Origin of the sequence: Streptomyces sp. NPDC059917 (assembly GCF_042730635.1) — a bacterium.
GTDB lineage: Bacteria > Actinomycetota > Actinomycetes > Streptomycetales > Streptomycetaceae > Streptomyces.
The window spans coordinates 80,019-136,310 of record NZ_JBHWLC010000007.1 but is presented as its reverse complement, the minus strand read 5'-3'; the positions used below and the strand labels follow the sequence as shown (position 1 = coordinate 136,310).

The 56,292-nt window shown below is 69.5% G+C and carries 53 protein-coding genes (2 of these 53 running past the window's edge); 24 read left to right on the top strand and 29 right to left on the bottom strand.

Features of this window, described 5'->3' with window-relative positions:
- The 8 genes from ACFWAR_RS06645 to dnaA all read right to left on the bottom strand — a co-directional run.
- Nucleotides 1-151 carry the 5' portion of a DUF3566 domain-containing protein gene (locus ACFWAR_RS06645; RefSeq protein ID WP_385773755.1) on the bottom strand. Its footprint begins 482 nt before the window's first position, so only the first 151 of its 633 coding nucleotides appear in the window; the start codon lies at nucleotides 149-151; its stop codon lies off the left edge, out of view.
- A gap of 2 nt (nucleotides 152-153) precedes the next feature.
- Nucleotides 154-2,748 (bottom strand): DNA gyrase subunit A, encoded by a 2,595-nt coding sequence (gene gyrA, locus ACFWAR_RS06640; RefSeq protein WP_385773753.1) that lies wholly within the window; start codon nucleotides 2,746-2,748, stop codon nucleotides 154-156.
- 40 nt (nucleotides 2,749-2,788) lie between these two features.
- On the bottom strand, nucleotides 2,789-4,843 hold the full coding sequence (gene gyrB, locus ACFWAR_RS06635) for a DNA topoisomerase (ATP-hydrolyzing) subunit B (protein WP_385773751.1): 2,055 nt from the start codon (nucleotides 4,841-4,843) through the stop codon (nucleotides 2,789-2,791).
- Nucleotides 4,844-5,168: 325 nt separating this feature from the next.
- Nucleotides 5,169-5,717 carry a DUF721 domain-containing protein gene (locus tag ACFWAR_RS06630; protein WP_385773749.1) on the bottom strand — a complete coding sequence of 183 codons (549 nt, stop codon included), beginning with the start codon at nucleotides 5,715-5,717 and terminating at the stop codon, nucleotides 5,169-5,171.
- Nucleotides 5,714-6,865 carry a DNA replication/repair protein RecF gene (gene recF, locus ACFWAR_RS06625; RefSeq protein ID WP_385773747.1) on the bottom strand — a complete coding sequence of 384 codons (1,152 nt, stop codon included), beginning with the start codon at nucleotides 6,863-6,865 and terminating at the stop codon, nucleotides 5,714-5,716. Before recF ends, ACFWAR_RS06630 begins: the two co-directional genes overlap by 4 nt.
- Nucleotides 6,866-6,938: 73 nt before the next feature.
- Entirely contained in the window at nucleotides 6,939-7,898 is a 960-nt protein-coding gene (gnd, locus tag ACFWAR_RS06620; RefSeq protein WP_385773852.1) for a phosphogluconate dehydrogenase (NAD(+)-dependent, decarboxylating), read from the bottom strand.
- An 85-nt stretch (nucleotides 7,899-7,983) separates the two neighbouring features.
- A complete protein-coding gene (gene dnaN / locus ACFWAR_RS06615; RefSeq protein WP_354378837.1) occupies nucleotides 7,984-9,114 on the bottom strand; it encodes a DNA polymerase III subunit beta in 1,131 nt (376 codons plus the stop codon).
- An 845-nt stretch (nucleotides 9,115-9,959) separates the two neighbouring features.
- Entirely contained in the window at nucleotides 9,960-11,807 is a 1,848-nt protein-coding gene (dnaA, locus tag ACFWAR_RS06610) for a chromosomal replication initiator protein DnaA (protein WP_354378838.1), read from the bottom strand.
- 354 nt (nucleotides 11,808-12,161) lie between these two features.
- Between dnaA and rpmH the strand changes: the two genes are divergently transcribed.
- The 9 genes from rpmH to ACFWAR_RS06565 all read left to right on the top strand — a co-directional run bounded on the left by rpmH (nucleotide 12,162) and on the right by ACFWAR_RS06565 (nucleotide 18,614).
- On the top strand, nucleotides 12,162-12,299 hold the full coding sequence (gene rpmH, locus ACFWAR_RS06605) for a 50S ribosomal protein L34 (protein ID WP_112448007.1): 138 nt from the start codon (nucleotides 12,162-12,164) through the stop codon (nucleotides 12,297-12,299).
- Nucleotides 12,300-12,323: 24 nt separating this feature from the next.
- A complete protein-coding gene (gene rnpA / locus ACFWAR_RS06600) occupies nucleotides 12,324-12,698 on the top strand; it encodes a ribonuclease P protein component (RefSeq protein ID WP_385773744.1) in 375 nt (124 codons plus the stop codon).
- Complete coding sequence (gene yidD, locus ACFWAR_RS06595; protein WP_385773742.1) at nucleotides 12,695-12,976, top strand: membrane protein insertion efficiency factor YidD; 282 nt, start codon at nucleotides 12,695-12,697, stop codon at nucleotides 12,974-12,976. Before rnpA ends, yidD begins: the two co-directional genes overlap by 4 nt.
- 3 nt (nucleotides 12,977-12,979) lie before the next feature.
- Nucleotides 12,980-14,089 (top strand): membrane protein insertase YidC, encoded by a 1,110-nt coding sequence (yidC, locus tag ACFWAR_RS06590; RefSeq protein ID WP_385773740.1) that lies wholly within the window; start codon nucleotides 12,980-12,982, stop codon nucleotides 14,087-14,089.
- A gap of 15 nt (nucleotides 14,090-14,104) precedes the next feature.
- Nucleotides 14,105-14,620 (top strand): protein jag, encoded by a 516-nt coding sequence (locus tag ACFWAR_RS06585; RefSeq protein ID WP_385773738.1) that lies wholly within the window; start codon nucleotides 14,105-14,107, stop codon nucleotides 14,618-14,620.
- A gap of 108 nt (nucleotides 14,621-14,728) precedes the next feature.
- Entirely contained in the window at nucleotides 14,729-15,445 is a 717-nt protein-coding gene (rsmG, locus tag ACFWAR_RS06580; RefSeq protein ID WP_385773736.1) for a 16S rRNA (guanine(527)-N(7))-methyltransferase RsmG, read from the top strand.
- Between the two features lie 270 nt (nucleotides 15,446-15,715).
- Nucleotides 15,716-16,804, top strand: coding sequence for a ParA family protein (locus ACFWAR_RS06575; protein ID WP_354378843.1), 1,089 nt, complete (start codon nucleotides 15,716-15,718; stop codon nucleotides 16,802-16,804).
- Complete coding sequence (locus ACFWAR_RS06570; protein WP_385773734.1) at nucleotides 16,801-17,892, top strand: ParB/RepB/Spo0J family partition protein; 1,092 nt, start codon at nucleotides 16,801-16,803, stop codon at nucleotides 17,890-17,892. The genes ACFWAR_RS06575 and ACFWAR_RS06570 overlap by 4 nt, the downstream gene beginning before the upstream one ends.
- A 104-nt stretch (nucleotides 17,893-17,996) precedes the next feature.
- Entirely contained in the window at nucleotides 17,997-18,614 is a 618-nt protein-coding gene (locus tag ACFWAR_RS06565; RefSeq protein WP_385773732.1) for a GNAT family N-acetyltransferase, read from the top strand.
- A 127-nt stretch (nucleotides 18,615-18,741) separates the two neighbouring features.
- On the opposite strand, the gene trxA is transcribed toward ACFWAR_RS06565, so the two are convergent.
- From trxA to ACFWAR_RS06530, 7 genes are all read right to left on the bottom strand, one after another.
- Complete coding sequence (trxA, locus tag ACFWAR_RS06560) at nucleotides 18,742-19,086, bottom strand: thioredoxin (protein WP_354378846.1); 345 nt, start codon at nucleotides 19,084-19,086, stop codon at nucleotides 18,742-18,744.
- Between the two features lie 59 nt (nucleotides 19,087-19,145).
- Nucleotides 19,146-20,105, bottom strand: a complete 960-nt coding sequence (gene trxB / locus ACFWAR_RS06555; protein ID WP_354378847.1) for a thioredoxin-disulfide reductase — start codon at nucleotides 20,103-20,105, stop codon at nucleotides 19,146-19,148.
- Nucleotides 20,106-20,230: 125 nt separating this feature from the next.
- Nucleotides 20,231-21,169, bottom strand: coding sequence for an anti-sigma factor family protein (locus tag ACFWAR_RS06550; RefSeq protein ID WP_385773729.1), 939 nt, complete (start codon nucleotides 21,167-21,169; stop codon nucleotides 20,231-20,233).
- A complete protein-coding gene (sigM, locus tag ACFWAR_RS06545) occupies nucleotides 21,166-21,861 on the bottom strand; it encodes an RNA polymerase sigma factor SigM (RefSeq protein ID WP_385773727.1) in 696 nt (231 codons plus the stop codon). The genes ACFWAR_RS06550 and sigM overlap by 4 nt, the downstream gene beginning before the upstream one ends.
- Nucleotides 21,862-21,887: 26 nt before the next feature.
- A complete protein-coding gene (locus ACFWAR_RS06540; RefSeq protein WP_385773725.1) occupies nucleotides 21,888-23,624 on the bottom strand; it encodes a protein kinase family protein in 1,737 nt (578 codons plus the stop codon).
- A gap of 117 nt (nucleotides 23,625-23,741) precedes the next feature.
- Nucleotides 23,742-25,916 carry a murein biosynthesis integral membrane protein MurJ gene (gene murJ / locus ACFWAR_RS06535; RefSeq protein ID WP_385773723.1) on the bottom strand — a complete coding sequence of 725 codons (2,175 nt, stop codon included), beginning with the start codon at nucleotides 25,914-25,916 and terminating at the stop codon, nucleotides 23,742-23,744.
- Between the two features lie 46 nt (nucleotides 25,917-25,962).
- Nucleotides 25,963-28,242: a DUF6049 family protein gene (locus ACFWAR_RS06530; protein ID WP_385773721.1), complete on the bottom strand. Its 2,280-nt coding sequence runs from the start codon at nucleotides 28,240-28,242 to the stop codon at nucleotides 25,963-25,965.
- A gap of 184 nt (nucleotides 28,243-28,426) precedes the next feature.
- Between ACFWAR_RS06530 and ACFWAR_RS06525 the strand changes: the two genes are divergently transcribed.
- Nucleotides 28,427-29,869: a CCA tRNA nucleotidyltransferase gene (locus ACFWAR_RS06525; RefSeq protein WP_385773719.1), complete on the top strand. Its 1,443-nt coding sequence runs from the start codon at nucleotides 28,427-28,429 to the stop codon at nucleotides 29,867-29,869.
- A gap of 68 nt (nucleotides 29,870-29,937) precedes the next feature.
- On the opposite strand, the gene ACFWAR_RS06520 is transcribed toward ACFWAR_RS06525, so the two are convergent.
- The 3 genes from ACFWAR_RS06520 to ACFWAR_RS06510 all read right to left on the bottom strand — a co-directional run bounded on the left by ACFWAR_RS06520 (nucleotide 29,938) and on the right by ACFWAR_RS06510 (nucleotide 33,057).
- Nucleotides 29,938-31,206 (bottom strand): MFS transporter, encoded by a 1,269-nt coding sequence (locus ACFWAR_RS06520; RefSeq protein WP_385773717.1) that lies wholly within the window; start codon nucleotides 31,204-31,206, stop codon nucleotides 29,938-29,940.
- 116 nt (nucleotides 31,207-31,322) lie between these two features.
- Nucleotides 31,323-32,405, bottom strand: coding sequence for an inositol-3-phosphate synthase (locus ACFWAR_RS06515; protein ID WP_385773715.1), 1,083 nt, complete (start codon nucleotides 32,403-32,405; stop codon nucleotides 31,323-31,325).
- A gap of 49 nt (nucleotides 32,406-32,454) precedes the next feature.
- On the bottom strand, nucleotides 32,455-33,057 hold the full coding sequence (locus ACFWAR_RS06510; RefSeq protein ID WP_385773713.1) for a helix-turn-helix transcriptional regulator: 603 nt from the start codon (nucleotides 33,055-33,057) through the stop codon (nucleotides 32,455-32,457).
- Between the two features lie 267 nt (nucleotides 33,058-33,324).
- Between ACFWAR_RS06510 and ACFWAR_RS06505 the strand changes: the two genes are divergently transcribed.
- Nucleotides 33,325-35,847 carry a transglycosylase domain-containing protein gene (locus tag ACFWAR_RS06505; protein WP_385773711.1) on the top strand — a complete coding sequence of 841 codons (2,523 nt, stop codon included), beginning with the start codon at nucleotides 33,325-33,327 and terminating at the stop codon, nucleotides 35,845-35,847.
- An 86-nt stretch (nucleotides 35,848-35,933) separates the two neighbouring features.
- Nucleotides 35,934-37,391, top strand: coding sequence for a glycosyltransferase family 87 protein (locus ACFWAR_RS06500; RefSeq protein ID WP_385773709.1), 1,458 nt, complete (start codon nucleotides 35,934-35,936; stop codon nucleotides 37,389-37,391).
- Nucleotides 37,392-37,415: 24 nt separating this feature from the next.
- Here ACFWAR_RS06500 and ACFWAR_RS06495 read toward each other — a convergent pair whose 3' ends face one another.
- The 3 genes from ACFWAR_RS06495 to ACFWAR_RS06485 all read right to left on the bottom strand — a co-directional run bounded on the left by ACFWAR_RS06495 (nucleotide 37,416) and on the right by ACFWAR_RS06485 (nucleotide 40,056).
- Nucleotides 37,416-38,447: an alanine racemase gene (locus ACFWAR_RS06495; RefSeq protein ID WP_385773707.1), complete on the bottom strand. Its 1,032-nt coding sequence runs from the start codon at nucleotides 38,445-38,447 to the stop codon at nucleotides 37,416-37,418.
- A 58-nt stretch (nucleotides 38,448-38,505) separates the two neighbouring features.
- A complete protein-coding gene (locus ACFWAR_RS06490; protein ID WP_354378860.1) occupies nucleotides 38,506-39,624 on the bottom strand; it encodes a peptidoglycan bridge formation glycyltransferase FemA/FemB family protein in 1,119 nt (372 codons plus the stop codon).
- 129 nt (nucleotides 39,625-39,753) lie between these two features.
- Nucleotides 39,754-40,056 (bottom strand): hypothetical protein, encoded by a 303-nt coding sequence (locus ACFWAR_RS06485; RefSeq protein WP_385773704.1) that lies wholly within the window; start codon nucleotides 40,054-40,056, stop codon nucleotides 39,754-39,756.
- 256 nt (nucleotides 40,057-40,312) lie between these two features.
- Between ACFWAR_RS06485 and rpsF the strand changes: the two genes are divergently transcribed.
- From rpsF to rplI, 4 genes are all read left to right on the top strand, one after another.
- Entirely contained in the window at nucleotides 40,313-40,603 is a 291-nt protein-coding gene (gene rpsF, locus ACFWAR_RS06480; RefSeq protein WP_004950685.1) for a 30S ribosomal protein S6, read from the top strand.
- A gap of 76 nt (nucleotides 40,604-40,679) precedes the next feature.
- Entirely contained in the window at nucleotides 40,680-41,288 is a 609-nt protein-coding gene (locus tag ACFWAR_RS06475; protein WP_385773702.1) for a single-stranded DNA-binding protein, read from the top strand.
- A 42-nt stretch (nucleotides 41,289-41,330) separates the two neighbouring features.
- Nucleotides 41,331-41,567 carry a 30S ribosomal protein S18 gene (rpsR, locus tag ACFWAR_RS06470; RefSeq protein WP_003956534.1) on the top strand — a complete coding sequence of 79 codons (237 nt, stop codon included), beginning with the start codon at nucleotides 41,331-41,333 and terminating at the stop codon, nucleotides 41,565-41,567.
- An 18-nt stretch (nucleotides 41,568-41,585) separates the two neighbouring features.
- Nucleotides 41,586-42,032 carry a 50S ribosomal protein L9 gene (gene rplI / locus ACFWAR_RS06465; protein ID WP_385773700.1) on the top strand — a complete coding sequence of 149 codons (447 nt, stop codon included), beginning with the start codon at nucleotides 41,586-41,588 and terminating at the stop codon, nucleotides 42,030-42,032.
- A 153-nt stretch (nucleotides 42,033-42,185) separates the two neighbouring features.
- On the opposite strand, the gene ACFWAR_RS06460 is transcribed toward rplI, so the two are convergent.
- Nucleotides 42,186-43,523 carry an MATE family efflux transporter gene (locus ACFWAR_RS06460; RefSeq protein ID WP_385773698.1) on the bottom strand — a complete coding sequence of 446 codons (1,338 nt, stop codon included), beginning with the start codon at nucleotides 43,521-43,523 and terminating at the stop codon, nucleotides 42,186-42,188.
- A gap of 452 nt (nucleotides 43,524-43,975) precedes the next feature.
- Here ACFWAR_RS06460 and dnaB point away from each other — a divergent pair, with 452 nt between their 5' ends.
- Nucleotides 43,976-45,439 (top strand): replicative DNA helicase, encoded by a 1,464-nt coding sequence (gene dnaB / locus ACFWAR_RS06455; RefSeq protein WP_385773850.1) that lies wholly within the window; start codon nucleotides 43,976-43,978, stop codon nucleotides 45,437-45,439.
- A gap of 9 nt (nucleotides 45,440-45,448) precedes the next feature.
- The gene (locus ACFWAR_RS06450) at nucleotides 45,449-46,858 is read left to right on the top strand and encodes a serine hydrolase domain-containing protein (RefSeq protein ID WP_385773696.1); all 1,410 of its coding nucleotides are present in this window, start codon (nucleotides 45,449-45,451) and stop codon (nucleotides 46,856-46,858) included.
- A gap of 35 nt (nucleotides 46,859-46,893) precedes the next feature.
- On the opposite strand, the gene ACFWAR_RS06445 is transcribed toward ACFWAR_RS06450, so the two are convergent.
- Together ACFWAR_RS06445 and ACFWAR_RS06440 are read right to left on the bottom strand one after the other, a co-directional pair.
- The gene (locus ACFWAR_RS06445; protein WP_385773848.1) at nucleotides 46,894-47,346 is read right to left on the bottom strand and encodes a GNAT family N-acetyltransferase; all 453 of its coding nucleotides are present in this window, start codon (nucleotides 47,344-47,346) and stop codon (nucleotides 46,894-46,896) included.
- Nucleotides 47,347-47,372: 26 nt separating this feature from the next.
- Nucleotides 47,373-48,260, bottom strand: a complete 888-nt coding sequence (locus ACFWAR_RS06440) for a GNAT family N-acetyltransferase (protein ID WP_385773694.1) — start codon at nucleotides 48,258-48,260, stop codon at nucleotides 47,373-47,375.
- A gap of 140 nt (nucleotides 48,261-48,400) precedes the next feature.
- Between ACFWAR_RS06440 and ACFWAR_RS06435 the strand changes: the two genes are divergently transcribed.
- Both ACFWAR_RS06435 and ACFWAR_RS06430 read left to right on the top strand, forming a co-directional pair.
- A complete protein-coding gene (locus ACFWAR_RS06435; protein WP_385773692.1) occupies nucleotides 48,401-49,051 on the top strand; it encodes an HAD family hydrolase in 651 nt (216 codons plus the stop codon).
- A gap of 18 nt (nucleotides 49,052-49,069) precedes the next feature.
- Nucleotides 49,070-50,380: a globin domain-containing protein gene (locus ACFWAR_RS06430; protein WP_385773846.1), complete on the top strand. Its 1,311-nt coding sequence runs from the start codon at nucleotides 49,070-49,072 to the stop codon at nucleotides 50,378-50,380.
- Nucleotides 50,381-50,405: 25 nt separating this feature from the next.
- Here the strand turns inward: ACFWAR_RS06430 and ACFWAR_RS06425 are convergent, their stop codons facing one another.
- From ACFWAR_RS06425 to ACFWAR_RS06405, 5 genes are all read right to left on the bottom strand, one after another.
- Nucleotides 50,406-50,885 (bottom strand): NUDIX domain-containing protein, encoded by a 480-nt coding sequence (locus tag ACFWAR_RS06425; RefSeq protein ID WP_385773690.1) that lies wholly within the window; start codon nucleotides 50,883-50,885, stop codon nucleotides 50,406-50,408.
- A gap of 52 nt (nucleotides 50,886-50,937) precedes the next feature.
- A complete protein-coding gene (locus tag ACFWAR_RS06420) occupies nucleotides 50,938-51,834 on the bottom strand; it encodes a LysR family transcriptional regulator (RefSeq protein ID WP_385773844.1) in 897 nt (298 codons plus the stop codon).
- A 184-nt stretch (nucleotides 51,835-52,018) separates the two neighbouring features.
- On the bottom strand, nucleotides 52,019-53,164 hold the full coding sequence (locus tag ACFWAR_RS06415; RefSeq protein ID WP_385773688.1) for a cystathionine gamma-lyase: 1,146 nt from the start codon (nucleotides 53,162-53,164) through the stop codon (nucleotides 52,019-52,021).
- Nucleotides 53,161-53,604: a low molecular weight protein-tyrosine-phosphatase gene (locus tag ACFWAR_RS06410; protein WP_385773842.1), complete on the bottom strand. Its 444-nt coding sequence runs from the start codon at nucleotides 53,602-53,604 to the stop codon at nucleotides 53,161-53,163. The genes ACFWAR_RS06415 and ACFWAR_RS06410 overlap by 4 nt, the downstream gene beginning before the upstream one ends.
- A 59-nt stretch (nucleotides 53,605-53,663) precedes the next feature.
- Nucleotides 53,664-54,044, bottom strand: a complete 381-nt coding sequence (locus ACFWAR_RS06405) for a phage holin family protein (RefSeq protein WP_385773686.1) — start codon at nucleotides 54,042-54,044, stop codon at nucleotides 53,664-53,666.
- Nucleotides 54,045-54,134: 90 nt separating this feature from the next.
- On the opposite strand from ACFWAR_RS06405, the gene ACFWAR_RS06400 reads away from it, so the two are divergent.
- The 4 genes from ACFWAR_RS06400 to ACFWAR_RS06385 form a co-directional block, all read left to right on the top strand.
- Nucleotides 54,135-54,452, top strand: coding sequence for a cupin domain-containing protein (locus ACFWAR_RS06400; protein WP_330331521.1), 318 nt, complete (start codon nucleotides 54,135-54,137; stop codon nucleotides 54,450-54,452).
- Nucleotides 54,453-54,614: 162 nt separating this feature from the next.
- Nucleotides 54,615-54,830 (top strand): DUF5326 family protein, encoded by a 216-nt coding sequence (locus tag ACFWAR_RS06395; protein WP_385773684.1) that lies wholly within the window; start codon nucleotides 54,615-54,617, stop codon nucleotides 54,828-54,830.
- 278 nt (nucleotides 54,831-55,108) lie between these two features.
- Nucleotides 55,109-55,846: an IclR family transcriptional regulator gene (locus ACFWAR_RS06390; RefSeq protein ID WP_385773840.1), complete on the top strand. Its 738-nt coding sequence runs from the start codon at nucleotides 55,109-55,111 to the stop codon at nucleotides 55,844-55,846.
- A 97-nt stretch (nucleotides 55,847-55,943) separates the two neighbouring features.
- Nucleotides 55,944-56,292: the 5' portion of an SsgA family sporulation/cell division regulator gene (locus ACFWAR_RS06385; RefSeq protein ID WP_385773682.1), read on the top strand. 101 nt of this gene lie beyond the right edge of the window; 349 of the gene's 450 nt are visible here — the first part of the coding sequence; its start codon is at nucleotides 55,944-55,946; its stop codon lies off the right edge, out of view.

Genomic DNA, 56,292 nt, shown 5'->3' with positions numbered 1-56,292 from the left:
GCTGTGCGGGGCGGTCGGGGCCGCCCGCCGAACCGGCCTGGGGCTTCGGTTCTCGGGTGTCCGTCACGGTTCCCCCCTGGGAGTCCGCGGCGGGGCCACGGGCACCGTTCGCTCCAGTCTTGGCCGGTCCGGCGCCCGTGGCTCCACTCACGCTTACTCCTCGTGCTCCCCAGCCGAAGGCTGCGTGCCCTCGGCGACCTCGGTGGCCTGTCCCTCGGCGTCCTCGGTCTCGTCGACCTCGTCAGCCTCCTGGCCCGCCTCGGCGTTACGAGCGATGCCGACCACGGCATCGCGCTTGCCCAGGTTGATCAGCTGGACGCCCATCGTGTCACGGCCGGTCTCCCTGACTTCGTTGACGCGCGTACGGATCACACCACCGCTGAGCGTGATGGCGAGGATCTCGTCGGTGTCGTCGACCACGAGCGCCCCTACGAGCGAACCGCGGTCTTCCACGATCTTGGCAGCCTTGATGCCCAGACCGCCACGTCCCTGGACGCGGTATTCGTCCACGGGCGTCCGCTTGGCGTATCCGCCGTCGGTCGCGGTGAAGACGAACGTACCGGGCCGGACCACGCTCATGGAGAGCAGTTCGTCACCTTCGCGGAAACTCATGCCCTTCACGCCCGAGGTGGCGCGGCCCATCGGGCGCAGCGAGTCGTCGGTGGCGGTGAAGCGGATCGACTGCGCCTTCTTGCTGATCAGCAACAGGTCGTCGTCGGCCGAGACCAGCTCGGCGCCGATCAGCTCGTCGTCGTTGCCGTCGCCCGTCTCGCGGAGGTTGATGGCGATGACACCACCCGAACGGGGGGAGTCGTAGTCCTTGAGCGCCGTCTTCTTCACCAGACCGGCCTTGGTGGCCAGGATCAGGTACGGGGCGGCCTCGTAGTCGCGGATCGCGAGGATCTGCGCGATCTGCTCGTCCGGCTGGAAGGCCAGCAGGTTCGCCACGTGCTGACCGCGGGCGTCGCGGCCGGCGTCCGGGAGCTCGTACGCCTTCGCGCGGTAGACCCGGCCCTTGTTCGTGAAGAACAGCAGCCAGTGGTGCGTGGTGGAGACGAAGAAGTGGTCGACCAGGTCGTCCTGCTTCAGCTTCGTGCCGCGCACGCCCTTGCCGCCGCGCTTCTGCGAGCGGTAGTCCTCGGTCTTGGTCCGCTTGACGTAGCCGCCGTGGGTGATCGTGACGACGATGTCCTCTTCGGCGATCAGGTCCTCCATGGACATGTCGCCGTCGAAGGGCACCAGCTTGGAACGCCGGTCGTCGCCGAACTTCTCGACGATCGCGGCCAGCTCCTCGCTGACGATCTGGCGCTGGCGCTCCTCGGAGGCCAGGATCGCGTTGTACTCGTTGATCTTGGCCTGGAGCTCGTCGTGCTCGGCGACGATCTTCTGCCGCTCCAGGGCCGCGAGGCGGCGGAGCTGCATCTCCAGGATCGCGTTGGCCTGGATCTCGTCGATCGACAGCAGGCCCATCAGGCCCTCGCGGGCGATCTCGACCGTGTTGCTGCGCCGGATCAGCGCGATGACCTCGTCGATCGCGTCCAGCGCCTTGAGCAGACCGCGCAGGATGTGGGCGCGCTCCTCCGCCTTGCGCAGGCGGAAGCGCGTGCGCCGGACGATGACCTCGATCTGGTGCGTCACCCAGTGCCGGATGAACGCGTCGATCGACAGCGTGCGCGGCACGCCGTCCACCAGCGCCAGCATGTTCGCGCCGAAGTTCGTCTGCAGGTCGGTGTGCTTGTAGAGGTTGTTCAGCACGACCTTGGCGACGGCGTCGCGCTTGAGCACGATCACCAGGCGCTGACCGGTGCGCGACGAGGTCTCGTCACGGACGTCGGCGATGCCGCCGACCTTGCCGTCCTTGACCAGGTCGGCGATCTTCTGCGCCAGGTTGTCCGGGTTGGTCTGGTACGGAAGCTCCGTGACCACCAGGCACTGGCGGTTCTGGATCTCCTCGACCTCGACGACCGCGCGCATCGTGATGGAGCCGCGACCGGTGCGGTACGCCTCCTCGATGCCCTTGCGGCCGACGACCAGCGCGCCGGAGGGGAAGTCCGGACCCTTGATCCGCTCGATGAGCGCGTCCTGGAGCTCCTCGTGCGAGGCCTCCGGGTGCTCCAGCGCCCACTGGGCGCCGGCCGCGACCTCGCGCAGGTTGTGCGGCGGGATGTTGGTCGCCATGCCGACCGCGATGCCCGCGGAGCCGTTGATCAACAGGTTCGGGAAGCGCGCCGGCAGGACCGTCGGCTCCTGGTTGCGGCCGTCGTAGTTGTCCGTGAAGTCGACGGTCTCCTCGTCGATGTCCCGGAGCATCTCCATGGCCAGCGGCATGAGCTTGCACTCGGTGTAGCGCATCGCGGCGGCCGGGTCGTTGCCCGGGGAGCCGAAGTTGCCGTTGGAGTCCACCAGCGGCATGCGCAGCGACCACGGCTGGGCCAGGCGGACCAGGGCGTCGTAGATCGAGCTGTCGCCGTGCGGGTGGTAGGTGCCCATGACGTCACCGACGACGCGGGCGCACTTGTAGAAGCCCTTCTCGGGCCGGTAGCCGCCGTCGTACATCGCGTACAGCACGCGCCGGTGGACGGGCTTGAGGCCGTCCCGGACGTCGGGCAGGGCGCGCGAGACGATGACGGACATCGCGTAGTCGAGATAGGAGCGCTGCATCTCGGTCTCGAGCCCGACGGGCTCGATGCGCATGACGGGCTGCTCCTCCGCGGGGTTCTCCGCGGTGGGGGTGGTTTCGTCGGCCATTGCTGGTCAAAGATCCTTTCAGGCAGTCAGCTGAGCCGACTCAGATGTCGAGGAACCGAACGTCCTTGGCGTTGCGCTGGATGAAGGAGCGCCGGGCTTCGACGTCCTCGCCCATCAGCACCGAGAACAGGTCGTCGGCCTGCGCCGCGTCGTCCAGGGTGACCTGGCCGAGGACGCGGTGGTCCACGTCCATCGTGGTGACGCGCAGCTCCTCGGCGTTCATCTCACCGAGACCCTTGAAGCGCTGGATCGAGTCTTCCTTGATCCGCTTGCCGTTGCTCTTGCCGAGCTCGACCAGGGCGTCGCGCTCGCGGTCCGAGTAGGCGTACTCGAAGTCGTCGCGGCCCCACTTGATCTTGTACAGCGGGGGGCGGGAGAGGTAGACGTGCCCGGCCTCGACCAGCGGCCGCATGAAGCGGAAGAGGAAGGTCAGCAGCAGGGTGTTGATGTGCTGGCCGTCGACGTCGGCGTCCGCCATCAAGATGATCTTGTGATAGCGGAGCTTCTCGATGTCGAAGTCCTCGTGCACACCGGTACCGAAGGCACTGATCAGCGCCTGGACCTCGGTGTTCTGGAGGATCTTGTCGATCCGCGCCTTCTCGACGTTCAGGATCTTGCCGCGGATCGGCAGGATCGCCTGGTACATCGGATTGCGGCCCGACTTCGCCGAGCCACCGGCCGAGTCGCCCTCGACGATGAAGATCTCGCACTTCGACGGGTCGTTGGACTGGCAGTCCGAGAGCTTGCCCGGCAGCGACGCCGACTCCAACAGGCCCTTGCGACGGGTCAGGTCACGGGCCTTGCGGGCCGCGACGCGCGCCGTGGCCGCCTGGATCGCCTTGCGGATGATGTCCGCGGCCTCGTTCGGATTGCGGTCGAACCAGTCGTTCAGGTGCTCGTGGACGACCTTCTGCACGAAGGTCTTCGCCTCCGTGTTGCCCAGCTTCGTCTTCGTCTGGCCCTCGAACTGCGGCTCGCCCAGCTTCACCGAGATGATCGCCGTCAGACCCTCGCGGATGTCCTCGCCCGCCAGGTTGTCGTCCTTCTCCCGCAGGAACTTCTTCTCGCGCGCGTAGCGGTTGACGAGACCCGTCATCGCCGCACGGAAGCCCTCCTCGTGCGTGCCGCCCTCGTGCGTGTGGATCGTGTTCGCGAAGGAGTAGACCCCCTCCGTGTACTGCGAGTTCCACTGCATCGCGATCTCGACCGAGAGCATGCGCTCCTTGTCCTCGGCCTCGACGTCGATGACGGTCGGGTGGATCAGCTCGCCCTTGCGCGAGTTGAGGTACTTCACGAAGTCGACGATGCCGCCCTCGTAGTAGTACTTCACCGTGCGCGCCTGGTCGTCGTCGGCCTCCTCGGCCGAGTCCGCGCCCATCGTCGCCTTCGCCGACTCGCGCTCGTCCGTCAGCGTCAGGGTCAGGCCCTTGTTGAGGAAGGCCATCTCCTGGAAGCGGCGCGAGAGCGTCTCGAAGGAGTACTCGGTCGTCTCGAAGATGTCGCCGTCGGCCCAGAACGTCACGGACGTGCCGGTCTCGGCCGTCTCCTCGTTCTTCGCCAGCGCGGCCGTCGGCGCGCCCAGCTTGTAGTCCTGGGTCCACCGGAAGCCGTCGCGCCGCACCTCGACCGCCACCCGCGTCGACAGCGCGTTGACGACGGAGACACCGACACCGTGCAGACCGCCGGAGACGGCGTAGCCGCCGCCGCCGAACTTGCCGCCCGCGTGCAGGACGGTCAGCACGACCTCGACGGCGGGCTTCCCCTCGGAGGGGACGATGTCGACGGGGATGCCTCGACCGTTGTCGACGACGCGGACGCCGCCGTCGGCCAGGATCGTCACGTCGATGGTGTCCGCGTGCCCGGCCAGGGCCTCGTCGACCGAGTTGTCGACGACCTCGTACACCAGGTGGTGCAGGCCGCGCTCGCCGGTCGAGCCGATGTACATGCCGGGGCGCTTGCGCACGGCGTCCAGGCCCTCGAGGACCTGGATCTGGCTGCCGGTGTACTCGACGGGGTCAGCGTTCTCGCCGGCGGTGGACTGGTTGTCGTTGGGGTTGCCGGAATCGGCCACGAAGCGCCCTTTCTGGCACAGCACAGGCCGTACTCCGGGCCAGCAGGCATGCGAGCAGGAGCGGCTGCGTCAATCTGCGTTGTCAGCTTTTGTCGACTGGATCCCGCAAGGCGGCGGGATTCCCGTCAGTCTACCGGTACCACGGACATGAATGGGGGTTTGCCAGTACCTGAGTCCGCATGTGCCGCCCTCAACCCGCACTCTCCGACTCCCCATATCCGGGCAGGGGCTCAAAGAGGCTCACACGGGCATCCAGCGCTTCGGCCTGTCAACCTCCCGCCACCGTGAGCGAGACCACTGGCACGTCCGCGCGGGGCGGCTTGCCCGCACGCCCCCGGACGGTCCCGGCTCAGCCGTACGTGTCCCCCGGACCCGTGGTCCCCGGGGCCCGCAGCGGCCCGTACCGCGGGCGCCGCCCGCCCGGTCCCTGCACCTTGATCAGCCGGACCGTGCCCTGCCCGAGGTCCTCGTTGAGCCGGGCCACCAGCTGCGGGGCGAGCAGCTTGAGCTGGGCCGCCCAGGCCGAGGAATCGCAGCGCACTACCAGTTCACGGTCCTCGTAGCGCTCCGGTTCACAGTGCGCCGCCACTTCCGGGCCGACGATCTGCGCCCAGCGCTCCATCACGCCCGCGACCGCCATCGGCATCTCCCAGCCGCGCTCCGTGCGCAGCCGGTCCAGCGCCGCCATGAGGGGCATCGGGTCCCGGCCGTCCGCCCGGGCGCCCGAGCGCAGGCCGGGCTGGCCGTGCCGGGACTTCTTGCCGCCGGCCGCCAGCCCGCGCGCCCGCGCCTGCTCCCGCGCCGCCGCCAGGGCCTGGCGGGCCAGGTCGACGCCCGAGGGCTCGGGCGCCCTGCGCGCCGGCTCCTGCGCCCCGGAAGCGTTCCCGTCCTCGCTCACCACCGCGTCACCTCGCCGCCGGACACCCCGAACCGAGCCCCCGCCAGCACCCCCGGAACGTCGTCGTCCACCGCGGCCGTCACCAGCACCTGCTCACCGCCGGCCACCAGCTCCGCCAGCCGCTCCCGGCGCCGTGCGTCCAGTTCCGCGAACACGTCGTCCAGGATGAGCACGGGCTCGCTGCCCTCGGAGCGCAGCAGCTCGTAGGAGGCCAGGCGCAGCGCCAGTGCGTACGACCAGGACTCGCCGTGGCTCGCGTACCCCTTCGCGGGCAGCTCCCCGAGGCGCAGCAGGGCGTCGTCGCGGTGCGGTCCGACCAGGGTCACCCCGCGCTCGATCTCCTGCTTGCGGGCCTCGGCGAGGGCGCCCATGAGCACCTCGTACAGCGCTTCGCGGGTCCGCGCGGCGCCGGAGTCCACCGCTTCGCCCGCCGCTCCGGCCAGCGAGGTCGGCCGGTAGACGAGCCCGAGCGGGCCGCCGCCGGGCGCGAGCTGCTCGTACGCCTTGTCAGCCAGCGGCAGCAGGGTCGAGATCAGGTCGAGGCGCTGGGCCAGCAGCTCGGCGCCGGTGCGGGCCAGGTGCTGGTCCCACACGTCCAGGGTGGAGAGGTCCATGGAGCGGCCGCCGTGGCGGCGGGCCATGGCGGCCGACTTCAGCAGGGTGTTGCGCTGCTTGAGCACCCGCTCGTAGTCGGAGCGGACCCCGGCCATCCGCGGCGAGCGCGCGGTGACCAGCTCGTCCAGGAACTTGCGGCGCTCCCCCGGGTCCCCCTTGACCAGGGCCAGGTCCTCCGGCGCGAAGAGCACCGTCCGTACGATCCCCAGCACGTCCCGCGGTCTGACCTGCGAGGACCTGTTGATCCGGGCCCGGTTCGCGCGGCCCGGGTTCAGCTCCAGCTCGACGAGCTGCTGGCGCTCGCCCTGGGTCACGGCCGCGCGGATGACGGCGCGCTCGGCGCCCATCCGCACGAGCGGGGCGTCCGCGGAGACGCGGTGGCTGCCCAGGGTCGCGAGGTAGCCGACGGCCTCGACCAGATTGGTCTTCCCCTGGCCGTTGGGCCCCACGAAGGCGGTGACGCCCGGGTCGAGCGGAACCTCGACCCGGGCGTACGAGCGGAAGTCGGCCAACGACAGATGCGATACGTGCATGACGGCGCCGACCTCCCCCGGCCCTAACTCCTTGGTACTGCTGGTACTGCTGGTACTTCTGTGGCGCTCGCGGCTACTTCTTCTCGACCGCGTGGCCGCCGAACTGGTTGCGCAGCGCGGCGATCATCTTCATCTGCGGGGAGTCGTCCTGGCGCGAGGCGAAGCGCGCGAAGAGCGACGCGGTGATCGCCGGCAGCGGCACCGCGTTGTCGATCGCGGCCTCGACCGTCCAACGGCCCTCGCCGGAGTCCTGCGCGTAGCCCTTGAGCCCCTCGAGGTGCTCGTCGTCGTCCAGCGCGTTCACCGCCAGGTCCAGCAGCCAGGAACGGATGACCGTGCCCTCCTGCCAGGACCGGAAGACCTCGCGCACGTCGGTGACCGAGTCGACCTTCTCCAGGAGCTCCCAGCCCTCGGCGTAGGCCTGCATCATGGCGTACTCGATGCCGTTGTGGACCATCTTCGCGAAGTGGCCCGCACCGATCTTCCCGGCGTGTACGGCGCCGAAATCGCCCTCGGGCTTGAGGGCGTCGAAGACGGGCTGGACGGCGGCCACGTGCTCCGGCGCACCGCCGTACATCAGGGCGTAGCCGTTCTCCAGGCCCCAGACGCCGCCGGAGACGCCGCAGTCCACGAAGCCGATGCCCTTGGCCGCCAGCTCGGCGCCGTGCTTCTCGTCGTCCGTCCAGCGCGAGTTTCCGCCGTCGACCACGATGTCGCCGGGCGAGAGCAGCTCGCCGAGCTCGTCGACGGTGGACTGGGTGGCCTCACCGGCCGGGACCATCACCCACACCACGCGGGGGGCCTGCAGGCTGTCCACAAGTTCGGACAGGCTGTGGACATCGGCGAGGTCCGGGTTGCGGTCGAATCCGATGACGGTGTGGCCTGCGCGGCGGATGCGCTCGCGCATATTGCCGCCCATCTTGCCGAGACCGACGAGACCGAGCTCCATCAGGTGGTTCCTTAAGCGTCGAGGCGATTTTTCCCGGGATTTCCCCGCGTCCGAGCCTACGCCGGGCCGCGCGGCCCGGCCCAGCTGGCGCCCCGGGAAGGCGGCAGGCCCGGATCCGCGGGCGGCGGGTCCGGGCCTGGGCGGCCTGCTGGGTGCGGACGGCTCCGGGTCAGCCGGAGAGGCGCACCGGCATGATCAGGTACTTGTACGCCTCGTCCGCCTCGGCGTCGACGGCCGGGCGGCCGCTCAGCAGCGCGGGCTTGGTCGAGGTGGTGAAGCTGAGCTGGGCGGCGGGCGAGTCGATCGCGCTCAGGCCGTCCAGCAGGAAGGTCGGGTTGAAGGCGATCGAGATGTCGTCGCCCTCCAGCTTGGCGTCGACGCGCTCCACAGCCTGTGCGTCGTCGCTGGAACCGGCTTCCAGGATCAGCACGCCCTGCTCGAAGCTCAGGCGGACCGGGGTGTTGCGCTCGGCGACCAGGGCCACGCGCTTGACGGCCTCGACGAACGGCGCGGTCTCGATCACGGCGACGGAGTTGAACTCGGTCGGGAAGAGCGTGCGGTACTTCGGCAGGTCGCCCTCGAGCAGGCGGGTGGTGGTGCGGCGGCCCGCGCCCTCGAAGCCGATCAGGCCCTCGCCCTTGCCGGAGCCGGAGAGCGCCAGGGTGACCGTGTCACCGCTGGTCAGCGACTTGGCGGTGTCCAGGAGCGTCTTGGCGGGCACCAGGGCCACGGCCGAGGCCTCCGGGTCCTCGGGCTTCCACAGGAACTCGCGGACCGCGAAGCGGTAGCGGTCGGTGGAGGCCAGGGTGACGCGCTCGCCCTCGATCTCGATGCGCACGCCGGTCAGCACCGGCAGCGTGTCGTCACGGCCGGCGGCGATGGCCACCTGGGCCGCGGCCGAGGCGAAGACGTCACCGGGAACGGTGCCGGTCGCGGTCGGCATCTGCGGCAGCGCCGGGTATTCCTCCACAGGCAGGGTGTGGAGTGTGAATCGCGAGGAGCCGCAGACCACGGTCGCCCGTACACCGTCTGTGGAAATCTCCACCGGCCGGTTGGGGAGGGCGCGGCAGATGTCGGCGAGCAGCCGGCCGGAGACCAGGACGGTGCCGTCCTCCTCGACGTCCGCCTCGACCGAGACCCGGGCCGAGACCTCGTAGTCGAAGCCGGAGAGGCTCAGGGAGCCTTCCTCGGCCTTCAGCAGAAGGCCCGCGAGAACGGGCACCGGCGGCCGGGCCGGGAGGCTACGGGCGGCCCAAGCCACCGCCTCCGCGAGTACGTCGCGCTCCACCCGGATCTTCACCGGAAACCGCCTCCTGCTGATTGCTGGCCTTCGTCGTCGGCTGGAGGCTCTCTGGCCCCGATGCCGGAGACCAGTCTGACGTACGGCGCCGACAGGCGTCGCTGCTGGCGGTCAAGTCGGGTGGGAGGTGTCGGGAAGCCGCTCTCGACGAGTTGTGCACAGGGCCTGCTTGAAAACCAGACCAGGCCTAACTGTCTATGGGGGTAGTAGTAGGGGCTGTGGATACGGTGGATAACTCCCTTTCCGCAGGTCAGCACCCTTTTTTTGTCCACCGGGCCTGTGGGCGGAGCCGGTGGAAAACCCATGGTCTCTGTGGAGAACGAAAACTTCTGCACAGGCCGTCCCCAGGAGGGCCCTGTTACTCCACAGGTGCGTCCCCAGGTTTCCCCCGGTACTCCACAACCCAAACGTCTACATCGGTGTGACGGCTTTCACTCGGGCCGGTGAGAAGACCCCTCTTGTTGCCGAACAGTGGACAACGGTGTGGAGAAGCCCGCCGATCCTGTGCACGGCCGGTTCAAACCTGTGGGTTGCCGGTGGACAGAGCCGTGGATGAACCTGTGGACAAAAAGTTGTCCACACCCTGTGGACAACGATTGCGCACAATTCCACAGGGTCATGACCTGGGCTGATGATCGCTCAGACGGCACCCCTGTGGACAGATTGTGGGCGACGGGAGCGGTCCCCAGGCTGTGGACGACGGAAAGTCCCCCGATCTGTGGATGAGTTGGCCCGCCGGGGGGCGTATTCGAACAACTTGGGGGCGCACACACGAAGAAGGGCGCCCCCGGTGTGGTCCGGGAACGCCCTTCGAGGGTGCTCGCTGGCGGGCCAGAGGCCCGGAATCAGGCGTTCTTGATGCGGTTCGTCAGCTCCGTGACCTGGTTGTAGATGGACCTGCGTTCGGCCATCAGGGCGCGGATCTTGCGGTCCGCGTGCATCACCGTGGTGTGGTCGCGGCCGCCGAACTGCGCCCCGATCTTGGGCAGGGAGAGGTCCGTCAGCTCCCGGCAGAGGTACATGGCGATCTGCCGGGCCGTGACGAGCACCCGGCTGCGCGAGGAGCCGCACAGGTCGTCCACGGTCAGCCCGAAGTAGTCGGCGGTGGCGGCCATGATGTCCGAGGCCGTGATCTCGGGAGCCGAGTCCTCGCCGCCCGGGATCAGGTTCTTCAGGACGTCCTCGGCCAGGCCGAGGTCCACCGGCTGCCGGTTCAGGCTGGCGAAGGCCGTCACCCGGATCAGCGCCCCCTCCAGCTCGCGGATGTTGCGCGAGATCCGCGAGGCGATGAACTCCAGCACCTCCGGCGGGGCGTTGAGCTGCTCCTGGACCGCTTTCTTGCGCAGGATCGCGATCCTGGTCTCCAGCTCGGGCGGCTGGACGTCGGTGATCAGGCCCCACTCGAAGCGGTTGCGGAGCCGGTCCTCCAGGGTGACGAGCTGCTTGGGCGGCCGGTCGGAGGAGAGCACGATCTGCTTGTTCGCGTTGTGGAGCGTGTTGAAGGTGTGGAAGAACTCCTCCTGCGTCGACTCCTTGCTCGCGAGGAACTGGATGTCGTCGACGAGCAGGATGTCCATCTCGCGGTAGCGCTTGCGGAAGGCGTCGCCCTTGCCGTCGCGGATCGAGTTGATGAACTCGTTGGTGAACTCCTCGGAGCTCACGTACCGCACCCGAGTGCCCGGGTAGAGGCTGCGCGCGTAGTGCCCGATCGCGTGCAGCAGGTGCGTCTTGCCGAGGCCCGACTCCCCGTAGACGAAGAGCGGGTTGTAGGCCTTGGCCGGGGCCTCGGCGACGGCGACCGCGGCGGCGTGCGCGAAGCGGTTGGAGGCGCCGATGACGAAGGTGTCGAAGAGGTACTTGGGGTTCAGCCGGGCCGTGGGCTCCAGCGGGCCGGACGAGGAGCCGCCGGAACCGCCGGTCGAGCCCGACTGCCGGCCGGTGCCGCTCTGTCCGCCGGGACCGCCGGGGCCACCCGGACCGGTGCGTCCGGGCGCGGGGCGCGGCGCGGGCTGCTCGTACTGCTGCTGCTCGTAGGAGGACTTGTCGTAGGACTGCTGCTCGTAGCCCTGCTGACGGTTCGACTCGTACTGCTGCTGTTCGTACGAGGGCTCGTAGCCCTGGGGTTCGGGCTGCTGGAGGTAGCCGGGCTGAGGGGAGGCGTACGGGTCGCGCTCCGGGTAGCCGCCGAGGCGGGGCTGCTGCCAGCCGTACTCGTCCTGCTGCCCGCCGCGCGGCCAGGCCCCGGGCTCAGGGCGCTGCTGCTGGTAGTCCGGGTAGGCGGGGCGCGCGGTCGGGAGGTGGTCGTCGGTGGGACCAGTGGGGCCGGAGTGTCCGGTGTGACCGCCGGTGCGCTGGCCGGGGTAGGGCCCCGGCTCGTAGGAGTCGTGCTGCGGTGCCTGCGGCTGGGGCGCGGGCTCGCCCGCCGAGTCGTCCACGGTGATGGCGATCCGGATGGGGCGGCCGCACTCGCGGCTCAGCGCGTCACTGATCAAGGGGGCGAGGCGCCCCTCCAGGACCCGCTTGCCCCATTCGTTGGGGACGGCGAGCAGCGCGGTGTCGGCGACGAGCGCCAGCGGCTGGCAGCGTTCGACCCACTGCTTGTCCTTGGGCTCGATGCCCTGCTGACCTTCCCCGAGCAGCTTCTCGAGCACGCGCGGCCACACTGCGGCAAGATCGGCAGGTACGTCAGCCACAGAGCACGCTCTCTCACGGGGTCCCACGAATGTGTGGTTCTTTGGGACGGTCGGGACAAAAAAACAGGGGTCGGGCAACGGTAGTCAGGCCGACGGGTACGGTTCAAGTCGTTGTCCACAGCCTGTGCACAGTGGACCACGTCGCCGGCTCGGTTTGACCGGATGGCGTAGCCGCGCGTACCGTAACGAGGTCGAGTTGTCGATGGCTGCTGCCGCCTGCCTACCGATGGGCGAAGATCACTGATTGTGATCATGTAGCGGTGCCACTCGGGCGAACACGCGAGTTTCCTCGTGGGCGCACGGTGACAGCCAGGCGATGTCCCGCCACAACGATTCATTCTCTGGAGCCCCCGAGTGAGCAAGCGCACCTTCCAGCCGAACAACCGCCGTCGTGCCAAGACCCACGGCTTCCGTCTCCGGATGCGTACCCGTGCCGGTCGCGCGATCCTGGCCAACCGTCGCGGCAAGGGCCGTTCCGCCCTCTCCGCGTAACCCACGCACACAGGTCGTGACGTCGTGCTGTCTCCCGAAAATCGGCTGAGGCGGCGCGAGGACTTCGCGAGCGCGGTACGCCGAGGTCGCCGGGCTGGTCGCCCGCTCCTCGTCGTTCACCTACGTACCAGCGGTGCCACGGACCCGCACGAGCCGGGGGAGATCGATCCCTCGACGCGTGCGGGTTTCGTCGTCAGCAAGGCCGTGGGTGTCGCCGTCGTCCGTAACCGGGTCAAGCGCCGACTCCGCCATCTGGTCCGCGAGCGGCTCTCCGAGCTGCCCGCCGGTAGCCTGGTGGTGGTGCGTGCGCTGCCCGGAGCGGGTGATGCCGACTGTGCCGATCTGGCCCGGGACCTGGATGCCGCACTGGCGCGGCTCCTGGGAGGCGTGGCTCGATGAAGTACCCGCTGCTCGCCCTGATCAAGCTGTACCAGTGGACGATCAGTCCGCTGCTCGGACCGGTGTGCCGCTATTACCCGTCGTGCTCTCGCTACGGGTTCGCGGCCATCGACCGGCATGGTGCGGTGAAGGGGACAGTACTGACCGCCTGGCGGATCCTGCGGTGCAATCCGTGGAGTCCTGGCGGTGTGGATCATGTCCCACCTCGTAAACGCCCGCGTTGGCACGAGCAGCTGCGCAGTGCGTTGCGTCGATCTCGCAATGCTCAAGGAGCCTGATTAGTGGACACGATTGCCAGTCTGTTCAGCTTTATCACCTATCCCGTCTCGTGGATCATCGTTCAGTTCCACAAGGTCTACGGCGCGGTCTTCGGTGCGGACAGTGGGTGGGCCTGGGGCCTGTCCATCGTGTCCCTGGTGATCCTGATCCGTATCTGCCTGATCCCGCTCTTCGTGAAGCAGATCAAGTCGACGCGGGGCATGCAGGCGCTCCAGCCGAAGATGAAGGTGATCCAGGAGCGCTACAAGAACGACAAGCAGCGTCAGTCCGAAGAGATGATGAAGCTGTACAAGGAGACGGGTACCAACCCGCTCTCCTCGTGCCTTCCCATCCTCGCGCAGTCGCCGTTCTTCTTCGCGCTCTACCACGTGCTCTCGAGCATCGCCAATGGCACGACCATCGGCGTCATCGACAAGCCGCTGCTGGAGAGCGCCCGCCAGGCACACATCTTCGGTGCCCCGCTGGCCGCCAAGTTCATGGACAGCTCCCAGAAGGTCTCGGAGCTGAACGCCTCGATCGTCGACGTGCGCATCGTGACCGCGGTCATGATCGTCATGATGTCGTTCTCGCAGTTCTACACCCAGCGCCAGCTGATGGCGAAGAACGTCGACCTCTCGGTCAAGACGCCGTTCATGCAGCAGCAGAAGATGCTGATGTACATCTTCCCGCTGATCTTCGCGGTGATGGGCATCAACTTCCCCGTCGGTGTCCTCGTCTACTGGCTGACCACGAACGTGTGGACCATGGGCCAGCAGATGTACGTGATCAGCCAGAACCCGACGCCGGGCAGCAAGGCTCAGGACCAGTACCTGACCCGCCTGGTGAAGCACCTCGGTTCGCACGGCGAGGTCAAGGGCCGCGGCAAGAAGAAGATCGTCGCGGCGATCGTGGCCAAGGGCCCGGACCGCAACGACAACGAGCGCAAGTTCATCACCACGCTGGCCAAGCAGGGGCTGGCAGCCCAGGCGGACGGTTCGGTGATCAAGAGCTCCGAGGCCACGGCGGACGCGGACGCGGCGAGCGGTGGTGCCGCGAAGCGGCAGCAGCCGAAGCGGCAGTCGAAGTCGCAGCGGCAGAGCCCGCCCCCCAGCAAGCCCTCCACCAAGAAGTAAGAAGGAGTCCATCCCGTGACGGAAGGCACCATCTCCGCCGCCGCTGCCGAGGGCGGCGACACCCTGACCCGCCTGGAGCAGGAGGGTGAGATCGCGGCTGACTATCTCGAGGGTCTGCTGGACATCGCGGATCTGGACGGCGACATCGACATGGACGTCGAGGCCGACCGGGCCGCGGTGTCGATCGTCAGCGACTCGGCCGGCCGTGAGCTGAACAAGCTCGTGGGGCGCGATGGTGAGGTGCTGGAGGCTCTGCAGGAGCTGACGCGTCTGGCCGTGCACCGGGAGACCGGGGACCGCAGCCGGCTGATGCTGGACATCGCGGGCTTCCGCGCCAAGAAGCGCGAAGAGCTGGCGATCCTGGGCGCGCAGGCCGCGGCCGACGCGAAGGCCTCGGGCGAGCCGGTGAAGCTGGCCCCGATGACTCCGTTCGAGCGCAAGGTCGTGCACGACGCCGTGGCGGCGGCCGGCCTGAGCAGCGAGTCCGAGGGCGAGGAGCCGCAGCGCTTCGTCGTTGTGCTCCCGGCCTGATCGCAAGCGTGAGTGTTCGGCCCCGTCTGTGTCGCAGGCGGGGCCGAAGTTTGTCAGCCTGACTGTTGAACTACACGATTTTTAGTGCGGTACGGAAGGACGGTCCCCGTGACGGAGACAGCGGAGCTTCCCCCGGCGCCGGAAGAGGCGCACGCGGTATTCGGTGAGTACTTCCCGGAAGCTGTCCGCTACGCGGAGCTGCTGGCTGACGCGGGAGTGGAGCGCGGCCTGATCGGGCCGCGCGAGGTCCCACGGCTGTGGGAGCGGCACCTGCTGAACTGCGCGGTGCTGTCCGAGGTGGTGCCCGAGGGCGTGACCGTGTGCGACGTGGGTTCCGGGGCGGGGCTGCCGGGGATTCCGCTGGCCCTGGTGCGGCGGGACCTGAAGATCACCCTTCTGGAGCCGCTGCTGCGGCGCACGAACTTCCTCCAGGAAGCCGTGGAGCTGTTGGGCCTCGACCACGTGACCGTGGTGCGCGGCCGCGCGGAAGAGGTTCTGGGCAAGGTGCAGCCGGTGCACGTGGTGACGGCGCGCGCCGTGGCACCGCTGGACCGGCTGGCCGGATGGGGCGTGCCGCTGCTGCGTCCGTACGGGGAGATGCTGGCGCTCAAGGGCGACACGGCCGAGGAGGAGCTGGTGGCGGCGAAGGCCGCGCTGGCGAAGCTCGGTGTGGTGAAGACCTCGGTGCTGCACGTCGGCGAGGGGGTCGTGGATCCGCTGTCGACCGTGGTCCGCGTCGAGGTCGGAGAAAGCCCCGGCGGGGTGAGGTTTGCGGCCAAGCGGGCTAAGGCCGCCCGGGTGTCCCGGACGCGTCGACGTCGCTGACCGGCGGTCCCAGCGGGCCGTGCCGAGTCCATCCATGGGTCCGTTGCGCCCTATAGGTATGGATTTCGGAGTGTCGTAGCGGGCTGATGACTCCGTCCGGGCATCGTGTTTCACGTGAAACGTCGCTCTCTGCTGCACGGAATCATCAGCCGTGGCCGCGCGGCCACCTCCCCGCGCGACCGCAAGGACAACCCGAGGGTGATCGAGTTGTCCACAACGGGGGAATCATCCACAGGAGTACGGGCCCCGCTGGTTCGCGACCCCGATGGCATGGCAGGCTCTGTTCATCGCGAGCCTGATGTCGAGGAGAGTGAACCCGTGCGGTCTGACGCCAACCTCGCGGGGCCGATGGCCGACCCGGTCCCCGGTCCCCGCTCAGAGTCGGCGGGCGACGATGTTTCACGTGAAACATCGCCTCCGCCCCTTGTGGACAATGACACCCCCATCGGCCGTGCCGCCCAATTGGCGGTAGAGGCGTTGGGCCGGGCCGGTGAAGGTCTGCCGCGACCCGACCAGACCCGGATCATGGTGGTCGCCAACCAGAAGGGCGGCGTCGGGAAGACCACGACGACGGTGAACCTGGCGGCGTCCCTGGCACTGCACGGCGCGCGCGTCCTGGTCATCGACCTCGACCCGCAGGGCAATGCCTCCACCGCGCTGGGCATCGATCACCACGCCGATGTTCCGTCGATCTACGACGTGCTGGTCGAGAGCAGGCCGCTGCTGGAGGTCGTGCAGCCGGTGGCCGATGTGGAGGGGCTCTTCTGTGCTCCGGCCACGATCGATCTGGCGGGTGCCGAGATCGAGCTGGTGTCGCTGGTGGCCCGCGAGAGCCGGTTGCAGCGGGCGATCCAGGCGTACGAGCAGCCGCTCGACTACATCCTGATCGACTGCCCGCCCTCGCTGGGCCTGCTGACGGTGAACGCCCTGGTCGCGGGCGCGGAGGTGCTGATCCCGATCCAGTGCGAGTACTACGCGCTGGAGGGTCTGGGACAGCTGCTGCGCAACGTCGACCTGGTACGGGCGCACCTCAACCCGAATCTGCACGTCTCCACGATCCTGCTGACCATGTACGACGGCAGGACCCGGCTGGCCTCCCAGGTCGCCGAGGAGGTGCGCAGCCACTTCGGGAACGAGGTGCTGCGGACGAGCATCCCGCGGTCGGTGCGCATCTCGGAGGCGCCGAGCTACGGCCAGACGGTGCTCACCTACGACCCGGGTTCCAGCGGCTCCCTCTCCTATCTGGAGGCGGCGCGAGAGATCGCGCTGCGGGGGGTCGGAATCCAGTACGACGCCCGGCACGCCCATCTGGGCGCCGGTGTGAACAGCACGCAGAGCATGTCGGAGGGGATCCAGTGAGTGAGCGACGTAGGGGTCTGGGGCGGGGACTCGGTGCGCTGATCCCCGCGGCTCCGCAAGAGAGGACTCCGGCGGCCGTGGGCGCCGGATCGACGTCCCCGTCGGCCCTGCCGACGCTGCCGTCGGAACGTGGGATCGCGGCGGCGAAGCTGGCTTCGCTGGCGCAGGCCGATGTTTCACGTGAAACGGAGCGGGCCGCGGCCGCCGTCGAGCCGGAGACGACCGGGCTGTTGGAAGCGACACCGGTGGCCGGGGCGACCTTCGCCGAGTTGGCCATGGACGCGATCACGCCCAACCCGCGTCAGCCGCGCGACGTGTTCGACGAGGACGCCCTGGCGGAGTTGGTGACCTCGATCCAGGAGGTCGGCCTGCTGCAGCCGGTGGTCGTGCGGCAGTCGGCCCCGGGTCGCTACGAACTCATCATGGGCGAGCGGCGCTGGCGGGCCTGCCGCGAGGCGGGGCTGGAACGCATTCCGGCGATCATCAGGGCGACCGATGACGAGAAGCTGCTGCTGGACGCGTTGCTGGAGAACCTGCACCGGGCGCAGCTGAATCCCCTGGAGGAGGCGGCGGCGTACGACCAGCTGCTCCAGGACTTCAACTGCACCCACGAGCAGCTGGCGGACCGGATCGGGCGTTCGCGTCCGCAGGTCTCCAACACGCTGCGGCTGCTGAAGCTGTCGCCGCGGGTGCAGCGGCGGGTGGCGGCCGGCGTCCTGTCGGCCGGGCACGCGCGGGCGCTGCTGTCGGTGGAGGACTCCGAGGAGCAGGACCGACTGGCCCATCGGATCGTGGCCGAGGGCCTGTCGGTGCGTGCGATCGAGGAGATCGTCACGCTGATGGGGTCGCAGCCGACGAGTTCGGTGAAGCCGAAGGGGCCCCGGGCGGGGACGCGGGTGGCTCCGGCGCTCAGCGATCTGGCCTCGCGGCTCTCGGACCGCTTCGAGACGCGGGTGAAGGTGGATCTGGGCCAGAAGAAGGGCAAGATCACCGTCGAGTTCGCGTCGATGGAGGACCTGGAGCGCATTCTGGGGACGCTGGCACCGGGTGAGGGCCGCGTACTGGAACAGGGGCTCGCCGGGGAGTGATCCCCGGCCGCCGTGGGGCGGGTCGTGCCGGTGGGAACCGGTGCGGCCCGCCCCTTTGCCGTGCTCCGGTGTTGGAGGGCGGGGCCTGTGGATACGATGCGTTCATGGGTCGCCGGGTCGTACCGCTCACGCTGGACAACCTCCGTGACCTGCCCAGGCGTTGCCGATCCTGTGTGTTCTGGGAGCTGGACCCCGTCAGCGGCAACGCCGCGGTGAAGTCCGGTACCGCGGAGCAGGAGAAGGAAGCGTGGATCTCCGCGGTCCTGCTGGAGTGGGGTTCCTGCGGCCGGGTGGTCTACGTCGACGAGGTGCCGGTGGGCTTCGTGCTGTACGCGCCGCCCGCCTATGTCCCGCGGTCGATCGCCTTTCCCACCAGTCCCGTGTCGCCGGACGCCGTGCAACTGATCACGGCGTGGATCATGCCCGGCTACCAGGGGCAGGGCCTGGGCCGGGTGATGGTGCAGACGGTCGCGAAGGACCTGCTGCGGCGCGGGTTCCGGGCGATCGAGGCCTTCGGGGACGCGCGCTGGGAAGGACCGGCCTGCCTGCTGCCGGCCGACCATCTGCTCTCGGTGGGCTTCAAGACGGTGCGGCCGCACCCGGTGCATCCGCGGTTGCGGCTGGAGCTCCGGTCCACCTTGTCGTGGAAGGAAGACGTGGAGATGGCGCTGGACCGGCTGTTGGGCGGCGCGCGCAAGGAACCGGCGCTCCGGCCGTTGTGAGCCGGGTGGTGGAGAACGCGCGGACGGGGCCGCCCCAGCAGGGGCGGCCCCGTCCGTGTTCCCGCGGTTTTCAGCGGGTGGAGGTCTCGCAGGCGAGGCGTCCAGGACGCCGTGGGTCCCGGACGGCTCAGGCGACCGGCTTGATGGTCACGAAGGCGTCGAGGTCGCGCAGGATGGCGGCCTTCGGCTTGGCGCCGACGATGGTCTTGACGACCTCGCCGCCCTGGTAGACGTTCAGCGTCGGGATGGACATGACGCCGTACTTGGCGGCCGTGTCCGGGTTCTGGTCGATGTTGAGCTTGACGATCTCGATCTCGTCGCCGTACTCGGCCGCGATGGCCTCCAGGGACGGGGCGATCTGGCGGCACGGGCCGCACCATTCGGCCCAGAAGTCCACCAGAACGGGCTTCTCGCTGGCCAGGACGTCTGCGTCGAAGCTCGCGTCGGTCACAGTCTTCAGGGTGCCGGCCACAGCGGCCTCCTTTTTCTTCTGCGGGGTGTGGGGTGTGGGGTGGTGCCGTTGAGAGGGGCTCAGACCGCCGCGGCGGCGTGCTCGGCGTCCGTGAGGGCGGCCAGGAAGCGCTCGGCGTCGAGGGCGGCGGAGCAGCCCGTGCCGGCCGCCGTGATGGCCTGGCGGTAGGTGTGGTCCACGACGTCACCCGCGCCGAACACGCCGGTCACGTTGGTGCGGGTGGAGGGGGCGTCGACCTTGAGGTAGCCCTCGCCGTCCAGCTCCAGCTGGCCCTTGAAGAGTTCGGTCCTCGGGTCGTGGCCGACCGCGATGAAGAGGCCGGTGACGGGCAGCTCGGAGGTCTCGCCGGTCTTGGTGTTGCGCAGGGTCAGACCGGCCAGCTTCGGGTCGCCGTGGATCGCGGCGACCTCGCTGTCCCAGGCGAACTTGATCTTCGGGTCGGCGAAGGCGCGGTCCTGCATCGTCTTGGAGGCGCGCAGGCTGTCACGGCGGTGGATGATCGTGACGGACTTGGCGAAGCGCGAGAGGAAGGTGGCCTCCTCCATCGCGGTGTCGCCGCCGCCGACGACGGCGATGTCCTGGTCCTTGAAGAAGAACCCGTCGCAGGTGGCGCACCAGGAGACACCGCGGCCGGAGAGCGCGTCCTCGTTGGGCAGGCCGAGCTTGCGGTGCTGGGAACCGGTGGTGACGATGACGGCCTTGGCGCGGTGCACGGTACCGGCGGTGTCGGTGACCGTCTTGATGTCACCGGTGAGGTCGACCGAGACGATGTCGTCCGGGACCAGCTCGGCACCGAAGCGCTCGGCCTGGTCGCGCATGTTGTCCATGAGGTCGGGGCCCATGATGCCGTCACGGAAGCCGGGGAAGTTCTCGACCTCGGTGGTGTTCATGAGCGCACCGCCCGCGGTGACGGCACCCTCGAAGACGAGGGGCTTGAGCGAGGCACGTGCGGTGTACAGGGCAGCCGTGTAGCCGGCCGGCCCGGAGCCGATGATGATCACGTTTCGGACGTCGCTCACGGGTACTTTCCTCGTCTCTGCGGACTGCTTCTTGCCTACCGGGGGGCCGGTGCGGACTCTCACCCCACCCAACGGATCCTACGGCGCGAGCATTCCCGAGTTGTCCCCGTGGCGTCCGTGACGGTTCAGCGTCGCGGGTAGGTACTGGTCAGCAGCACCTTTCCGGGACCGGCTCCGGGGGTGTCCGCGCAGCCGGATTCGACGAGGTAGGCGTCCACCCGGGCGGTGTCGCCGGAGTGCGGCAGCACGACCAGGTAGACCGGTGTGCCCTGATAGCTGCCCCGCCCGCTCGCGAGCGGCGCATCCGGTCGGCCGGTGCCCTCCTGGACGCACTGCGGCAGCGCATCGGCGGTCCGGCGGTCCTGGGGGGCGACCGCGCCGTCGGGGGCGACGTTCTGGAGCCCGGGGCTCCGCTGCGTCTGGGTGGCCTGCCCCGCGCCGTCCGCGGCCGTGAGTAGCTGCTGGACGGTGGAGCGCAGGTTCTGGGCGGAGTACTCCCCCGACGTCTTCGGCTCGGCCAGGGTGCTGGCCGCGTCCGTGCGGGCGCGGTCCCCCGAAGGAGAGTCCGGCAGCGCGGTGAACAGGAAGACCCCGAGGGCGCAGGCGGCTGCTGTGACCAGGCCCGTCACCACGACGAACCGCCTGCGGGCCCGGCGGCGCCCGGGGCCGGTGGACCCGCCGGGACGGCCTTCTGGGGCACGGGTGGCGGGAGGTGTTTCACGTGAAACGTCGGCCCCGGAGCGGTGGCCGGGGGTCGAGAGGGGCTGTGGGGCGGGAGCGCGGGAATCGAGGAGCGCTTCCGCGGCGAGCGCCGCGTCGATGCGGCCCGCGATGCCCACGGGCATGCGCGGCGGCCCGGGCAGGGTGCCGAGCAGGGAGCGGATCTCTTCCAGGGACGCGCGGACGTCGGCGCACAGGGCGCAGTCGGCCAGGTGTCGCCGTACCTCGGACGTTCGTGAGGGAGACAGCAGGCCCTCGGCGAGGTCGGAGATCTCCGAGACGTCCGGGTGTCGGATCGTGCCGGTCGTATCGGTCGCACCGGTCGCACCGGTCGGCGGGTTCATGCTCGTCCACCTCCGCCCTTCACCGAATCTGGGTCTGGATGCCTTGGGTCTGCCGCTGGTGGGACGGATGTCCCCTGCGTCCGGTTCCTTCCCCGCTCAGCGGGGGTGTTATCCCCGGGATCGGCGCGCAGATGAGTGAGTAGGGGGACGAGTTTTGCCCGGCCGCGGGCGCACCGGCTCTTCACGGTCCCGGTGGGGACGTCGAGGATCCGGGCGGCTTCGGCCACGGGATAGCCCTGCATGTCGACCAGGACCAGGGCGGCCCGCTGCTCGGCGGGCAGGGTGGCCAGGGCGGCCAGGAGCTGCCGGTGGAGGTCGTGGCGCTCGGCGGGGGCCTCGGCGGACTCGTGGGGCTCCAGGAGCCGCTCCAGGCGGTCCGTGTCGTCGAGGGGCGCCGTCTTGCGCGAGGCGGCCTTGCGGGCCCGGTCGAGGCAGGCGTTGACGGTGATCCGGTGCAGCCAGGTGGTGACGGCCGATTCGCCGCGGAAGGTGTGAGCGGCCCGGTAGGCGGAGACGAGGGCGTCCTGGACGGCGTCGGCGGCGTCCTCGCGGTCGCCGAGCGTACGCAGGGCCACCGCCCACAGCCGGTCGCGGTGGCGCCGCACGAGTTCACCGAACGCGTCGGGGTCTCCGGCGGCGTGCAGCGCCAGGAGTTCCTGGTCACTACGACCACCGGGTGCGGCGTCGTCCAACGGTGAGCCCCTCCCCTGCCGCGGCCTCAGCCGGAGAACTTCACGTCCGTCACGCCCTGCTTGTAGCCCTCGCCGCTGTACTGGTCGACACCGGACATGGGCATGGCCGTGAACCAGACGAGGACGTAGCGCGTCTTGACGGGCTTCTCCGCCGTCAGGGTCAGGCTGGTCTCCGAGGTGGTGCCCGCGGTGATCTTCTTCATGGAGCCGACCTGGGTCGACGAGGACATGGAGTCGGCCGCGTAGAGCGTGGCCGTGGTGTGGTCACCCGCGTAGCGCAGCCCTATCGAGGCGGCGGAGACCTCTTGTTCGGATCCGAGGTCGTAGATGATCCCGACGCCCGCCTTGTAGTGGGCCTTCATCTCGGGGCCGTCGACGAAGCTCCTGGTGTGCCAGTAGCTGGAGGCGTCCCCGTCGTAGGTGTTGGGGACTCCCGCCGTGTCCTGGGCCTTGCCGTCCGGGTAGTACTCCTGCGCGGCCTTGATCGCGATGGGGGCGGGGGTCTTCTTCGCCGGGGTGTCGTCGCCCTTGGGCTGCGGGGTCTGGTGCTCCCCGGTGCTGCCCTGGTTGCCCCGCAGGAGGGTGTCGGCCAGCTGCCAGCTGCCCAACCCGAGCGCGGCGATGAGCAGCGCGGCGACACCCCACTTCAGGGCGCGGCCGGTGCGGCTCTGGAGCGGGGGCGGCGGGGGGAGGGGAGCCAGCGGCGTGGCCGTGGTGACCCCGTTGTGCGTCGCCGGGCGGCCGTAACTGCCCTGCTGGTAGGTCGTGTGCTGGTACTCGGGCGGAGCGGTGAAAGCGGGCTCGGGCGGCCGGATGCGGGGCATCGCGGCGACGGCCTTGGCCAACTCCTCCGGGGTGGTGCAGGCGGGTTCCTGGCGGGAGGCCGTGGCCCCGTCGTTGGCGAGCGCCCGCATGGCGAGTTCGCCGAGCCCGCGGTGGACGCCGGCGCGGACCTGGTCCGGGGCGATCAGGCCGACGCCCTTGGGCAGGCCGGTGAGGCCGTAGGCGTCGCTCTCGTAGGGCCAGCGCTGGGTGAGGGAGGCGTAGAGCAGCGCGCCGATCGCCTCGGTGTCCGCACGCTGCGGGGTCTCGCTGGTGATGCCGCGCAGCGCGGCGTTCACGGCGAGGCCGCGGATGCGGTACTGGCCGGTGGAGGTGCGCAGTATGGCGCTCGGGGTGAGCCGCAGATGGGCCAGCCCCTCGCGGTGCGCCGCCGTCATGGCCTGGGAGATCTGGCTGACGAGCTGGTAGGCCTCGTGGGGCTCCAGCGGGCCCGCGGCCAGCAGGGCCGTCAGTTCGGTGGCGTCGGGCAGCCATTCGTGGACGACGTAGACGAGGTCGTTCTCCTCCACGGCGTCGAGGACCTGGACGAACCGGGGGTCGCCGAGCAGGGCGGAGGAGCGGGCGGCGGCCAGGACCGAACGGGCCCTGGGGTGGTCGGCGGGCAGCAGGTGGACGCCCACGGCACGGCGCAGCTTCTCGTCCATCGCACGCCAGCTGCTGAATCCGTCCAGACGGGTGACGCACTCCTCGAGCCGGTAGCGCCGGGCGAGCTTGTGGCCGCTGTGCAGCTCGGGGGCGGCGGTGGGCGCGGTGGCCTTCGCCTTCTTGGGTTCGCCGTCCGATTCGGGCATGGGTCCGTCCGCGGCTCGTCCGTCCTGGATCTCAGCCCCGTCGGCCGTGGCCTTGGCCGCCTCGGCGGCCGGCGGCTCTTCGCCGCTGTTGTCGGCCACGTCGACGGCAGCCGTGCTACGTTCCGCCACCGTCGTTCCTGCCTCCCCATCCGTTACGCGCTGTCGGCCAGTCTGCGAAGCCATGCCAATTGTGCCCACAGTCCGACGCTATGCACGACACGCTAGGGGGGCCGATGGTTGTGCGCATCAGCGCCCCAGACGTCCGCGCACCATTCCGACCATGGCGTTGAGTTCCTCGATCCGCATGCGCTTGGCCGCGACGAGGAATACGGCCGCCAGAGCGATGCCACCGGCGACGAGGGAGGCCAGGGAACCGGTCACTCCGCTGCCGAGCAGTCGGGTGATGCCGAAGGCCACGCCGCCTCCCACGACGGCCGCGGGGAAACAGGCTCCGGCGAGGCGGGCGTAGGTCCGCATCACGTGCGCGCCGTCCAGGTCCCCGCCCAGGCGGGTGCGCAGGCGGCGCCAGGCCACGCCGACCCCGACCGCGTAGCCGAGCCCGTAGGCGGCGGCCATGCCGACCACGGCCCAGCGCGCGGGCAGGACCAGGAACGCGGCGACCGAGACCGCCGCGTTGACGCCCGCGACGATGCAGGTGTTGTAGAAGGGGGTGCGGGTGTCCTCGTAGGCGTAGAAGCCGCGCAGGACGACGTACTGCACCGAGTAGGGGATCAGCCCGAGGCCGAAGGCCATCAGCACGTAGCCGATGTTCTGCGCGCCGGCGCCGGAGCCCGCGTAGAGCAGGGTGGCCATCGGCACGCCGAGGGCGAGGAACGCGAAGGCGCAGGGGACGATCGCGACGGCCGAGGTGCGCAGCCCGTAGGAGATGTCGTCGCGGACCGCGGCGACGTCCCCGTCATGGGCCGAACGGGAGATCCGGGGCAGGACCGCCGTCATGACGGACACGGTGATGATGGCCTGCGGCATCTGCCACAGCAGCAGCGCGTAGTTGTAGGCGGTGATGCCGGTACCGGGGTGGCCCTGCTTCTCGGCGACCGAACCGGCCCAGGTGGCCAGCTGGGTGACGACGACCAGACCGACCTGGTTGGCGAGGACGAAGAAGAACGTCCACTTGGCCAGCCCGGCGGCCTTGCCCAGGCCGTGGCCCTTCCAGTCGAAGCGCAGCTTCGGCTTGAAGCCCGCGTCCCGCAGGTAGGGCAGCATCGCCAGGGCCTGGACGGTGAGGCCCAGCAGGGTGCCCAGGCCCAGCAGTCGGACGCCGTCGCCGGTGACGGTGGCGGCGTTGACGCCCGAGGTGGTGAAGCCGCCGAAGGCCCAGATGAAGGCGCCGAAGGTGGCGATGACGACGATGTTGTTGAGGACGGGGGTCCACATCATCGCGCCGAACCGGCCGCGGGCGTTGAGGATCTGGCCGAGGACCACGTGCACGCCCATGAAGAACATGGTCGGCAGGCAGTAGCGGGCGAAGGCGACCGCGACGTCCATCTGCTCCGGGTTCGAAGCGATCTTCGGGGACATCATCGTGATGAACAGGGGCGCGGCGAGCACACAGACCGTGGTGATGCCCGCGAGCAGGACCACGACGAGGGTCAGCAGCCGGTTGGCGTAGGCCTCTCCCCCGTCGTCGTCGTTCTTCATGGCCCGCACGAGCTGCGGGATGAAGACCGCGTTGAGGGCGCCGCCGCCGACGAGGACGTAGATCATCGTCGGCAGGGTGTTGGCGATCTGATAGGTGTCGTTGAAGGTGCCGACACCGATCGCACCGGCGATGACCAGGGTGCGCAGGAACCCGGTGAGCCGCGAGACGATCGTGCCCGCCGCCATGAGCGCGCTGGACTTGAGCAGGCTCGAGGCGCGCCCGGCGGGCTTGCTGGGCGCGGGGGCGGCGACCGGGGGTTCCTCGGTCGCGGTGCGGGGGGCCGCCTGCTGGTCCCGGTACAGGTGCGCGAAGGCGTCCGGTTCCGGCTGCTGGTCGGTGGCCTGGGTGACGAGCGAGTCGACGCCGACGAACTGCGTGGTGGTCGCGTGGTCGCCGTACGGCATGTGGCGGGAGGGGCCGTCCGGCTCGGGCGGCGGGGTCTGGGCCCAGACGCGCGGGTCCGGGGCGTAGGCGGGGGCCGCCGGGGCCGCGTAGAGCGGACCGGGCTCCTGGTAGGTGCCGGGAGGCGGCGGCGGGTGCGCGGCGCGGTCGTAGAGGACCTCGGCCACCGGATCCTGCGCCGACAGGTCCTGCGACCGGTACGGGTCGTAGCCGTAGGCGTCCTGGACATACGGGTCGTGCTCCGGCGCGGCGGCAGGCGGAGGTACCTGCCCCGGTACCGGCGTGCCCGGGGCAGTGCCCTGGGCGGGCGCGGGACCGCCGGCGCCCTGCCCGCGGTCACCGTCGTACGGCGCGTTCATCGAAACCCCACCTCATCGTCCCCAGGCCGACCGGCCACGGCGTCGCTCAACGGTCCACTGTCTCACCCGTGCCGGACCCGCTGGTGCTTTGCGGTCCGGTGTCCGGGGTCTCGTCACTCTGCTGCGTGCTCTCTTCGGCAGCGGCGCGCGCGGCGACGCGCTTGCGACTGGCGTACATCTTGATGCCTGCCACGACGAGGAGGAGCACCCCGCCCGCGATGACGAGCATGACAGTGGGAGTGATCTCCGTTGCCTCCACGGTGAACCTGCGCTCCTTGCCGTACGGAACGCCGTCCCGGGTGTAGAGCTGGGCGGTGACCTCGACGGGACCACTGGCGGTCGCGTTGGCGTTGAACTTCAAGGTCTGGCTGTGCTCGGCCTGGACGTTGACGTCCTTCTCGGCCTCGCCGTCCTCGCCGAACATCAGGCGGGTGGGGTTGGCGGACTTCAGCCGCAGGACCAGCCCGCGGACGTCCTGAACGAGGCTGTTCTGGATCGTGACGGGGATCGTCGCGCTGTGCCCCGACAGGGTGGCGTCCGATTTGGGGACCAGCTGGACCTGCTCGGTCAGACCGATCAGGTACTGCTGGACGCCGTCGCGGTAGAGCGCGGCCTCCTCCGGGCGACCGCGCCAGGAGGAGGACATCTCCCGGTTGGTGGTGTTGCCGAAGGGGATCTCGACCCGGTCCGGGGCCGAGAGGATCACCTTGAAGTGGTCGAGGGTGTTCTGGGTGGTGCGGATCTTCTCGAACGCGGACAGCGGGAGCTCCTGCTTGCGCAGGCCCTCGGGGTACTGCCCGGCGCCCGGCACCTGCGTGGCGGCGCCGGGGTCCGGCTTGGCGGCCGCGGCCGCCTCCAGGTCCTGGGGCTGGCTCCAGCGGCCCGGCTGGAGACCGCGCAGGGCCGCCGCCATCGTCTGGACCTGGCTGGCGGAGGGCATCCGCTGCGGGGCGACGACGAAACTGCGCTGCTCGTCGGTGCCCTGCTGGTTCAGTACGAGGCTCTGGGCGAGGAACTGCTGGATCGCGAGGACGGAGTTCCCGGCGTTCAGCATGTCGCCCTCGAAGGCGGTGGACAGCCGTGCGTCGGCGACCACGGCGGTGGCCCCGGCCCCGATCGGGCGGGCGGCCGAGGGGACGTGGCCGAGGCCGGCGTTCTCCTGGAAGCTGTCGCTGCGGGTGAGGACGTTGTGGGCGCCGGCCGAGGTGGCGACATTGACGATCGACGGGTCGATGGCGCCGTCCACGGGCCAGGAGAAGTCGGTGGACGGGGTGACGTGCAGGACGGTCTCCACCGCCTGCTTCGCCTTGTCGGTGGCGGGGCGCAGCTGGCCCAGGGTGCCCGAGACGTCCTTGCCGCGGTGTGCGAGCGAGGCGAGGTCCGGATCGGCGAAGGGCAGGGCGACGACCTTCTTGCCCTGCACGGCCGTTTCCAGGGCGCTCAGCCAGTGCTCGGCGACGGCCTTGTTCTTCCCCGGCACCGGCTTTCCACCGGGGACCCGGATCCGGTAGCCCTTGGTCATCGCGTCGACCGTGTACAGCAGGTCCGGGTCGATGACCCAGGTGATCGGCAGGTCCTTGCCGAGCGAGACCATCTGCTCCAGCCGTCCTCCGGGCCGCAGCTCGTCGGAGAGGCTGTCGTCCTCGAAGACGGGGGTCTGCAGTTCGTCGGAACCGGTCTCGGCCGTGAGGTGGACCCGGGAGATCAGCGGCCACACGTAGCTGAGCTGGGCGCGCTTCGCGGCGGCTTCGGGCTGCCAGGGCAGGACCGTGCGCTGGATGCCGAGCACCTGCTCGGTGGGCCGGCTCTCGCTCTCCCCCGACACGGAGACGCCGATCTGGTAGACGCCGTCCTTGTCGAGCCCCAGCTTGTCGACGGGGATCTTCAGGGTGAAGGGCTGGCTGTTCTTCGCGGGCAGGGCGGAGAGCTTCGCGGCGAAGGAGCCGTCGATCTCCGCGGGATCGCTGCCGGACCGGTAGCCGGTCTGCTCCGCGGCATCGCCGATCGCGTCGCGATCGCTCAGCACCGGCCCGACCCGCAGGCCGACGTGCGCCTCGGTGATCGTCTCGCGACTGTTGTTGGTCACGGTGCCGGAGATGGTGAGGGTGTCGCCCTTCACCGGCGCGCTCGGCGTCAGGGCGTCCAGCTGGACGTCGACCGCCGAGGCGGCGGAGGCGGCGTTCTCGGTGGCCTGCGCGGATGGGGCGGGGGCGTAGACGAGTGCGGCGAGAACCGGAGTCCCGGTGAGCATGACGATCGCGCGCCGCAGCCAGCGGCGCCTGACAGGGGCAGGTGCCGTCCCCTGGATGTCTGCCGCCTCGGCCACGCGCCCGCCCGTCCTCGAAGTGTCAGTGGTCGTCGTTTATGCGTCCACGCATGGTAACGAGGCCCGCTGTGCGCGAGTGCCGCGCCTTGCTCCACATGATCGGGGCCGCCGGGCGGGGGCGTCGCGTCAGGGTGCCCGATAAGAAGGGAGCCCCGGCCGGGCGGGGCACGTACCCTTTTCTGTTGTGCCGAACGCCAACGAAGACAACCCCAGTGCCCTGAGTCAGGTGCAGCACCGCGCGGTCAGTGAACTGCTGCGGGTCGCTCCTGTCGCCGATGATCTCGGCCGCCGTTTCCAGGAGGCGGGCTTCAGCCTCGCGCTGGTCGGCGGGTCCGTTCGCGACGCGCTGCTCGGGCGCCTCGGCAACGACCTCGACTTCACCACCGATGCCCGGCCCGAGGACGTGCTGAGGATCGTCCGACCGTGGGCGGACTCCGTCTGGGACGTCGGCATCGCCTTCGGGACGGTCGGGGCGAACAAGGGCGGCTTCCAGATCGAGGTGACGACCTACCGGTCCGAGGCCTACGACCGCTCCTCGCGCAAGCCCGAGGTGTCCTACGGCGACTCGATCGAGCAGGACCTGGTCCGGCGCGACTTCACCGTCAACGCCATGGCGCTGGCCCTCCCGCAGCAGCGGTTCATCGATCCGCACGGCGGTCTGGAAGACCTGGCGGCCCGTGTCCTGCGGACCCCGGGCACTCCCGAGGAGTCCTTCTCCGACGACCCGCTGCGCATGATGCGCGCCGCACGGTTCGCCGCGCAGCTGGACTTCGAGGTCGCCCCCGAGGTCGTCGCGGCGATGACGGCGATGTCCGACCGGATCGAGATCGTCTCGGCGGAGCGGGTGCAGGCGGAGCTGAACAAGCTGCTGCTCTCGGACCGGCCCCGCACGGGGCTGGGCCTGCTCGTGGACACGGGCCTGGCGGAGCGGGTGCTGCCCGAGCTGCCCGCGCTGCGCCTGGAGAGCGATGAGCACCACCGGCACAAGGACGTGTACGAGCACTCCCTGATCGTGCTGGAGCAGGCGATCGATCTGGAGGAGGACGGCCCCGACCTGGTGCTCCGGCTGTCCGCCCTGCTGCACGACATCGGCAAGCCCCGCACCCGCCGCTTCGAGAGCGACGGGCGGGTCTCCTTCCACCACCACGAGATGGTGGGAGCGAAGATGACCAAGAAGCGCATGACGGCGCTGAAGTACTCCAACGACATGGTCAAGGACGTCTCCCGGCTGGTGGAGCTGCACCTGCGCTTCCACGGCTACGGGGCGGGCGAGTGGACGGACTCCGCGGTCCGCCGGTACGTGCGGGACGCGGGTCCGCTGCTGTCGCGGCTGCACAAGCTGACCCGTTCGGACTGCACCACGCGCAACAAGCGCAAGGCCAAGGCGCTCTCCCACACCTACGACGGCCTGGAGGCGCGGATCGCGCAGCTCCAGGAGCAGGAGGAGCTGGACTCGATCCGGCCCGACCTGGACGGCAACGAGATCATGCGGGTCCTGGACGTCGGCCCGGGTCCGGTGATCGGGAAGGCCTACGCCTTCCTGCTGGAGCTGCGGCTCGAGAACGGCCCGATGGAGCGGGAGGCCGCGATCGCGGCCCTCAAGGAGTGGTGGGCGACCCAGAGCTGAGGCCGTCCCGCGTCGATGTTTCACGTGAAACATCGACGCGGGGTGCGCGACGGGTCAGGGGCGATGTTTCACGTGAAACGTCGCCCCTGCCGGATGAGCAAGGCGGCGGTCAGGGCGTAGAGGACGGCCACGCCCAGGATCAGCGGGACGGACTTGCCGTCGAGGGGAAGCACCAGCGAGGCCATGGCGGCCGCTCCGACGAAGGCGACGTTGAAGAGCACGTCGTAGACGGAGAAGATCCGGCCGCGAAAACCGTCGTCCACCTGTGACTGCACGACGGTGTCGGTGGCGATCTTCGCTCCCTGGGTGGCCATTCCCAGGACGAAGGCGGCGGCCAGCATCGGCTCGGGCGCGAAGAAGAGACCCAGACCCGGCACCAGAACGGCCGCCGTCGCCGCGCAGAGCGTGATCCAGCCCCGGGTGCCGAGCCGCCCCACCAACCAGGGCGTGATGACGGCCGCCACGAAGAACCCGGCCCCCGACACCCCGACCGCGATCCCCAACAGGGCGAGCCCGTCCGACTCGTTGTCCGACCAGGCGTAGCGGCACAGGGTCAGCAGGGTCACCGTCAGCGCCCCGTAGCAGAAGCGCATCAAGGTCATGGCGGTGAGCGCCTGGGCGGCGTCACGGCGCTCGTACAGGTGCCTCAGGCCCTGGGCCATGCCCCGCACCGTCAGAGCGATCCCTTCGGCCACCGAGGGGTACTGCCGTGCGGGGGTGTGGTCGGGGCCGAGGAGCCGGACGTCGAGCCGGAGCGAGACGAGCGCCGCGCACAGGTAGAACGCGGCGCCGAGCAGGACGATGACGGCATTGGACTCGGCCGCGAGCAGGCGCACCAGGAAGGCCAGTCCCCCGCCCAGGGTGGCCGCGAGGGTTCCGGCGGTCGGGGAGAGGGCGTTCGCGGTCACGAGTTGGTCGGCCCCGACGACCCGGGGCAGCGAAGCGGAGAGCCCGGCCAGGACGAAGCGGTTGACGGCGGTCACCGAGAGCGCCGAGGCGTAGAACAGCCAGTCGGGCACCTGCGCGACGATCAGCATCCCGGTGCCGCAGGCCAGGAAGGCGCGCAGCAGGTTGCCGTAGAGGAACACCTGGCGGCGCGGCCAACGGTCCAGCAGCACTCCGGCGAAGGGGCCGATCGCCGAGTAGGGCAGCAACAGGACGGCCATGGCCGAGGCGATGGCCACGGGCGAGGCCTGCTTCTCCGGGGAGAACACCACGTAGGTGGCGAGCGCGACCTGGTAGACGCCGTCGGCGGCCTGGGACAGGAGCCGCACCGAGAGCAGGTTGCGGAAGTCCCTCAGGCGCAGGAGTACGCGCAGATCACCTACGACAGGCATGTGGGCAAGCGTCACATACGCCGAGGGTCCCCGGGCGGATTGCCCGGGGACCCTCGGCGGAAGAACAGTCGAAGTCCAAGTGCTGGAAGCCCTTGGCGCGTCGTGCTGTGTCCTGTTTAGCGCTCGACCTCGCCCTTGATGAACTTCTCGACGTTGGCGAGGGCCTCGTCGTCGAAGTACTGGACCGGCGGGGACTTCATGAAGTAGCTCGAAGCCGACAGGATCGGGCCACCGATGCCGCGGTCCTTGGCGATCTTCGCGGCGCGCACGGCGTCGATGATGACACCGGCGGAGTTCGGGGAGTCCCACACCTCGAGCTTGTACTCGAGGTTCAGCGGAACGTCACCGAAGGCGCGACCCTCGAGGCGGACGTACGCCCACTTGCGGTCGTCGAGCCACGCGACGTAGTCGGACGGACCGATGTGGACGTTCTTCTCGCCCAGCTCGCGGTCGGGGATCTGCGAGGTGACGGCCTGCGTCTTCGAGATCTTCTTCGACTCGAGGCGGTCGCGCTCCAGCATGTTCTTGAAGTCCATGTTGCCGCCGACGTTGAGCTGCATGGTGCGCTCAAGACGGACACCGCGGTCCTCGAACAGCTTCGCCATCACGCGGTGCGTGATGGTGGCGCCGACCTGCGACTTGATGTCGTCGCCGACGATCGGGACGCCCGCCTCGGTGAACTTGTCAGCCCACTCCTTGGTGCCGGCGATGAAGACCGGAAGGGCGTTGACGAAGGCGACCTTCGCGTCGATGGCGCACTGCGCGTAGAACTTCGCAGCGGCTTCGGAGCCGACGGGCAGGTAGCAGACCAGAACGTCGACCTGCTTGTCCTTGAGGACCTGGACGATGTCGACCGGAGCCTCGGCGGACTCCTCGATCGTCATCCGGTAGTACTTGCCCAGGCCGTCCAGGGTGTGGCCGCGCTGAACGGTCACGCCCTTGTTGGGGACGTCGCAGATCTTGATCGTGTTGTTCTCGCTGGCGCCGATGGCGTCCGAAAGGTCGAGGCCGACCTTCTTCGCGTCAACGTCGAAGGCGGCAACGAACTCAACGTCGCGGACGTGGTAGTCGCCGAACTGGACGTGCATCAGGCCGGGGACCTTGGTCGCCGGGTCGGCGTCCTTGTAGTACTCGACGCCCTGCACCAGCGAGGCGGCGCAGTTGCCTACGCCGACGATGGCTACGCGAACCGAACCCATTCCGGTTGCTCCCTGTTTGTTCTCGGACGAGGCCTGCGAATGCAGGGCCTCATTTTGCAGTTTCGTCGGACGAGTCGGGTCGTCTGCGATCCCGTCCCGCCCGCTCGCTCTCGATCAGCTCGTTCAGCCAGCGCACTTCGCGCTCCACGGATTCCATGCCGTGTCGCTGCAGCTCAAGGGTGTAGTCGTCGAGGCGCTCCCGCGTGCGGGCGAGCGAGGTGCGCATCTTCTCCAGGCGCTCCTCCAGCCGGCTGCGGCGGCCCTCCAGCACCCGCATGCGCACGTCCCGTTCGGTCTGACCGAAGAACGCGAAGCGGGCGGCGAAGGACTCGTCCTCCCAGGTATCGGGGCCGGTGTGGGAGAGCAGCTCTTCGAAGTGCTCCTTACCCGCAGCCGTCAACCGATAGACGATCTTGGCGCGGCGCCCTGCGAGTGAAGCGGCGACCGCGTCTTCCAGGGCATTGCCCGGTTCTTCGATCAACCACCCGTTGGCGACGAGCGTCTTGAGGCAGGGATAGAGGGTTCCGTAGCTGAACGCCCGGAACACCCCCAGCGAGGTGTTGAGCCGCTTGCGCAGCTCATAGCCGTGCATGGGGGACTCGCGAAGCAGGCCGAGAACAGCGAACTCGAGAATGCCTGAGCGCCGGCTCATCCGCCTGCTTCCTCCTCGTCCCTGAGTTCTTTATGTCGAGCTGATGTATCGACTCGATACATCCAGACGATAGAACGGGCGGCCCGTTACGACAAGGGGAGACGTGGTGACCGGCGTCACATCACTAATTCGTAGGAGGCAAGTTGCCTGATTTGGGGTGAACTTCGGCACTGGTTGGGTTTTGAGCGTGCGTAGTCTGTGCGCCGGGGGAACCGGAATACGCCTGCCGCTTCCAGGCCACTCGCCTGCCCGAGGAGTAGTCGTTCGATGAGCGAGCACCGCCGCAAACCGCCGCAGCAAGGCGGTGGACGGGCCGCGGCCCGCCGGGCCGCCCAGCAGCGGCCTGCCCGGGGCGCCGCGCCCGGGCACGACGCCCCCACCGCATCGCCCGGTGGACCGTACGAGGGACAACCGGTCCCCGACGGCCGTGCCGGGGCCCGCAGGGGCGCCCGAGGGGCCGGCGGAGGCCGTGGCGGCAAGGGATCCGGCCGCGGCGACAAGCGGCTCATCAACTACCCGCGGTCCGACCGGGACGGCTGGAAGCGATTCCTTCCCTCCTGGAAGCTCGTCGGGGGCACGGCCCTGGGCTTCTTCGCCGTCATCACGGCCGGCTCGGGCATCGGCATCGCGATGGTGGGCACCCCTGACGCGAACAAGGCCGCCGAGGCCCAGAACAACGTCTTCTACTGGGCCGACGGCACCCAGATGGTCGCGACCGGCGGGTCGACCAACCGGCAGATCGTGCCCATCGACAAGATTCCCCGGTCGATGCAGAACGCCGTGATCTCGGCGGAGAACGAGTCCTTCGAGACCGACAAGGGCGTCGACCCCATGGGCATCGCCCGCGCCGTGGTCAACATGGCCAAGGGCGGTTCGACCCAGGGCGGCTCCACCATCACCCAGCAGTACGTGAAGAACACCTTCCTGGACTCCGACCAGACGCTGAAGCGGAAGGTCACGGAGCTGTTCATCTCGATAAAGCTGGGTGTCACCGCGGAGAAGGACACGATCCTCGCGGGCTACCTGAACACGGCGTACTACGGCCGGGACGCCTACGGCATCCAGGCCGCGTCCCGTGCGTACTTCAACAAGGACTGCGACAAGCTGACGCCCTCCGAGGGCGCCTTCCTCGCCTCGGTCCTCAAGGGACCCAACCTCTACAACCCGGACGGCGGCATCGGATCGGCGGCCACCCCCGAGGCCAACACCAAGAGGGCCCAGAGCCGCTGGGCCTGGGTGCTCGACCGCGAGGTCGCCGTGGGCCGGATGACCGCGACCGAGCGGGCCCAGTACCGCGAGTTCCCCAAGCTGGTCGACTCCGCGCAGGCCCGTTCGCTCGGCGGTCAGACCGGGTACCTGGTCGAGACGGCCAAGCAGTACGTGATGAAGGCCAAGGGCCTCACCGCCGAGCAGATGGCACTGGGCGGCTACCAGATCACCACCACCTTCCAGAAGCCCAAGGTGGACGCGCTGGTCAAGGCCGTCGAGGACACCCGCAATGGCTTCCTGGACGAGAAGGCGCGGCCCGACTACGACACCTTCGTCCAGTTCGGCGCCGCTTCCGTCGACGTGAAGTCCGGCGCCGTCGTGGCCCTCTACGGCGGGCCCGGCTGGGACCAGAAGCACTTCACCAACAACGCCAACACCATCGGTGTCCCCGTCGGCTCCACCTGGAAGCCGTTCGTCCTGGCCGCGGCACTGGAGTACGGCACCCAGAACTCGCACGGCGAGGGCATCTCGGTCAGCAGCAAGTACAACGGCAACGACCAGACCGTCATCAACAACCGGGACGGCAAGCCGCTGCGCGCCGCCGACGGCACGCCCTTCCGGCAGAAGAACGAGAGCCCCACCGCCTACGGGTACGTGACCCTCAACGAGGCGATGGAGAAGTCCATCAACACGCCGTTCGCCCAGCTCGTCTTCGACGTCGGCCACGACAAGGTGCGCGGGGTGGCCAAGGCCTCCGGCATCCTCGACGAGTCGATGGACCCGGCCGACAACGCCTCGTTCGCCCTCGGCACCTCGACCCCGTCGGCCATCCGCATGGCAGACGCCTACGCGACCTTCGCCGACTCCGGCACGCACCACGAGCCCTTCTCGGTCACCAAGGTGCTCAAGGACGGCAAGGAGCTGTCCGGCTTCGAGGCGCCGAAGTCCCAGCGGGCCATGGACAACTCCATCGCCGACAACATCACCAAGGTCCTGCGCAACGTCGTGGAGAACGGCACCGGCACCAAGGCCAAGAAGCTGGGCCGCCCGGCGGCGGGCAAGACCGGCACCACCGACCAGAACAAGTCGGCCTGGTTCGTCGGCTACACCCCGCAGCTCTCGACCGCCGTCACCCTGTTCCGCAACGACCCGAACTCGGCGGACAAGAAGCTGATGTCCATGAACCGGGTGGGCGGTGTCGACTCCATCCACGGTGGTGACATCCCCGCGGTGATCTGGACCGAGTACATGAAGGCCGCCCTCACGGGCGCTCCGAAGAAGGACTTCCCGGAGGCCGAGGACATCGGCGTGACGGCCGACGCCGCGGGCGCTCCCACGCCGACGCCCACCCCCGTGCCGTCCCCCTCGCCGTCCGTCACGGAGTCGCCGCAGATCTCGCCGTCCCCGACGGTCTCGCCGTCCCCGTCCGCGGGGGGCAAGCCCAGCTGCAACCCGTGGAAGCTGTACTGCGACCCGGACCCGAGCGGCACGCCCACCGGTCGTCCCAGTCCGACCAAGACGGGCAGGCCGGGCCGCCCGGGCAACAGCATCTGGGGACCCACGGGCGCCGACACCGGCTGATCGGCCGGGTCCGCGCTCCGAGGGCCGTCGCATTCCGATGCGGCGGCCCTCGGCACGTTCACAGCCCCGTACGGCAGGATGAGCGCATGACGAAGGTGCACGAGGACCGCCCCGTACTGCCGACCCAGCACGACGAGGTCGCGGCGGCCGGCAGCGAGCTGATCGGCGGACCGACGGGCAGGTACGCGCGGCTGGGCGGGCACTGGCTGAGCCCCGTGCGCGTCATCGTCCTGGTGGCGATCGGCATGTTCGCGCTCGGGATGGTGCAGAAGCTGCCCTGCTACGACTGGGCGTGGTTCCGCGGCGCGGGCTCGCAGTACACCCACGCCTGCTACTCCGACATCCCGCACCTGTACGTGGTGCGCGGCTTCGCCGACGGTCTGACGCCGTACTTCGACCGGCTCACCGGCGACATGCAGTACCTCGAGTACCCCGTGCTCACCGGGCTCTTCATGCAGGTCGCGTCCTGGCTCACGCCCACCGGCGGCTCCATGCAGCACCGCGAGCAGATGTACTGGATGGTCAACGCGGGCATGCTGATGGCCTGCGCCGCCGTCATCGCGGTCTGCGTGGCCCGGACGCACCGCCGCCGCCCCTGGGACGCCCTGCTCTTCGCCCTCGCGCCCGCCTTCGCGCTGACCGCGACGATCAACTGGGACCTGTTGGCCATCGCGCTGACCGCCGCCGCGATGCTCATGTGGTCCCGCGGCCGGGCGCTGGCGTTCGGCATCCTGATCGGCCTGGCCACCGCCGCCAAGCTCTATCCCGTGCTGCTGCTCGGGCCGTTGTTCGTCCTGTGCTGGCGGGCCGGCAAGTGGCGCGCGTTCGCACTGGCCGCCCTCGGCGCGGTGGCGTCCTGGCTCGTGGTGAACCTGCCCGTGATGGTCTACGCCTGGGACGGCTGGTCGAAGTTCTACACCTTCAGCCAGGAACGTCCGATCGACTTCGGGTCGGTGTGGCTGCTGATCTCCCAGCGCTCCGGGAACCCGCTGGAGGGCGCGAACACCTACGCGACGGGCCTGACCCTGCTGCTCTGCGGCGCCATCGGGTTGCTCGGGCTCACCGCCCCGCGGCGCCCCCGCTTCGCCCAGCTGGTGTTCCTCGTCGTCGCCGTCTTCATCCTGGCCAACAAGGTCTATTCGCCGCAGTACGTGCTGTGGCTCATCCCGCTGGCCGCCCTCGCCCGACCGCGCTGGCGCGACTTCCTCATCTGGCAGGCCTGCGAGGTCATGTACTTCCTCGGGATCTGGTCCTACCTCGCCTACACGACCAGCGGGGAGAAGCACCAGGGCCTGCCCATCGAGGGCTACCAGCTGGCCATCGCCGCGCACCTGCTCGGCACCTTGTACCTCTGCGCCGTGATCGTGCGGGACATCCTGCTCCCCGAGCGGGACGTGGTGCGCCAGGACGGCTCTGACGACCCCTCGGGCGGTGTCCTGGACGGCGCCGAGGACGTGTTCGTGCTCTCCCACGCCGCGAGGGCGCCGCAGGATGCGACGCCCTCGGAAGGACAGCGGGTCGAGTGGGGCGCCACCCGGGATTGACCCCGGCGGGCGCCCGTACCCGAATCAGGCCTCGAACGCCCGGTCGAACTGGGTCGTGGTGTGCCGCAGGTGGGCCACCAGCTCGTCGCCCACGCGCGGCTCGGTCGCGTCCGAGGGCACGAACAGGATCGACACCTGCATGTGCGGGGGCTCCGCGAACCAGCGCTGCTTGCCCGCCCACACGAAGGGCGACAGGTTCCTGTTCACGGTGGCCAGCCCGGCCCGGGCGACCCCCTTGGCGCGCGGCATCACACCGTGCAGGGCCTTGGGGGCCTCCAGACCCACGCCGTGCGAGGTGCCGCCCGCCACGACCACCAGCCAGCCGTCCGAAGCGGCCTTCTGCTGGCGGTAGCCGAAGCGGTCGCCCTTGGAGACCCGAGTGACGTCCAGAACGGAGCCGCGGTACTGGGTCGCCTCGTGGTCGCCCAGCCACAGCCGGGTGCCGATCCTCGCCCGGAACCGGGTCTGCGGGAACTGCTGGCGCAGCCGCGTCAGCTCCTCGGCCCGCAGGTGGCTGACGAACATCGTGTGCAGCGGCAGCCGGGCCGCGCGCAGCCGGTCCATCCAGGCGATGACCTCTTCGACGGCGTCGGAGCCGTCGGGGCGGTCGAGCGGCAGGTGCAGGGCGAAGCCCTCCAGCCGCACGTCCTCGATCGCCGACTGCAGCTGTCCCAGATCGTGTTCGGAGATCCCGTGGCGGCGCATCGAGCTCATGCACTCGATGACGACACGGGCGCCGACCAGGCCGCGCACCCCGTCCACGGAGGACACCGAGCGGATGACCCGGTCGGGCAGCGGCACCGGCTCCTCGCCCCGCCGGAACGGGGTGAGGACCAGCAGGTCCCCGCCGAACAGATCCTTTATCGCGGCGGCTTCGTACGTCGTGCCCACGGCCAGGATGTCGGCGCCCATGCGGGTCGCCTCTTCGCACAGCCGCTCGTGGCCGAAGCCGTAGCCGTTGCCCTTGCAGACCGGGATCAGTCCGGGGAACTGATCCTGAATCTGCTTCTGGTGCGCACGCCAGCGCGCGGTGTCGACGTAGAGCGTGAGCGCCATGCCCGTCCGGAACCTCTCTAGAAAAGAACTGCGCGGTGCAGCGGGGGTGGGGTGGGAATCAGCGGCGGGACATGTAGATGTCGAGCGCCTTGTGCAGCATCTTGTTGAGCGGGAAGTCCCATTCGCCGACGTACTCGACGGCTTCGCCGCCCGTGCCGACCTTGAACTGGATCAGGCCGAACAGGTGGTCGTTCTCGTCCAGCGTGTCGCTGATGCCGCGCAGGTCGTACACGCTCGCGCCGAGCGCGTAGGAGTCGCGCAGCATGCGCCACTGCATCGCGTTCGACGGGCGGACCTCGCGCTTGTGGTTCGCGGAGGCGCCGTACGAGTACCAGACGTGCTGGCCGACGGTGAGCATCGTGGCGGCGGCCAGCGGCTCCCCTTCGTGCGTGGCGATGTACAGGCGCATCCGGTTCGGGTCCTCGGAGTTGAGGGCCGTCCACTGGCGCTGGAAGTAGCTGAGCGGGCGCGGGCGGAACTTGTCGCGCTCGGCGGTGATCTCGTAGAGGTGCTGCCAGGTGGGCAGGTCCTCGTAACCGCCCTGGACGACCTCGACGCCGGCCTTCTCGGCCTTCTTGATGTTGCGGCGCCACAGCTGGTTGAAGCCCTTGAGGACGTCGTCCAGCGAGCGTTCGGCGAGCGGGACCTGGAAGACGTAGCGCGGCTGGACGTCACCGAAGCCGGCGCCGCCGTCCTCGGCCTGCTGCCAGCCCATGCGGCGCAGCTTGTCGGACACCTCGAAGGCGCGGGGCTCGATGACCGAGGCCTCCACGTCGCGCAGGCGCTTGACGTCCGGGTCCTGGATGCCGGCCTTGATGGCCGTCGAGTTCCAGCGGCGGATGACGACGGGCGGGCCCATCTTCACGGTGAAGGCGCCCTGATGCTTCAGGTGCGCCAGCATCGGCTGGAGCCATTCCTCCAGGTTCGGGGCGTACCAGTTGATGACGGGGCCCTCGGGAAGGTACGCGAGGTACCGCTTCACCTTGGGCAACTGCCGGTACAACACCAGTGCGGCACCGACGAGTTCACCGGAGTTGTCGAACCAACCGAGGTTCTCCGAACGCCATTCGTTCTTCACGTCGGCCCACGCCGGAACCTGGCAGTGGCTCGCCGAGGGCAGGCTCTGGAGGTATGCCAGATGCTGCTCTCGGCTGATGGTCCTCAGGGACAGGCTCATGCGGGGCGTCTCCTAGGCGGCTTCGCTGGCTATGGCGCGAAGCCTACTGCGACAAGGGCGCCACCCATCTGGGGGACGGACCCGGTCCGGGCCGAGGGCCGGCCGGCGCCCTGTCGCGGAGGTGCCCGGCTACCCGAAGAGACCGCCGTGCGCCATGGCGAGATAGAACCCGACCGCAGCCGCTCCCAGGCCGACGATCAGTGCGAAGCGCTCGCGTGTCGTGGCCGAGATGAACTGTCCGTAGGCGCCGGTGAGGATGCCGATCAGCCCGGTCCACGAGCTGAGCAGGTGCAGATTGTGGAAGAACGCCGTGACGAACGCCACGATGCCGAGGATCAGGGTGACCGCCACAAGGGTGTCCTGCAGCGGGTGGGGCTTGCCGTCGGTGGAGAAGAGCGAGATGGACGACTGGGGTCGCATTGCCTGTGCCATCGGAAGGCACCTCCTGGCTGACGCAGAGCGGTGCAGCGGAGTAGCCGTCCGGCGGAGCCGGGGGCATAGCACCGAGCACACCCGATGGGTACAGGGTGTGGCCTCCAGGCGCCGGATTTCAACCGGAAGGAGGGGAGCAGGTACTCTGTACGGTCTGCACCTGTGTCCGTTCGCTCGGACCCGGTGCGATTACGCATCACGACCCTCCTGCCACGGAACGACCGTGGCCGCTGAGTCCAAAGGAGGTGGGTTCCACATGCGTCACTACGAAGTGATGGTCATCCTCGACCCCGATCTCGAGGAGCGCGCTGTCTCCCCGCTGATCGAGAACTTCCTTTCTGTCGTCCGTGAGGGCAACGGAAAGGTCGAGAAGGTCGACACCTGGGGCCGTCGTCGTCTCGCTTACGAGATCAAGAAGAAGCCCGAGGGCATCTACTCGGTCATCGACCTTCAGGCCGAGCCTGCGGTCGTCAAGGAGCTCGACCGACAGATGAACCTGAACGAGTCGGTCCTCCGGACCAAGGTCCTCCGTCCCGAGACCCACTGAACCTCCCAGTTCAGCGGTAATCGGGATTTCGAGTAGCACAAGCAGCCAGCAGCAAAACCCGCCGAGAGGTTCATCCATGGCAGGCGAGACCGTCATCACGGTCGTCGGCAATCTCGTCGACGACCCCGAGCTGCGCTTCACCCCCTCGGGTGCGGCGGTCGCGAAGTTCCGTGTCGCGTCCACTCCCCGCACCTTCGACCGCCAGACCAATGAGTGGAAGGACGGCGAGAGCCTGTTCCTGACCTGCTCGGTGTGGCGGCAGGCGGCCGAGAACGTCGCAGAGTCCCTTCAGCGGGGCATGCGTGTCGTCGTTCAGGGCCGGCTGCGCCAGCGGTCCTACGAGGACCGTGAGGGTGTCAAGCGCACGGTCTACGAGCTGGACGTCGAGGAAGTCGGCCCCAGCTTGAAGAACGCCACGGCCAAGGTCACCAAGACCACGGGTCGCGGCGGCCAGGGTGGCTACGGCGGCGGTGGCGGCGGCGGCCAGCAGGGCGGCGGCGGTGGCAACTGGGGCGGAGCCCCCAGTGGCGGCCAGCAGGGCGGCGGAGCACCTTCCGACGACCCGTGGGCGTCCAGCGCGCCGGCCGGCGGCCAGCAGCAGCAGGGCGGCGGGGGTGGCTGGGGCGGAAGCTCCGGCGGCTCCGGCGGCTCCGGCGGTGGCTACTCGGACGAGCCGCCCTTCTAAGGGCAGCTCTACCCCACTTCTTGATCACACAGGAGAGACACAATGGCGAAGCCGCCTGTGCGCAAGCCTAAGAAGAAGGTCTGCGCGTTCTGCAAGGACAAGACCGTGTACGTGGACTACAAGGACACGAACATGCTGCGGAAGTTCATTTCCGACCGCGGCAAGATCCGTGCCCGCCGCGTCACCGGCAACTGCACGCAGCACCAGCGTGACGTCGCCACGGCAGTCAAGAACAGCCGTGAGATGGCGCTGCTGCCCTACACGTCCACCGCGCGATAAGGAAAGGGTGACCGAATAATGAAGATCATCCTGACCCACGAGGTCTCTGGCCTCGGAACTGCCGGCGACGTCGTCGACGTCAAGGACGGCTACGCTCGCAACTACCTGGTCCCGCGTGGTTTCGCGATCCGCTGGACCAAGGGTGGCGAGAAGGACGTGGCGCAGATCCGCCGCGCCCGCAAGATCCACGAGATCGCGACCATCGAGCAGGCCAACGAGTTCAAGGCCAAGCTCGAGGCCGTCAAGGTGCGTCTGGCCACCCGCTCGGGTGACTCCGGCCGCCTCTTCGGCTCCGTGACCCCGGCCGACATCGCCACGGCGATCGAGTCCTCCGGTGGTCCGAAGGTCGACAAGCGCCGCGTCGAGCTGGCGTCCCCGATCAAGACCCTCGGTTCGTACCAGGTCTCCGTGCGTCTGCACGCCGAGGTCGTCGCGAACCTGGGCATCGAGGTCGTCGCCGCCTAAGTGCCGCGCACGAAGGGCCGTACCCCTCGGGGTACGGCCCTTCGTCGTTCCCGGACGGCGTCGGAGCTCCTGCGGGCGGCGGTGTTTCACGTGGAACACGCTGTTTCACGTGAAACCATCCGTTTCACGTGAAACAGCGGTGGTGGACCGCGGTCAGCGCGAGGCGCCCGTGACCAGCCAGCGGCCGGAGCGGGCCCGCAGCTGGAGCGTGACCATCCGCACCAGCATCATCAGCGTCATCGCCCACCAGAGCGTGGTGAGGCCACCGCCGATGCTGGGGACGAGCAGGGCGGCCGGGGTGAAGACGGCCAGCGTCACGACCATCGCGCCGGCGAGGTAGCGACCGTCGCCCGCTCCCATCAGGACCCCGTCGAGGACGAAGACGATGCCGGAGACCGGCTGGGAGACCGCCACGACGAGCAGGGCGGGCAGCAGGGCGTCCTTGACCGTGGGGTCGCCGGTGAAGAGCGGTACGAACAGCGGCCGGGCCGCGACCACCAGGATGCCGAGGACGACTCCCGAGACCACCCCCCACTGCACCATGCGGCGGCACACGGCCTTGGCCCCCTCGGTGTCGCCCGCACCCAGGTACCGGCCGATGATCGCCTGTCCGGCGATCGCGATCGCGTCCAGTGCGAAGGCGAGCAGGCTCCACAGGGAGAGCAGGATCTGGTGCGCCGCGATGTCGGCATCGCCCAACCGGGCGGCCACGGCCGTCGCGATCATCAGGACGGCCCGCAGGGACAGGGTCCGCACCAGCAGCGGTACCCCGGCCTGTGCGCAGGCACGGATGCCCGCGGCGTCGGGCCGCAGGGAGGCACGGTGGCGGCGGGCTCCACGGACGACGACGATCAGGTAGGCGGCGGCCATGGCGCACTGGGCGATGACCGTTCCCCACGCCGAACCGGCGATGCCGAGGCCGGCGCCGTAGACCAGGGCCACGTTCAGGCCGCCGTTGAGGGCGAACCCGCCGATGGCGACGTAGAGGGGGGTGCGCGTGTCCTGGAGGCCGCGGATCACTCCGGTGGCGGCGAGCACCACGAGCATGGCCGGGATGCCGAGGGCGGAGATGCGCAGATAGGTGATGGCGTACGGGGCCACGGTGTCGGAGGCGCCGAAGAGCGAGATCAGCCAGGGAGCCGTGGGCAGCACCAGGGCGATGACGGCTGCGCCGAGCAGGAGGGCGAGCCAGATGCCGTCCATGCCCTGCCGGATGGCGGCTTGGAGGTCGCCCGCGCCGACCCGGCGGGCGACCGCCGCGGTGGTGGCGTAGGCGAGGAAGACGAAGACGCTCACGGCGGTCGTCAGGAGGGCCGCGGCGACTCCGAGGCCGGCGAGCTGGGGGGTGCCGAGGTGTCCCACGATGGCACTGTCGGCCATGACGAAGAGGGGCTCGGCGACGAGTGCGCCGAAGGCGGGAACGGCGAGTGCGAAGATCTCCCGGTCGTGCCGTCTCGGGGCAGCCTTCGGGGGCTCAGTGGCCTGTGTCATGTGCTCAATCTAATCTTCCACAGGTAATAGATACAAGACCCTTTAGATCCTTACTGGGGCGCTGACTTGGGCGTTCTTCGCACCCCTTTGGAGGCGATCTTGGGGCGGCGGCGAAGAAATTTTTCCCGCACCGTCCGGGGATGACGAAATCCCAGGTCAGATGGGGTGTCGGGGTGGGTCGGGTGATTTTGTCCACAGCGTCGTCCCCCGGTCCGTACACAGCTTCCGGCGAGTTACCCACAGCATTCCGCTCGTCATCCACATCTCATCCACACAGCCTGTGGATAACAAGATTGGCTGACGTCGCCGACGGCTCTACCGTGGTGCGTTGCCCGACGCGCCGAGAGCCGATCCGGGTGCCCCAAATGTCAGAGCCGTGTCGTAGAAAGAGTGACACGGCAAGGTCCGCTTTGCGGACGGGAGGAGGCGGCCCGGTGAGCAGTCCCGAGCCCATGGACGACCCTTGGGCCGACAGCGGTCCCGGTGACCGTCTGCCCGCCCGTCCGCGCCGCAACGGCGAAGGCCGCGGCCGCGGGGACGAGCAGTCCGATCGGGGCCGCGAGGGCGGCTCCTGGGACGGCGGAGGCGGTGGCTTCGAGCGGGTCCCGCCGCAGGACCTGGACGCCGAGCAGTCGGTCCTGGGCGGCATGCTGCTCTCGAAGGACGCGATCGCCGACGTGGTCGAGGTCCTCAAGGGACACGACTTCTACCGTCCCTCGCACGAGACGATCTACCAGGCGATCCTCGACCTGTACGCGAAGGGCGAGCCCGCCGACCCGATCACGGTCGGCGCGGAGCTCACCCGGCGCGGCGAGATCAGCAAGGTCGGCGGGGCGTCGTACCTGCACACGCTGGTCCAGTCCGTGCCGACGGCGGCGAACGCGGAGTACTACGCGGAGATCGTCCATGAGCGGGCGGTCCTGCGCCGACTGGTCGCGGCGGGTACGAAGATCACGCAGATGGGCTACGCGGCGGACGGGGACGTCGACGAGATCGTCAACAGTGCCCAGGCCGAGATCTACGCCGTCACCGAGCAGCGGACCTCCGAGGACTACCTGCCGCTCGGCGACATCATGGAAGGCGCCCTCGACGAGATCGAGGCGATCGGCTCGCGCAGCGGCCAGATGTCCGGAGTCCCGACCGGCTTCACGGACCTGGACTCGCTGACCAACGGTCTGCACCCCGGCCAGATGATCGTCATCGCGGCCCGCCCCGCCATGGGCAAGTCCACGCTCGCGCTCGACTTCGCGCGGGCCTGCTCCATCAAGGCCAATCTGCCCAGCGTCATCTTCTCCCTCGAAATGGGGCGCAACGAGATCGCGATGCGCCTGCTCTCGGCGGAGGCCCGGGTGGCGCTGCACCACATGCGCTCGGGCACCATGACCGACGACGACTGGACCCGGCTGGCCCGCCGGATGCCGGACGTCTCCGCGGCTCCGCTCTACATCGACGACTCTCCCAACCTGTCGATGATGGAGATCCGCGCGAAGTGCCGTCGGCTCAAGCAGCGAAACGATCTGTCGCTCGTCGTCATCGACTACCTGCAGCTGATGCAGTCCGGTGGCTCGCGCCGCCCCGAGAGCCGCCAGCAGGAGGTCTCGGACATGTCCCGAAACCTCAAGCTGCTCGCGAAGGAGCTGGAGGTCCCGGTGATCGCGCTCTCGCAGCTGAACCGTGGTCCCGAACAGCGCACCGACAAGAAGCCGATGGTCTCCGACCTTCGAGAGTCCGGCTCCATCGAGCAGGACGCCGACATGGTGATCCTGCTGCACCGCGAGGACGCGTACGAGAAGGAGTCGCCCCGCGCCGGTGAGGCGGACCTGATCGTGGCCAAGCACCGCAACGGTCCCACGGCGACGATCACGGTCGCTTTCCAGGGCCACTACTCACGGTTCGTGGACATGGCCAACACCTAGAGTCTGATCATGAGTTCCGTAGACGCAGTTGACACAGCAGGCACCGCCGAAGACCGGGAACTGCTCCCCTCGACCCGGCGGGCGCTGCGCCACCGCCTCGCCGTCGCGCAGAGCGAGGGACGGGCGCCGTCGATCGTGGCCGCCGTGGCCCGTGGCGGCGAGATCGTCTGGGAGGGCTCCCGTACCTGTGTGGACGGGCACGGGCCCGACGGAGACGTGCAGTACCGGGTCGGCTCGATCAGCAAGACCTTCACCGCCGTGCTCGTGCTGCGGCTGCGCGACGAAGGCCTGTTGAGCCTGGACGACCCGCTGGAGAAGCACCTCCCGGGTACGGGCGCGGGCGAGGTGACCATCGCTCAGTTGCTCGCCCACACGGGCGGACTGGCGGCGGAGACGCCCGGGCAGTGGTGGGAGCGCAGCCCGGGCTCGCTGAGGCCCGAACTGGCCGACGTCCTGGGCGAGGAGCCGTTCCGACACGTGCCCGGGCGGCGCCACCACTACTCCAACCCGGGCTACACCCTGCTGGGATCGCTGGTGGAGGCGGTCCGCGGCAAGGCGTGGGCCGAGGTGCTCCGTGCCGAGGTGCTGGAGCCGCTGGGGCTGGAGCGCACCACCGTGCTGCCACGGGCACCGCACGCGGGCGGTTGGGCCGTCCACCCCTGGGCCGACGTGCTGCTGCCGGAGCCGCTGGAGGACCTCGGTCTCATGGCACCGGCCGGGCAGCTCTGGTCCACGACGCGGGACCTGGCCCGCTTCGCGATGTTCCTCGCCCGGGGCGACGAACGGGTGCTGGCCGCGGACACGGTCCGCGAGATGCGCACGGCGGCCTCGCCGCCCGAGCCGGGCGTCGCGGAGGGCGGGTACGGGCTGGGCATGCAGCTGATGGCCTCCGGCGGCCGCTCCCTGGCCGGGCACAGCGGTTCGCTCCCGGGGTTCGTCGCCTGCCTGTGGGTGAGCGAAGCGGACGACCTCGCCGTGGTCGCCCTGGCGAACTGCACCTCCGGCCTGCCGATCGCGCTGGTCGCCTCCGAACTGCTGGGCATCGTGGCGGAGGCGGAACCGCGGATCCCCGAGCCCTGGAAGCCCTTCCGGGAGGCCGACGAGGTGGCCCTGGAGCTGACGGGGCCCTGGTACTGGGGAGCGGCTCCGTTCGTGCTCCGACTGACCGCGGACGGGACCCTGGCGCTCGGCCCGGTCTCGGCGACCGGACGGGCGGCCCGGTTCCGGGTTGCGGGGGACGGGAACTGGACCGGGGTGAACGGCTACTACGCGGGCGAGACCCTACGCGTGGTGCGTCGCGAGGACGGATCCCCGAGCCACTTGGACATCGGTTCGTTCGTGTTCACCCGTGCGCCCTACGACCCGTCCGCGCCGGTCCCCGGGGGCGTGGACCCCCAGGGGTGGCGCGGCGTGGGCTGATCGTGCGGCCGGCGCACCGCGCCGGCCGCACGTCGTCAGAGCTGGTACTTGAAGCCGACGTGCGAGGCGACGAAGCCGAGCCGCTCGTAGAACCGGTGGGCATCGGTACGGGTGACGTCCGAGGTGAGCTGCACGAGCTGGCAGTTCTCCGCCCGGGACTTCTCGATCGCCCATTCGATGAAGAGCGTGCCCAGTCCGCTGCCCCGCTCGTCGGCGTGCACGCGGACGCCTTCGACGATGGAACGCGTGGATCCCTTGCGGGACAGGCCCGGGATGATGGTCAGCTGGAGGGTGCCGACCACCCGGTCCCCGCGGACGGCGACGACGACGTGCTGGTTCGGGTCGTCCGTGAGTCGCTTGAGGGCCGCGATGTAGGGGGTGAGGTCGTCCGGGGACTCCCTGGTGGCACCGAGCGGGTCATCGGCGAGCATCGCGACGATGACGGGAAGGTCGGCCTCGGTGGCGGGCCGGATGTCCAGCTGGGGCAGGTCGTTCATGGAAGGGTGTTCCTTTCTCAGCCCGCGGCCACGGTGAGCGGGGCCCAGCGGCGGGTCCAGTCTCCGGGCAGGTCGGGGAGGTCCCGGGTCATGACGGTGTTGAAGGTGATCGAGTCGAGACCGCGGTCCTTGAGCCAGTCGCGCAGATCTTCGTGGCGCACGTCGATGTCCGTGCGCAGGGGGCGGTCGGTCGTCGCCGCGAGGGCCGTGATGAGGGCCTGGGCGCCCGCGGTGTCGCGCGCGATCAGTGGGCCGACGACATGGGTGTCCATGTTCGGCCAGATGGCGGCGTATCCGACGAGGTCGCCGGTGTGGTCCTCGGCGACGACCAGCCGGTCCGCGAAGGCGGGCAGCCGGGCGATGATGTGGGTCCGGTCGGTGCCGAAGACCTCGGCGTCGAGCCGCAGGATCCGCGGGAGGTCCTCCGCGGTGGCCGGGCGGACCGGGACGGTGTCGGCCGCGGGCACCGCGGGGTCGGGCCGGAAGGCGCCCTTGAGCATTTCGCCCCGGCCCGTGGTCGCGAAGCCGAGCTCCTCGTAGAGGGGCCGACCGTACGGGGTGGCGTTGAGGGTGAGCGGGACGCCCTTGAGGACGTCGTCGCAGACGTGCGCCATCAGGCGGCGGCCCAGTCCCCGACGGGAGTACCGCTCGGCGATGAGGACCATGCCGATGGCGGCCAGTTCCGCGGTGTCGTACGTCTGTCCGTATCGGGTGACGACGCATGCGGCTGCGAGGCCCTGCCCGTCGGGTGCGTCGACCCCGTAACCGCTTCCGGCGGCGAGGAGCAAGGCCCATTTGTGGTCCTCGCGAGGCCACCCGCGGTCTTCGGAGAGGTCAGCGCAGCGCCGGAGATCGTCCAGGGTCAGTGCGCGGATCGGTAGATCGGTGAGCTGTGGTGGTGTCACCGGCCCAGCCTGGATCACTGGCCGGGGAGCGTCCAGAGGTTTTGGAGGCGGATGTTTCACGTGAAACCAGCCGCTGTCGGCCGTTGTTTCACGTGAAACGCGCTGTTTCACGTGAAACGGACGCACTAGCCTCACCCTTCATGACTCGCCTGCACCTTTTCGACCTCGACGGCACGCTCATGTTCGGCTCCGCGGCGCCGATCGAGATCTCACGGCAGCTCGGTCTGGGCGCCGAGATCGCGGAGCTGGAGCGGGCCTTCGGAGCGCGGGAGATCGGGCCCCAGGAGTTCGCCGTGGGAGTGCACACGCTGTGGGCGGAGCTGACGCCGACGCACGTCCGGGCGGCCTTCGACGCTGCGCCCTGGATCGAGGGCATTCGCGAGGTGTGGCAGGAGATCCGTGAGGGCGGGGACTACTGCGCGGTGATCTCCCTGTCGCCGTCGTTCTTCGTGGAACTCCTGGTGGAGTGGGGTGCGCACGCGGCGCACGGCTCGGTCTTCCCGGAGGTGCCGTTCACGCGTCCCGTGGACGTGAAGGGGATCTTGACCCCGGAGGGCAAGCTGGAGGTGGCGGACCGGCTCTGTGCCCGGTTCGGGGTGAGCCGGAGCGACTGTGTGGTCTACGGGGACTCCATGACCGATGCGGTGCTGTTCGCTGCGCTGCCGGTCTCGGTGGCGGTCAACGCGCGGCCCCACGTCGCAGCGCTCGCGACGCACGTCTACGAAGGAAGGGATCTTCGCGAGGCGTATCGGCTCGCCGGGACGCTCTCCCCGAAGGCCGAGGCATCTTAAGCGGAGGGTTGGCGGGAACTGCGGATTTTCGGCATTTCCCCGCAAGCCGCTCCATCGGCTGGCATGCTGCGAAGCCCGGAACCACGGATTCGAAGCCGTGGCGCGTGCAAACCGACCGAGATGCTCGAAGCGAGGCACCGCATGGACGCTCCGCCCACCAGATCGGCCAGATGGGGGACCGACGGAATACCCTCCGGGGGCGGCGCGACCGAGCCTTCCCCCGATGCCGTGCTCATCCGCAAGACCCTCGCCGAGGTCGGCCCCGTGGCCGACAAGGTGACGTCGTACTTCTACGCCCTGCTCTTCACGGGGCATCCGGAATTACGGTCGATGTTCCCCGTGGCCATGGACGTGCAGCGGGAACGGTTGCTGAAGGCCCTGCTCACGGCTGCCGAACACATCGACAATCCGCAGGTGCTCGCCCCGTATCTGAGCCGATTGGGCACCGGCCACCGCAAGTACGGCACGATGGCCGGGCACTACCCGGCCGTGGGCGAGGCCCTGATCGGCGCGCTGGCCCGGTTCGCGGAAGGCACGTGGGGCCCGGAGGCGGAGGCCGCCTGGGTGCGGGCCTACACCGCGATCTCCCAGATCATGATCGACGCCGCCGCGGCGGACGAGCAGAAGGCCCCCGCGTCCTGGCAGGCCGAGGTGGTCTCCCACGAACTGCGCACTCCTGACATCGCCGTACTGACGGTCCGCCCCGATCAGCCCTACCCCTTCCTGGCGGGCCAGTACACGACCCTGGAGACCCCGTGGTGGCCGCGGGTGTGGAGGCACTACTCCTTCGCCTCGGCGCCACGCTCGGACGGCCTGCTGTCCTTCCACGTCAAGGCCGTCCCCGCGGGCTGGGTCTCCAACGCCCTGGTGCGCCACGCCCGCCCGGGCGACGTCCTGCGGCTGGGGCCGCCGGCGGGCTCCATGGTGGTCGACCACACCACGGACAACGGAATGCTGTGCCTCGGGGGCGGTACGGGCATCGCCCCGATCAAGGCACTGATCGAGGACGTCGCGGGCCACGGCGAGCGCCGGCCGATGGAGGTCTTCTTCGGAGCGCGCAGCGACGGGGACCTCTACGACAAGGACACCCTGTTGGGCATGCAGCGCTCGCACCCGTGGCTGTCGGTGCGGCCGGTGGTGTGCGACGGTCTGGCCGGGCAGTTGCCGCAGGCGGCCGGTGAGCACGGACCCTGGAACTCCTACGACGCCTTCGTCTCGGGTCCGCCCGGCATGATCCGTAGTGGTGTGGACGCCCTCAAGCAGATCGGGATCCCGGGCGACCGGATCCGGTACGACTCGGTCGAGGAGCCGGTGGGGGTCTCCGGCTGAGCCGGAGAGCCCCACCGGGCCCGGCTCAGCCCAGGTCGGGAGCGTGCATGGCGCGGACTCCCTCGATGTTCCCGTCGAGGTAGTGGCGCAGGGACAGCGGGACGAGGTGGACGGCGGCGATGCCGACGCGGCTGAACGGCACCCTGACGATCTCGTACTCGCCTTCGGGCTCATCGACCTCGGGGCCGTGGCGCAGGCTCGGGTCCATCGATTCGAGGTGGCAGACGAAGAAGTGCTGCACCTTGACGCCGGTCACCCCGGCCTCGGCGATGTGCTCGACGGTGTCGACGAAACAGGGCACCACATCGGTGATCTTGGCCCCGAGTTCCTCGTGGACCTCTCGGTGCAGGGCGTCGACGACGGTGTCGTCCGTGGACTCCACTCCGCCGCCGGGTGTGAGCCAGTAGGGATCGACGCCGGGCCTGGTGCGCTTGATCAGGATCAGATCGTCACCGTCGAGCAGGATCGCGCGAGCGGTGCGTTTGACCACAGGACGTTCGGTCATGGATGAAGCGTGGCCCAGGACTCCGCTTCTGAAACGCGACACCGGGAATCGGTCACCATTGCGCCGCGGCGCGCAGGAGGTGGTCGTGGGCGCGCGCGAGGTGGGCGAGGGCGAGACTGCCCGCGCGCACCACGAGGAACCAGGTGCGCAGCGGCGGTACGACGGGCTCCAGGAGGGCGACGACCCGACCGCTGTCGAGGGCGTCCTGACACAGGTAGCGGGGCAGTACGGCCAGTCCGCCGCCCGTGGCCGCGCACTCCAGTACCGCCCGCAGGTCGGGAGCGACGACGGTGGCCGCGGCCGTGGGGAGGGCGTCGAAGACCGCTGCCCAGTAGCGCGTGATCAGGGGCAGGGACTCGTGCACTTCGACGAGCGGGATCCCGTCCATGGCGGCCGGGCCCTTGGTGCGGAGCAGCTCGGGGTCGATCAGCGCGGCCCAGTAGGGAGCCGCGACCAGGACGTGCTCCTCGTCGCACAGGGCGGTCGCGGTGAACATCGAGCCCCGGGGGCGGGTGGTGGTGACCCCGAGGTCGAACTGGCAGGCGCCCAGTCCTTCCAGCACCTGAGCCGCTTCTGTCGGAAGGGAGGCGCGCAGGCTCTGTCCCTGGCCCACGAGCGGCGCCAGGGCCGGGAGCACGCGCAGGCACAGGAACTCCGGCGGCCCGGCCAGATGGAGGGTGCGGACCGCCCCGGCCGCTTCCTGTTGGGTCCCGGCGATCTCCAGCAGGGCGTCCAGGTGCGGGGCCGCCTTGCGGGCCAGCTCGTCGCCGATGGCGGTGGAGGTGACGCCGCGGGACTGGCGGTGGAACAGCGGTCGCCCGAGCTGGCGTTCGAGGGTGCGGATCTGCGAGGTGACGGCGGGCTGGGAGAGCCCCAGCAGCGCGGCCGCCCGGGTGAAGGAGCCGGCCCGGTGCACGGCGACGAAGGTGCGCAGCAGCGCCAGGTCCATGGCCGCCCCTCTCGGTGAGGCCATCCACTATAAATATGTCGATAGCTACCTGTCGCTACCGTGATTGGACTCTGACAGAGAGTCAACTAGCCTTGCCGGTGTGGTTCTTCACGCGGGAACCCGGGGCGGTCCGAGCCACCAGGGGGGAGGCTCGGACCGCCTGCGCGTGCTGGTCGCGTGCTGGTCAGGCCCCGGAACCGGCGACGTCGAGGGCCCGCAGGACGTCCGCGACGAGGTCTTCGGTGTCCTCGGCCCCGGCGGAGAAGCGGATGAACCCCTCCGACACGGCATCCCCGCCCCATCGGCGGCGCCGCTCGGCCGTCGAGCGGACCCCACCGAAGCTCGTGGCGTCCTCCACCAGGTGCAGAGCGCTCATGAACCGTTCGGCACGGGCCCGGTCCGGCAGGGTGAAGGAGACCACCGAGCCGTAGCCCGCCATCTGCCGGGCGGCCGTCTTGTGGGACGGGTCATCGGGCAGTCCCGGATAGCGCAGGCCGGTGACGTCGGTGCGCTCGGCCAGCGCCTCGGCGACCGCCAGCGCGTTGTCCCACTGACGGTGGGTGCGCAGTTGCAAGGTGGCCAGGGAGCGGTGGGCCAGCCAGGCCTCCATGGGCCCCGGGATCGCACCGACGACCTTGCGCCACAGGCGGACCCGGGCGGCGAGCTCCGGGTCGCGGCAGCTGACGTAGCCGAGGAGCAGGTCGCCGTGGCCGGTGAGGCCCTTGGTGCCGCTGGCGACCGAGAAGTCCGCGCCGAGTGCCAGGGGGCGCTGCCCCAGAGGGGTGGCGAGGGTGTTGTCCACGGCGACCAGGGCGCCGCTCGCGCGGGCCACCTCGACCAGCCGCCGTACGTCGCAGACGTCGAGCCCGGGGTTGGACGGGGTCTCGATCCAGAGCAGCCGGGCTCCGTCGATCACGGCCAGCTGTGCTTCCCGCGCGGTCGGGGCGCTGCGCACGTGGACTCCGTACGCCTCCAGCTGGGCCCGGACGAGCGGCAGGGCCTGGTACCCGTCGTCCGGGAGGACGACGGTGTCGCCGGCGCGGGTCTGGGAGAGCAGGACGGCGGACACCGCCGCCATGCCGGAGGCGAAGACGATCGTCTCCACCTCCTCCCCGGGGGCTTCGAGCTCCCCCACGGCCCGTTCGAGCAGGGTCCAGGTGGGGTTGGTGTCGCGGCCGTAGGTGTACGGCCCCTCGACGTCGCCGGGCAGGTGGAAGTGCGCGGCGAAGACCGGCCCCGGCAGGGTCGGTTCGTTCTTGACCGGGTCGGGCAGCCCGGCGCGCACCGCGCGGGTGCCTTCGCCGATGCGGGATCGGTCCTGGGGGTTCACGGGGTGTGCTCCTTCAGCGCGGTGCGGACGGCTGCCAGCAGGCCGGGTCCTGCGGCTTCGACCAGCTCCAGGCACGCCTCGAAACCGTCGAGGGATCCGTAGTACGGATCCGGTACGTCCAGGTCGAGGCCTTCGGCGGCCGGGTCGTAGGACCGCAGGAGCCGGACCTTGGCGGCGTCCTCCCGGGTCGGGGCCATCCTGCGCAGGTCGCGCAGGTGTCCCGTGTCGAGCGCGATGACGAGGTCGAGGCGGCCGAACCACGACGGGTGGAACTGCCGGGCCCGGTGTCCGTGTCCGTAACCGGCGGCCGCCAGCACGGAGACCGTGCGCGGGTCGGCGCCGTCGCCCTCGTGCCAGCCCCCGGTACCGGCGCTGTCCACCTCGACCAGGTCGCTCAGCCCGGCCTCGGCGACCTGGTCGCGGAAGACCGACTCGGCCATGGGTGAGCGGCAGATGTTGCCGGTGCAGACGAAGCACACGCGGTACACGGGCAACTCGCTCAGTCCTTGTCGGGCAGGACCATGTTCACGGCCCAGGAGACGACGGAGATGATCAGGCCGCCGATGACCGCGGTCCAGAAGCCCTCGACGTGGAAGGACAGGTCGAGCTTGCCGGCCAGCCAGGAGGTCAGGAGCAGCATCAGGGCGTTCACGACCAGGGTGAACAGGCCGAGGGTGAGGATGAACAGGGGCAGCGAGAACAGCTTCACCACGGGCTTGACGATGAGGTTGACCAGGCCGAAGACCAGGGCGACCAGGATCACGGTGAGGGCGCGGTGACCCATGCTGCTGCCGTCGTCGAGGGAGATCTTGGGGACCAGCCAGATCGCCACGGCGAGGGCCGCGACGTTGGCGATCGTCTTGACTACGAAATTCGTCATGTGTCTGATCGTTGCAGAGAAGATCCGGCTGGGACATCAGCACGACAGCCGAAGCCAGGGCACGACAGAGCGCGAGGGGCGTAAGCAACGATGAAGGCATTCCGGCTGGACGAACTAGAGGCCGAGCGACTGGCCAACGACGGGGCCTACCTCCAGTTCCTGAGGGAGCGGAACATGTCCGTCGGTCTGTACGCGTTGGACGCCGGGCAGAGCGATCCCCAGCAGCCGCACGCCCAGGACGAGGTCTACTTCGTCGTCAGCGGTCGGGCCTCGATCACCGTCGGGGAAGAGACGACGACGGTGGCGCGCGGGGGCGTGGTCTACGTTCCGGCCGGAGTCCCGCACCGCTTCCACCACATCACCGAGGACCTGAAGGTGCTGGTCGTCTTCTCGCCGCCGGAGGGCTGACCCGCTTCCGGCGCCGCGGACCCCTGACTTCCCGGTGGTCAGGGGGGCGAAGGCCCCTAGGGGTCGGGTCAGGGGACTCCAAGGGATCTGGAGCCCCCATCGTGATGCACCGCCTCCTAGCATCGGAGTCAGGAAGTCACGCATCAGGAAGAGGTTGAGGACATGGACGGCATCCGGGAGACATTCGCAGGTATGCCCTGGTGGGTTAAGTGGGTCGCGGTTCCGCTGCTGGCGCTGTTCGTCTTCGGCGGCCTGCTCACCGCCCTCATCGGCTTGATCTTCAAGGTGCTGCTCTTCGTCGGCCTCGTCGGCGGTCTGATCTTCGTCGTGAAGAAGTTCAGCGGCGGCGGTTCGAAGTCCTCGTCCAGCGACTGGTAGGAACGGCTCCGCAGCGGATTAACCCAGGTGGGCGAACCTGGACCCCTGGACCGCTCGTTCCCCGGGAAGCCGCCGATACAGTGGCAATCTGTGCATTTTCCTGGGTACCGACGCCGGTGATCCGCCCTGACCCGCGGTGCCTTCACACATCAGCCGAGCACGACCCCCAGGAAGCGCGGACACGCGGGGGCGGCCCCCGCGAGCGGGCCGGCCCCAAGGTCCGCCGCCACGCCTGGGGGTGAGCTTTGACACCGCTTCACAATGCCGGTGTGCCGACTCTGATCGGCTCCGTGCAAAGGGCCCTGAGGCTACTGGAAGCGGTCGGCTCCCATAGCGAGGGAGCCCCGGCGAAGCAGCTGGCGCGCGAGGCCGGGCTCCCGCTCCCCACCGCGTACCACCTGCTGCGGACCCTCACCCACGAGGGCTATCTGCGCCGCGAGGGCGGGGTGTTCATCCTCGGGGACGCCGTCGGTCGACTGGCCGGTGGGGGACTCCAGCAGAAACGTCGCACCATGATCCTCGACTCCCTCGCGCACTTCCGCGAGACGGTCGGGGCCCCCGTCTACTTCGCGGTCTACCGCGAAGGCGAGATCGAGGTCGTCGGCGTCTCTGACACGCCGACCGGCCCGGCCTGCGAGGAATGGGCCGCCTTCCGCGAGACCGGCCACGCGCACGCCATCGGGCAGTGCCTGCTGGGACAGCTCGACGAGAAGGCCCGCAAGGACCACTACGCCCGCCATCCGGTCCAGCCCGTCACCCCGTACACGGTTTCGGACGTGCACGCTCTGGAGCAGAAGATCGGAACGCTGGGCAAGATGCAGCCGGTTACGGAGCGTCAGGAATATTCTCTCGGCACGGTGTGCGCGGCCATCCCCATTACGGCCGGAGACACCGCTGCGACCATGGCGATTTCCCTTCCGCTGCACTTGGAAGGCCGGTTGCCCTATGCGCTCGAACGGCTACGGAGTGAAGTAGGCGCGCTGTTGAGCTCGCTTTCGTTCTCTATCAGTATCTGAAAACTCACTCCTTGTGATCTCCCGGCGCTTACACCACTCTTGTCAAGAGGGCCCTGGGGCACCATTCCTGGCCACTTCCACAACAGCGGGGTAGTCAATGCGCGAGTCGGTACAGGCAGAGGTCATGATGAGCTTCCTCGTTTCCGAGGAGCTCTCGTTCCGGATCCCGGTGGAACTCCGGTACGAAGCACGGGATCCCTACGCGGTGCGTCTGACGTTCCACCTCCCCGGCGATGCGCCCGTGACCTGGGCGTTCGGCCGGGAACTGCTTCTCGACGGCATCAACAAGCCGTGCGGCGACGGCGATGTGCACATCGCTCCCAGTGATCCGGAGGAGCTGTCGGACGTGCACATCCGGCTTCAGGTCGGCACGGACCGGGCCCTTTTCCGGGCCAGTGCGGCGCCCCTGGTGGCGTTCCTCGACCGCACCGACCGGATCGTGCCGC

Bases quoted from the DNA above. Each gene is read 5' to 3' on its own strand.
- gyrA (WP_385773753.1), bottom strand. From the start codon at position 2,748: ATGGCCGACGAAACCACCCCCACCGCGGAGAACCCCGCGGAGGAGCAG.
- recF (WP_385773747.1), bottom strand. From the start codon at position 6,865: ATGCACGTATCGCATCTGTCGTTGGCCGACTTCCGCTCGTACGCCCGG.
- yidD (WP_385773742.1), top strand. From the start codon at position 12,695: ATGAAGTACCCGCTGCTCGCCCTGATCAAGCTGTACCAGTGGACGATC.
- ACFWAR_RS06575 (WP_354378843.1), top strand. From the start codon at position 15,716: ATGGCAGGCTCTGTTCATCGCGAGCCTGATGTCGAGGAGAGTGAACCC.
- ACFWAR_RS06565 (WP_385773732.1), top strand. From the start codon at position 17,997: ATGGGTCGCCGGGTCGTACCGCTCACGCTGGACAACCTCCGTGACCTG.
- ACFWAR_RS06550 (WP_385773729.1), bottom strand. From the start codon at position 21,169: ATGAACCCGCCGACCGGTGCGACCGGTGCGACCGATACGACCGGCACG.
- murJ (WP_385773723.1), bottom strand. From the start codon at position 25,916: ATGAACGCGCCGTACGACGGTGACCGCGGGCAGGGCGCCGGCGGTCCC.
- ACFWAR_RS06520 (WP_385773717.1), bottom strand. From the start codon at position 31,206: ATGCCTGTCGTAGGTGATCTGCGCGTACTCCTGCGCCTGAGGGACTTC.
- ACFWAR_RS06515 (WP_385773715.1), bottom strand. From the start codon at position 32,405: ATGGGTTCGGTTCGCGTAGCCATCGTCGGCGTAGGCAACTGCGCCGCC.
- ACFWAR_RS06510 (WP_385773713.1), bottom strand. From the start codon at position 33,057: ATGAGCCGGCGCTCAGGCATTCTCGAGTTCGCTGTTCTCGGCCTGCTT.
- ACFWAR_RS06505 (WP_385773711.1), top strand. From the start codon at position 33,325: ATGAGCGAGCACCGCCGCAAACCGCCGCAGCAAGGCGGTGGACGGGCC.
- ACFWAR_RS06500 (WP_385773709.1), top strand. From the start codon at position 35,934: ATGACGAAGGTGCACGAGGACCGCCCCGTACTGCCGACCCAGCACGAC.
- ACFWAR_RS06495 (WP_385773707.1), bottom strand. From the start codon at position 38,447: ATGGCGCTCACGCTCTACGTCGACACCGCGCGCTGGCGTGCGCACCAG.
- ACFWAR_RS06490 (WP_354378860.1), bottom strand. From the start codon at position 39,624: ATGAGCCTGTCCCTGAGGACCATCAGCCGAGAGCAGCATCTGGCATAC.
- ACFWAR_RS06485 (WP_385773704.1), bottom strand. From the start codon at position 40,056: ATGGCACAGGCAATGCGACCCCAGTCGTCCATCTCGCTCTTCTCCACC.
- rpsF (WP_004950685.1), top strand. From the start codon at position 40,313: ATGCGTCACTACGAAGTGATGGTCATCCTCGACCCCGATCTCGAGGAG.
- ACFWAR_RS06475 (WP_385773702.1), top strand. From the start codon at position 40,680: ATGGCAGGCGAGACCGTCATCACGGTCGTCGGCAATCTCGTCGACGAC.
- rpsR (WP_003956534.1), top strand. From the start codon at position 41,331: ATGGCGAAGCCGCCTGTGCGCAAGCCTAAGAAGAAGGTCTGCGCGTTC.
- rplI (WP_385773700.1), top strand. From the start codon at position 41,586: ATGAAGATCATCCTGACCCACGAGGTCTCTGGCCTCGGAACTGCCGGC.
- ACFWAR_RS06460 (WP_385773698.1), bottom strand. From the start codon at position 43,523: ATGACACAGGCCACTGAGCCCCCGAAGGCTGCCCCGAGACGGCACGAC.
- dnaB (WP_385773850.1), top strand. From the start codon at position 43,976: ATGGACGACCCTTGGGCCGACAGCGGTCCCGGTGACCGTCTGCCCGCC.
- ACFWAR_RS06450 (WP_385773696.1), top strand. From the start codon at position 45,449: ATGAGTTCCGTAGACGCAGTTGACACAGCAGGCACCGCCGAAGACCGG.
- ACFWAR_RS06435 (WP_385773692.1), top strand. From the start codon at position 48,401: ATGACTCGCCTGCACCTTTTCGACCTCGACGGCACGCTCATGTTCGGC.
- ACFWAR_RS06425 (WP_385773690.1), bottom strand. From the start codon at position 50,885: ATGACCGAACGTCCTGTGGTCAAACGCACCGCTCGCGCGATCCTGCTC.
- ACFWAR_RS06420 (WP_385773844.1), bottom strand. From the start codon at position 51,834: ATGGACCTGGCGCTGCTGCGCACCTTCGTCGCCGTGCACCGGGCCGGC.
- ACFWAR_RS06410 (WP_385773842.1), bottom strand. From the start codon at position 53,604: ATGGCCGAGTCGGTCTTCCGCGACCAGGTCGCCGAGGCCGGGCTGAGC.
- ACFWAR_RS06405 (WP_385773686.1), bottom strand. From the start codon at position 54,044: ATGACGAATTTCGTAGTCAAGACGATCGCCAACGTCGCGGCCCTCGCC.
- ACFWAR_RS06400 (WP_330331521.1), top strand. From the start codon at position 54,135: ATGAAGGCATTCCGGCTGGACGAACTAGAGGCCGAGCGACTGGCCAAC.
- ACFWAR_RS06395 (WP_385773684.1), top strand. From the start codon at position 54,615: ATGGACGGCATCCGGGAGACATTCGCAGGTATGCCCTGGTGGGTTAAG.